The organism is Xylanimonas oleitrophica, assembly GCF_003244315.1.
In the GTDB taxonomy this organism is placed as follows: Bacteria; Actinomycetota; Actinomycetes; order Actinomycetales; family Cellulomonadaceae; genus Xylanimonas_A; species Xylanimonas_A oleitrophica.
This window is the reverse complement of record NZ_QKWH01000014.1, coordinates 56962-102006: the sequence shown is the minus strand read 5'-3', so window position 1 is coordinate 102006 and position 45045 is coordinate 56962. Positions and strand designations below refer to the sequence as shown.

General features: G+C 74.4%; 44 protein-coding genes (1 of these 44 only partly in view). 23 read left to right on the top strand and 21 right to left on the bottom strand.

Features of this window, described 5'->3' with window-relative positions:
* The first annotated feature begins 133 nt into the window (after positions 1 to 133).
* From DNL40_RS14335 to DNL40_RS14305, 7 genes are all read left to right on the top strand, one after another.
* A complete protein-coding gene (locus DNL40_RS14335; protein ID WP_111251944.1) occupies positions 134 to 832 on the top strand; it encodes a DUF4129 domain-containing protein in 699 nt (232 codons plus the stop codon).
* Complete coding sequence (locus DNL40_RS14330) at positions 826 to 1404, top strand: hypothetical protein (RefSeq protein ID WP_111251943.1); 579 nt, start codon at positions 826 to 828, stop codon at positions 1402 to 1404. The genes DNL40_RS14335 and DNL40_RS14330 overlap by 7 nt, the downstream gene beginning before the upstream one ends.
* On the top strand, positions 1401 to 2399 hold the full coding sequence (locus tag DNL40_RS14325; protein WP_111251942.1) for an AAA family ATPase: 999 nt from the start codon (positions 1401 to 1403) through the stop codon (positions 2397 to 2399). Before DNL40_RS14330 ends, DNL40_RS14325 begins: the two co-directional genes overlap by 4 nt.
* A 95-nt stretch (positions 2400 to 2494) precedes the next feature.
* On the top strand, positions 2495 to 3745 hold the full coding sequence (locus DNL40_RS14320) for a DUF58 domain-containing protein (protein WP_281268470.1): 1251 nt from the start codon (positions 2495 to 2497) through the stop codon (positions 3743 to 3745).
* On the top strand, positions 3742 to 4359 hold the full coding sequence (locus DNL40_RS14315; protein ID WP_111251940.1) for a hypothetical protein: 618 nt from the start codon (positions 3742 to 3744) through the stop codon (positions 4357 to 4359). Before DNL40_RS14320 ends, DNL40_RS14315 begins: the two co-directional genes overlap by 4 nt.
* 23 nt (positions 4360 to 4382) lie before the next feature.
* Entirely contained in the window at positions 4383 to 4937 is a 555-nt protein-coding gene (locus DNL40_RS14310) for a Dps family protein (RefSeq protein ID WP_111251939.1), read from the top strand.
* A gap of 47 nt (positions 4938 to 4984) precedes the next feature.
* Positions 4985 to 5665, top strand: a complete 681-nt coding sequence (locus tag DNL40_RS14305) for a GNAT family N-acetyltransferase (protein WP_111251938.1) — start codon at positions 4985 to 4987, stop codon at positions 5663 to 5665.
* A 110-nt stretch (positions 5666 to 5775) separates the two neighbouring features.
* Here DNL40_RS14305 and DNL40_RS14300 read toward each other — a convergent pair whose 3' ends face one another.
* Positions 5776 to 6426, bottom strand: a complete 651-nt coding sequence (locus tag DNL40_RS14300; protein WP_111251937.1) for a site-specific integrase — start codon at positions 6424 to 6426, stop codon at positions 5776 to 5778.
* A gap of 71 nt (positions 6427 to 6497) precedes the next feature.
* On the opposite strand from DNL40_RS14300, the gene DNL40_RS14295 reads away from it, so the two are divergent.
* Positions 6498 to 7145, top strand: coding sequence for a YigZ family protein (locus DNL40_RS14295; protein ID WP_111251936.1), 648 nt, complete (start codon positions 6498 to 6500; stop codon positions 7143 to 7145).
* A 19-nt stretch (positions 7146 to 7164) separates the two neighbouring features.
* Here the strand turns inward: DNL40_RS14295 and DNL40_RS14290 are convergent, their stop codons facing one another.
* The 4 genes from DNL40_RS14290 to DNL40_RS14275 all read right to left on the bottom strand — a co-directional run bounded on the left by DNL40_RS14290 (position 7165) and on the right by DNL40_RS14275 (position 11629).
* Positions 7165 to 8331: a TIGR03364 family FAD-dependent oxidoreductase gene (locus DNL40_RS14290; RefSeq protein ID WP_179951090.1), complete on the bottom strand. Its 1167-nt coding sequence runs from the start codon at positions 8329 to 8331 to the stop codon at positions 7165 to 7167.
* 214 nt (positions 8332 to 8545) lie between these two features.
* Entirely contained in the window at positions 8546 to 9970 is a 1425-nt protein-coding gene (locus DNL40_RS14285) for a UTP--glucose-1-phosphate uridylyltransferase (protein ID WP_111251934.1), read from the bottom strand.
* 40 nt (positions 9971 to 10010) lie between these two features.
* Entirely contained in the window at positions 10011 to 10631 is a 621-nt protein-coding gene (locus tag DNL40_RS14280; protein WP_111251933.1) for an L-threonylcarbamoyladenylate synthase, read from the bottom strand.
* A 29-nt stretch (positions 10632 to 10660) separates the two neighbouring features.
* Positions 10661 to 11629, bottom strand: a complete 969-nt coding sequence (locus tag DNL40_RS14275; RefSeq protein ID WP_111251932.1) for a threonine ammonia-lyase — start codon at positions 11627 to 11629, stop codon at positions 10661 to 10663.
* 95 nt (positions 11630 to 11724) lie between these two features.
* Between DNL40_RS14275 and DNL40_RS14270 the strand changes: the two genes are divergently transcribed.
* On the top strand, positions 11725 to 12633 hold the full coding sequence (locus DNL40_RS14270; protein ID WP_111251931.1) for a LysR family transcriptional regulator: 909 nt from the start codon (positions 11725 to 11727) through the stop codon (positions 12631 to 12633).
* Positions 12634 to 12685: 52 nt separating this feature from the next.
* Here the strand turns inward: DNL40_RS14270 and DNL40_RS14265 are convergent, their stop codons facing one another.
* The 7 genes from DNL40_RS14265 to DNL40_RS14235 all read right to left on the bottom strand — a co-directional run bounded on the left by DNL40_RS14265 (position 12686) and on the right by DNL40_RS14235 (position 21272).
* Positions 12686 to 13753 (bottom strand): LacI family DNA-binding transcriptional regulator, encoded by a 1068-nt coding sequence (locus tag DNL40_RS14265; RefSeq protein ID WP_111251930.1) that lies wholly within the window; start codon positions 13751 to 13753, stop codon positions 12686 to 12688.
* A gap of 215 nt (positions 13754 to 13968) precedes the next feature.
* On the bottom strand, positions 13969 to 16428 hold the full coding sequence (locus DNL40_RS14260) for a GNAT family N-acetyltransferase (RefSeq protein WP_111251929.1): 2460 nt from the start codon (positions 16426 to 16428) through the stop codon (positions 13969 to 13971).
* On the bottom strand, positions 16425 to 17855 hold the full coding sequence (locus tag DNL40_RS14255; protein ID WP_111251928.1) for a lysine N(6)-hydroxylase/L-ornithine N(5)-oxygenase family protein: 1431 nt from the start codon (positions 17853 to 17855) through the stop codon (positions 16425 to 16427). The genes DNL40_RS14260 and DNL40_RS14255 overlap by 4 nt, the downstream gene beginning before the upstream one ends.
* A complete protein-coding gene (locus tag DNL40_RS14250) occupies positions 17852 to 19471 on the bottom strand; it encodes a pyridoxal phosphate-dependent decarboxylase family protein (protein ID WP_111251927.1) in 1620 nt (539 codons plus the stop codon). Before DNL40_RS14250 ends, DNL40_RS14255 begins: the two co-directional genes overlap by 4 nt.
* 134 nt (positions 19472 to 19605) lie before the next feature.
* The gene (locus tag DNL40_RS14245) at positions 19606 to 20052 is read right to left on the bottom strand and encodes an HNH endonuclease (RefSeq protein WP_111251953.1); all 447 of its coding nucleotides are present in this window, start codon (positions 20050 to 20052) and stop codon (positions 19606 to 19608) included.
* A 117-nt stretch (positions 20053 to 20169) separates the two neighbouring features.
* Positions 20170 to 20307 (bottom strand): hypothetical protein, encoded by a 138-nt coding sequence (locus DNL40_RS16505; protein ID WP_179951088.1) that lies wholly within the window; start codon positions 20305 to 20307, stop codon positions 20170 to 20172.
* A 125-nt stretch (positions 20308 to 20432) separates the two neighbouring features.
* Positions 20433 to 21272 carry an SDR family NAD(P)-dependent oxidoreductase gene (locus DNL40_RS14235; RefSeq protein WP_111251925.1) on the bottom strand — a complete coding sequence of 280 codons (840 nt, stop codon included), beginning with the start codon at positions 21270 to 21272 and terminating at the stop codon, positions 20433 to 20435.
* 62 nt (positions 21273 to 21334) lie between these two features.
* On the opposite strand from DNL40_RS14235, the gene DNL40_RS14230 reads away from it, so the two are divergent.
* Positions 21335 to 22753 (top strand): hypothetical protein, encoded by a 1419-nt coding sequence (locus DNL40_RS14230; RefSeq protein WP_111251924.1) that lies wholly within the window; start codon positions 21335 to 21337, stop codon positions 22751 to 22753.
* A gap of 8 nt (positions 22754 to 22761) precedes the next feature.
* Here the strand turns inward: DNL40_RS14230 and DNL40_RS14225 are convergent, their stop codons facing one another.
* The 3 genes from DNL40_RS14225 to DNL40_RS14215 form a co-directional block, all read right to left on the bottom strand.
* Entirely contained in the window at positions 22762 to 23424 is a 663-nt protein-coding gene (locus DNL40_RS14225) for a DUF305 domain-containing protein (protein ID WP_111251923.1), read from the bottom strand.
* A complete protein-coding gene (locus DNL40_RS14220; protein ID WP_111251922.1) occupies positions 23421 to 24059 on the bottom strand; it encodes a thioredoxin-like domain-containing protein in 639 nt (212 codons plus the stop codon). Before DNL40_RS14220 ends, DNL40_RS14225 begins: the two co-directional genes overlap by 4 nt.
* A gap of 205 nt (positions 24060 to 24264) precedes the next feature.
* Positions 24265 to 24810 (bottom strand): MarR family winged helix-turn-helix transcriptional regulator, encoded by a 546-nt coding sequence (locus DNL40_RS14215; RefSeq protein WP_245885952.1) that lies wholly within the window; start codon positions 24808 to 24810, stop codon positions 24265 to 24267.
* Positions 24811 to 24916: 106 nt separating this feature from the next.
* On the opposite strand from DNL40_RS14215, the gene DNL40_RS14210 reads away from it, so the two are divergent.
* Positions 24917 to 27076 (top strand): MMPL family transporter, encoded by a 2160-nt coding sequence (locus DNL40_RS14210; protein ID WP_111251920.1) that lies wholly within the window; start codon positions 24917 to 24919, stop codon positions 27074 to 27076.
* 13 nt (positions 27077 to 27089) lie between these two features.
* On the opposite strand, the gene DNL40_RS14205 is transcribed toward DNL40_RS14210, so the two are convergent.
* The gene (locus tag DNL40_RS14205) at positions 27090 to 28286 is read right to left on the bottom strand and encodes an ROK family transcriptional regulator (protein WP_111251919.1); all 1197 of its coding nucleotides are present in this window, start codon (positions 28284 to 28286) and stop codon (positions 27090 to 27092) included.
* 182 nt (positions 28287 to 28468) lie between these two features.
* Here DNL40_RS14205 and DNL40_RS14200 point away from each other — a divergent pair, with 182 nt between their 5' ends.
* From DNL40_RS14200 to DNL40_RS14145, 12 genes are all read left to right on the top strand, one after another.
* Positions 28469 to 29209, top strand: coding sequence for a sugar phosphate isomerase/epimerase family protein (locus DNL40_RS14200; RefSeq protein WP_111251918.1), 741 nt, complete (start codon positions 28469 to 28471; stop codon positions 29207 to 29209).
* Positions 29206 to 30312, top strand: coding sequence for a Gfo/Idh/MocA family protein (locus tag DNL40_RS14195; protein WP_111251917.1), 1107 nt, complete (start codon positions 29206 to 29208; stop codon positions 30310 to 30312). The genes DNL40_RS14200 and DNL40_RS14195 overlap by 4 nt, the downstream gene beginning before the upstream one ends.
* Positions 30313 to 30413: 101 nt before the next feature.
* Complete coding sequence (locus DNL40_RS14190) at positions 30414 to 31745, top strand: ABC transporter substrate-binding protein (protein WP_111251916.1); 1332 nt, start codon at positions 30414 to 30416, stop codon at positions 31743 to 31745.
* A 63-nt stretch (positions 31746 to 31808) separates the two neighbouring features.
* The gene (locus DNL40_RS14185; protein ID WP_111251915.1) at positions 31809 to 32798 is read left to right on the top strand and encodes a carbohydrate ABC transporter permease; all 990 of its coding nucleotides are present in this window, start codon (positions 31809 to 31811) and stop codon (positions 32796 to 32798) included.
* Positions 32791 to 33630: a carbohydrate ABC transporter permease gene (locus DNL40_RS14180; protein ID WP_111251914.1), complete on the top strand. Its 840-nt coding sequence runs from the start codon at positions 32791 to 32793 to the stop codon at positions 33628 to 33630. The genes DNL40_RS14185 and DNL40_RS14180 overlap by 8 nt, the downstream gene beginning before the upstream one ends.
* Positions 33627 to 34718, top strand: a complete 1092-nt coding sequence (locus DNL40_RS14175) for a Gfo/Idh/MocA family protein (RefSeq protein WP_281268469.1) — start codon at positions 33627 to 33629, stop codon at positions 34716 to 34718. The genes DNL40_RS14180 and DNL40_RS14175 overlap by 4 nt, the downstream gene beginning before the upstream one ends.
* On the top strand, positions 34715 to 35728 hold the full coding sequence (locus DNL40_RS14170) for a sugar phosphate isomerase/epimerase family protein (protein WP_111251913.1): 1014 nt from the start codon (positions 34715 to 34717) through the stop codon (positions 35726 to 35728). Before DNL40_RS14175 ends, DNL40_RS14170 begins: the two co-directional genes overlap by 4 nt.
* A 55-nt stretch (positions 35729 to 35783) precedes the next feature.
* Positions 35784 to 36737, top strand: a complete 954-nt coding sequence (locus DNL40_RS14165) for an NAD(P)/FAD-dependent oxidoreductase (RefSeq protein WP_111251912.1) — start codon at positions 35784 to 35786, stop codon at positions 36735 to 36737.
* Positions 36738 to 36834: 97 nt separating this feature from the next.
* Positions 36835 to 38499 (top strand): catalase, encoded by a 1665-nt coding sequence (locus DNL40_RS14160; protein ID WP_111251911.1) that lies wholly within the window; start codon positions 36835 to 36837, stop codon positions 38497 to 38499.
* 196 nt (positions 38500 to 38695) lie between these two features.
* Positions 38696 to 39367 carry a GAF and ANTAR domain-containing protein gene (locus DNL40_RS14155; protein WP_111251910.1) on the top strand — a complete coding sequence of 224 codons (672 nt, stop codon included), beginning with the start codon at positions 38696 to 38698 and terminating at the stop codon, positions 39365 to 39367.
* Between the two features lie 88 nt (positions 39368 to 39455).
* Positions 39456 to 40166 carry a GAF and ANTAR domain-containing protein gene (locus tag DNL40_RS14150; protein ID WP_111251909.1) on the top strand — a complete coding sequence of 237 codons (711 nt, stop codon included), beginning with the start codon at positions 39456 to 39458 and terminating at the stop codon, positions 40164 to 40166.
* A complete protein-coding gene (locus DNL40_RS14145; protein WP_111251908.1) occupies positions 40163 to 40861 on the top strand; it encodes an ANTAR domain-containing protein in 699 nt (232 codons plus the stop codon). The genes DNL40_RS14150 and DNL40_RS14145 overlap by 4 nt, the downstream gene beginning before the upstream one ends.
* A gap of 35 nt (positions 40862 to 40896) precedes the next feature.
* On the opposite strand, the gene DNL40_RS14140 is transcribed toward DNL40_RS14145, so the two are convergent.
* From DNL40_RS14140 to DNL40_RS14120, 5 genes are all read right to left on the bottom strand, one after another.
* Positions 40897 to 41328: a recombinase family protein gene (locus DNL40_RS14140; protein ID WP_146252104.1), complete on the bottom strand. Its 432-nt coding sequence runs from the start codon at positions 41326 to 41328 to the stop codon at positions 40897 to 40899.
* A 159-nt stretch (positions 41329 to 41487) separates the two neighbouring features.
* Positions 41488 to 41970 (bottom strand): GNAT family N-acetyltransferase, encoded by a 483-nt coding sequence (locus tag DNL40_RS16645; protein WP_218926074.1) that lies wholly within the window; start codon positions 41968 to 41970, stop codon positions 41488 to 41490.
* Between the two features lie 190 nt (positions 41971 to 42160).
* Positions 42161 to 42739 carry a shikimate kinase gene (locus DNL40_RS14130; RefSeq protein WP_179951087.1) on the bottom strand — a complete coding sequence of 193 codons (579 nt, stop codon included), beginning with the start codon at positions 42737 to 42739 and terminating at the stop codon, positions 42161 to 42163.
* Between the two features lie 113 nt (positions 42740 to 42852).
* Entirely contained in the window at positions 42853 to 43944 is a 1092-nt protein-coding gene (locus DNL40_RS14125) for an epoxide hydrolase family protein (protein WP_111251904.1), read from the bottom strand.
* Positions 43945 to 44160: 216 nt separating this feature from the next.
* On the bottom strand, positions 44161 to 45045 hold the 3' portion of the coding sequence (locus tag DNL40_RS14120; protein WP_245885951.1) for an NAD(P)-dependent alcohol dehydrogenase. The gene runs 105 nt beyond the window's last position; only the last 885 of its 990 coding nucleotides appear in the window; its start codon lies off the right edge, out of view; it ends in the stop codon at positions 44161 to 44163.

Sequence of the window (45045 nt, the reverse complement as noted above, 5' to 3'; positions counted from 1 at the left end):
CTCCACGCCCTCACCCACACCCCCACCCCCCTGTCCACCATGGGCCGCGACCTGCACGCCGACCCCGCCGCCTTCATCACCGCAGCCGCCGCCGGCACCCACGCCACGGCGCTCGCGGCCGGCTGAGGCCGGCGTGCGGGGGCGGACGGGCGGTGCGGCGGTGGTGGTCGTGCTGCTCGCCGCCGTGGTGCTGGCGGCCGCGACCGGTACGCCGTGGCGCTGGTCGTTGCCGGTGCCGGACCTGGTCCCGGGTGCGCCGGTGTCGATGCCGCCCGCCCCGACGCCGGCCCAGGAGCTCGGCCCGCGCGAGGAGGTGGCCCCGACCGACGTCTCGCCGGTGACGTGGCTCCTCACGCTGGTCGGCGTCGTCGTGGCCCTGCTGCTGGTGGTCGTGGCGCGGCGGGTGATCGCAGCCCTGCGTGCCGCCGGGCGTGACGTCGTCCCGGAGGCCGACACGCTCGCACCGGGGAGCGGGACGCTCGGCGGCGGGAGCACCGAGGTCGACCTGTCGGCCCTCGACGACGCGGTGGCCGCAGCGCTGGCGCGTCTCGACGACGTCCGGGAGCCGCACGACGCGGTGGTCGCCGCGTGGGTGGAGCTGGAGCACGCCGCCGAGCGGCACGGCTGGGAGCGGGTCGCCGCCGAGACCGCGACCGAGTTCACGGGCCGTCTCCTGGCGGTCTCGCCGGCGCCGCCGGCCGACGTCGCGACCTTGCGGCGCCTGTACCAGCAGGCGCGCTTCACGTCCCGGCCCGTGACCGCACAGCAGGTCGCCGCAGCGCGCACCGCGCTGGAGCGCATCGCCCGCGCGGTCGAGAGGCCGGCGTGGTGAACCGCGTGGTGGACCGCGTGGTGGGTCGGGTCCGAGCCGGTGGTCGGGCGGTGGCCGTCGTCGGCGTGACGACGGCCACCGCCGTGGCACTGTGCGCGGCAGGGTGGCTCGACGCCCCGCACGCCGCGCTGCTGGCCGCCGCCGTGCTGGCGACCGCGCTCGTGGCGCGGGTCTCGGCCCCGCCGGAGCCGGAGTGGGACGACCCGCCCCGGCACGAGCGGCCAGGAGGCCGGCGCGACGTCAGCGAGCTCGGCTGGGCGGCCTTCACCCGAGACGGGCACGTGACCGAACGGGTGCTGCGCCGGGTCCGCGGGATCGCCACGGCGCGCCTGGCGACCCACCAGGTCCGCTGGGACGGCCTCGTGCGCGAGCCGTCGCAGGTCCTCGCAGGCTGGGGGCACGGCCCCACCGACGCCACCACCCACCGCGACCGCGCCCTGCACCTCCTCGACCCCGAGGTGGTGCAGAGCCTGGAGACCGCCCGGCAGGTCGATCCCCGCACCCTGCAGACCTGGATCACCGCGCTCGACCGGCTGGTCGCCGCCCCCGACGCCCGAAGGGACCCCCGATGAGCACCACCCCCACCACCCCGGACACCCCTGCGCCGCTGCCCGTCCCCCAGGTCGCCGACCTCGCCGGCCGCGTCCTCGACGAGGTGGGCACCGCCGTCGTCGGCATGCGCGACTCCCTCGAGATCGCGCTCGCCACCGTGCTGGCCGGCGGGCACGTCCTGTTCGAGGACGTCCCCGGCCTCGGCAAGACCCTCGCCGCCCGATCCCTCGCCTCCGCGCTCGGCCTCGACTTCGCACGCCTCCAGTGCACGCCGGACCTCCTGCCGAGCGACATCACCGGGTCGTCGGTGTTCGACCCGGCCACCCGCACCTTCGAGTTCCGCCCCGGTCCCGTCTTCACCGGCCTCTTCCTCGCCGACGAGATCAACCGCACCGCACCCAAGACGCAGTCGGCGCTCCTGGAGGCCATGGCGGAGCGACAGGTCTCGGTCGACGGCACCACGCGGCCACTGCCCCGACCGTTCCACGTCGTCGCCACCTCGAACCCCGTCGAGTACGAGGGCACCTACCCGCTGCCCGAGGCGCAGCTCGACCGGTTCATGGTGCGCCTGGCCGTCGGCTACCCCGACGCGGAGCAGGAGCGGCAGGTGCTGGCACGCCGCGTGGCCCGGCGCGAGGAGACCGCACCCGTCGCCGCCGTCGTGGACCCCACCACCGTCCTGGCGATGCAGGCGGGCGTCGAGGCCGTCGAGGTCGACACCGACGTCGTCGGTTACTGCGTCGACCTCGCCGCCGCCACCCGCTCCCACCCGGCGCTCGAGGTCGGGGCCTCACCCCGCGGTTCCCAGAACCTCCTGCTCCTGGCCCGCGCCGTCGCCGTGCTCGACGGGCGGGCGTACACGCTCCCGGAAGACGTCAAGCGGGTCGCCGTCCCCGTCCTGGCCCACCGCGTGACCCTCACACCCACGGCGTGGGCGTCCGCCGTACGCGCGCAGGACGTGGTGCAGGAGCTGCTCGCCTCCGTGCCCGGCCCCGCCACCGTCGCGCACCGATGAACCAGGCGGAGCCGGCCACCTCCCCCGCCGCCCCTTCCTCCACCGCCCCCGGGTGGCGCAGCGCACCCTCAGCGGCGGCAGCAGCCTCAGCCGGCGTGATCCTCCTGACCGTCGGCCTCCTCCTCTCGCGCCCCGACGTCGCCCTGCTCGGCGTCCCCCTGGTGCTCGCCCCCACCCTCGGCCGCACAGCACGCCCCACCGAACCGACCACCGCCGACCTCGAGGCACCAGCCACCACCACCGCCCCCGGAGAGGCCGCCGCCTCCCTCCTGCTGAGACCAGCCCCCGGCACCGACGTCGTGCGCGCACGGGTCACCGCCCCGGGCCACCGACCCGCCGACCTCCTGATCACCGGCCGAGCCGAGACCCAGGTGCCCCTGCACCTGTCCTCCGTCCGCACCGGCCCCTGGCCCACCTTCCGCGCCGACCTGATCGCCCACGGCACCCACGGCGCCAGCAGCCAGACCCCCACCACACACCACGCCCCCGACACGCTCGTGCTGCCCCAGGCCGAGCCGCTCGGCCGCGTCCCCCTCTCCCCCCGCCTCCGCGGGCTGACCGGACCACGCACCTCCCGCCGCACCGGCGACGGCAGCGAGCTGCGCGACATCCACCCGATCACCCCCGGCGACCCCGCCCGCAGGATCGACTGGCGAGCCACCGCACGACGCTCCCCCCACCTCGACGAGCTCTACGTCCGGCGCACGCACGCAGGCGCCGAGGCCACCGCAGTGCTCGTCGTCGACTCCCGCGACGACGTCGGACCCGACCTGCACACCTGGCGCGGCACCGAACCGCAGCGCGTCGACGAACCCACCTCCCTCGACCTCGCCCGGCACGCCGCAGCCTCCGTCGCCACCGCGCTCGTGGAGACCGGCACCAGAGTCGGGCTCGAGGACCTCGGCCGCCGCAGCCGCCCCCTCGCCCCAGCCACCGGGCACCGCCACCTGCGCCGCCTCACCCACGCGCTCGCCCTGGCCGCCCCCACCGGCACGCCCGCACGGCGCCTACGGCCGCCCCAGCTCCCGGCCGACGCGATCGTCTACCTCTTCACCACGCTCCTCGACGACGAACCCGTCCGCCTCGCCGACGCCTGGACCGAGCACGGCACACCCGTCGTCGTCATCGACACCCTCCCGCACGTACGCCCCGTCCCCGAGAACCACCTCCGCACCGCCTGGCAGATCACCGCCATGGAACGCACAGACCGCGTGCGCGCCCTCGAAGCACGCGCCGTCCCCGTGCTGCCCTGGGCCGGCCATGACCGGGCAGAAGCCCGCCGACGGCTCGAGGCCCTCGTCCGGCGCTCGCAGCAGCACCGTCCCAGCACCGGGGTGGCTCGATGAGCCCGCTGGTGGGCACGGCCCGCCGCCTCGGTGACACGTGGGGCGAGCGGGCCGTCGTACGGGTCCGGGCGGTGCGCCTGCGCGGCAGGCCGCTGCCGCGCGTGCGTGCGCGGACCGGTCCGTGGGTGCCCGGAGGCCTGCTCCGCGTCCTCTTCGTGGCGTCCGTGGTCCTGATGGTGCTGGCCGCTGGGGCGCGCACCGAGCTGCTCGCGACCGCGACAGGGGTGGCAGCGACAGGGCTGGCCGGCTGGGCGCTGCTGCGACCCGGCCACGGCCCTGCCCTGGGCGCCGTGGTGACGGCGGGCGCCCTGCTGCTGGGCTCCCCTTCGGCCCCGATGGACCCCGCGGTGCTGCTGCTCGCACCGCTGGCTCACGTGGTGGTCCGGCTGGGCTGGTGGGCCGGCCACGTGGCGTGGTCCACGCATGTCACCGTGACCGCGCTGGCCCGGTCCGCCGTACGGGACGTGGGCGTCGTCGGGGTGACGGTCGCGATCGGCGGTGCCGCCCTCCTTGCGGCCGGTCACCCCGTGCACGTCGGGGCGTTCGTGGGGGCGCTCGCCCTGCTCGCGGTCGCGTGGCTCGCGCTCCGGTACCACGATGGACGGGACAGCTGACCGCGAGAGAACCGGAGGTTCCGATGTCGCTCCCCCGTTACACCGTCCCGTCCCTGACTCCCGAGGAGGGGGCCAAGGCCGCGGAGATCCTCCAGGAGCGCCTCAACTCTCTGAACGACCTCCACCTGACGCTCAAGCACATCCACTGGAACGTGGTCGGGCCCAACTTCATCGGAGTGCACGAGATGCTCGACCCGCAGGTCGACGCCGTGCGCGCGATGGTCGACGAGATCGCCGAGCGCATCGCGACGCTCGGCGTCGCCCCGGTGGGGACCCCGGGCGCGCTGGTCGAGGCGCGGACCTGGGAGGACTACTCCCTGGGCCGCGCCACCGCGATCGAGCACCTGGGCGCGCTGGACGAGGTCTACCGGGGCGTGATCGAGGCGCACCGCAAGGCCGCCACGGACACCGAGGAGATCGACGACGTCACCAACGACATGCTCATCGGGCACCTGCGGGACCTGGAGCAGTTCCACTGGTTCGTGCGCGCGCACCTGGAGAACTCCGGCGGCGCGCTCTCGACCGAGGGTGCGGTGACGGAGCTCGACGCCGCGCGCGAGGCCCGCAAGGCCCTGTAGGGCCACGAGTCCCGGCGTCCGGCCGGTCACGGCGGTAGCGTTCCGCCGTGACCGGCCGGATCCGTCTCTACACCCCGGCAGACCGTGACGCCGTCGCCGAGGTGTGCGTCCGTACGGGCGACGCGGGCGAGGACGCCCGCGGCCTGTACCCCGACGACTCTCTCCTGCCCGACGTGTACGCCTTGCCGTACGTGGACCTCGAGCCCGCCACGGCGCTGGTGCTGGTGCTGTCCGACGACGGGACGGGAGCTCATGACGCCGTGCTGCGGGTGCCCGACGGCGTGCTCGTCGGCTATGTGCTGGGTGCCCCGGACACGGAGCAGTTCGTGGAGCGCTGGCACCACGAGTGGACGCCGGGCTTCCTCGAGCGCCACCCGGGGGCCGCCCTGGTGGAGACCGGGCGCAGGGGCGGTGCCGGCTCGGGGCTGCTGCACGACGGCGTGCACCCCGAGCGCATGCTCCCGCCGGTTCCTGCCGTGCTCCGTTCCTACCCAGCGCACCTGCACGTGGACCTGCTGCCCCAGGCTCAGCGACAGGGCTGGGGCCGGCGCCTGGTCGACGCGCTGTGCGACGTCCTCGCCGAGCGTGACGTGCCGGGCGTCCATCTGGGCTACGACCCGCGCAACACCGGGGCTCGTGCGTTCTACGAGCGGCTCGGCTTCCACGAGCTCCCTGGGTCACGCCCGGAAGCGCCCCTGCTCGGGCGTGCTACCGGCCCGACGGGCTGACCCCTCTTGTCCAGGCTCCCGCTTGTGTGCGGGCCGGGACGTGGTTCAGTAGGCGCTTGGCACACTATTTATGAGGAAGGAGAGACAGAGGCGCCCTCTTGGGAGCCCGGTCAACCCGCCTCGGGCGGTGCCGTCAGCTCCCTCCCCGGATCGGGCACGCCGGCCTCGGTCCACGCCCGGCGCACCTGCTCGAACCGGGTGGGCAGCGGTGGGCGCAGCGCCCCGTACCTGGCGTTGGTACGCAGCACGAAGCGCCGCCAGGACAGCACGAGCCCCTGCTTGGTGATGGGCAGGCCGCTCGAGACCGTGGTGCCGTTGTCGTGCGTGTGGTGGACGGTCAGCAGCAGCGCGCGCGGCACCGAACCCTCGAGCTCCGCAGCCAGCTCCTCGCGCACCTCCATCCAGTGCCGCAGCACCACCACGACCTCCGGGGAGAGCCTGTGCAGGCGGGGGGTCCGGTGCTTGCCGTGGCGCACCAGGGCGCTCCCCTCCCCCGCCCGAGGCCCGAGCGGTCCCAGGTCCAGGTCGTCGACACGCACGCGCAGCAGGTCGCCGTACCGGGCGCCCGTCGCGCGCGTCAGGCCCGCGACGACGGCCAGGCGCACCGTCTCCGGCTTGCTGCCGGGCCGCAGGGCCTCGACGCCCAGCTCGCGCCAGACCCACTCCGCCTCGTCGAGGGCGACGACCGGCCGCGGGTAGCGCCCCGGACCGGTGGCGGGTGCGGGGTTTCTCTGCTCGTGGCTCCTTTGCTCGTCCGGCACAGGTCTATGGTGCGGCTTGGCACACTTTTATTCAACCTCCTGGACGATGTGCCGCCAGCTAGGCTCACGACATGCCTGCCGAGCTGCCGTCGACGATCGCCGCCCCGGTCGACCACGAGCTCGTCATCAAGAGGTCACGGTTCCTCGCGCACCTCGCCCCCGTCACCTCCGTGGAGGAGGCCGACGCCGTCGTCGCACGCCTGCGCAAGGAGATGTGGGACGCGCGGCACCACTGCGTCGCCCTCGTCGTCGGGTCGCACGCAGACCAGCAGCGGTCTTCCGACGACGGCGAGCCCTCCGGGACCGCCGGGGTGCCCATGCTGGAGGTGCTGCGTCACCGCGCGGTGACCGACGTGGTCGCGGTGGTCACGCGGTACTTCGGCGGCATCCTCCTCGGTGCCGGCGGTCTCGTGCGCGCCTACTCCTCCGCAGTCTCCGAGGCGCTCGACCTCGCCCGTCCCGTCCACCGGCGCGTCCTCACCGAGGTCACCGTGGACGTCGCGCACGCAGACGCCGGCCGCATCGACAACGTGCTGCGCGACTGGGCGGGCACCCACGGAGCAGTGCTCGGGGAACCGCTGTACACGCAGGTCGCACGTTTCACGCTCCTCGTGCCGCCGGAGCGGGTCGGGCGCCTCACCGACGACCTCGCCGCGGCGTCCGCCGGTGCGCTGACCCCCGTGCCGGGCGCCAGCCGCATCGTCGACGTCCCCGCCTGAGCAGCGCACGCCGCCCGTCTCAGAAGAACCCCTCCACCGTGCGCTGCGCCAGCCCCAGCGCCGTCGTCATCCCGTCACCCCCGCTGGCCACCACGGCCAGCACGCCTCGCTGCGGCCGGGCGACCACGAACGGCTCCGGTGCCGTCGCCTGAACCGCGCTCCACCTCTCCACGACCTGTGGCACCTCCCCCAGGACCAGCGCGGACTCGGTCAGCAGCAGGTCGTCGAGGGCCTCCTGCCGGAACGGGTCCGCCGCCGGAGCCTCCAGCCGCGTCGACCCGACGTCCACGCGGCCTTCCGCGTGCTGCGTCACCACGAGCGCGACGCCAGCACGCACAGTCCGGGGCCGTTCGTCCTCCAGGCGGACCAGGATCCGTCGGTGGTGCGGTGAGCGCGCCACCCACGGCTGGCGCAGCAGCGCGGTGCCCGCGACCACCGGCAGGGCCTCCCCCGTGCTGCGCAGCGTCGCCCGCAGCACCTGCGACGTCACCCTCCGCAGACCGTGCGCCTCCCCCACCTCTGGGAGCAGCCCGTCGACGTCGTGGCCCACAGCCACCACGACACGACGTGCCACGACGTCGCCCCGCGTGGTGCGCACGAGCGTGCGCCCCGAACCCGGCTCCATGCTCACCACCGCCGTCGCGTGCACCACGGACGCCCCGGGCTGCCGTGCCAGCCACGCCGTCAGGGCCGGCACCGCCTCGCGCGGGTCGACCTGCAGGTCCATGGAGAGCACCGCCCCGCCCACCACGCCGTCGGTGGCACGGGGCAGGCGCGCGGCCACGCCCGCCCGGTCGAGCAGCGTGACCGCCCCGTCCCGGGCCGCCGCCAGGTCCTCGAGCACAGCGAGCTCGTCCTCCACCCGCGCCACGGCCAGCGCCCCTGACTCGTGCGCCACGAACCCGGCCTGGCGGCTCAGCGCGAGCCACCGGTCGCGGGAGGCGAGCGCGGGCGCCAGCGTGGGGCCGTCCTGCCCTGTGACAGCCACATGACCCAGCGCACGCACCGAAGCGCCGGTGGCGTGCGCGTGCCGCTCCACCACCACCACGCTCGCTCCCCGCGCCCGGGCCTCGACGGCGTGCGCGAGCCCCACGATCCCGGCTCCCACCACCACGACGTCGACCTGCTGCGGGAGAGCAGCGGGCCGCGCCGGACGCGGCGGGGCGAGGGCAGCACGACGTGGCACGTCGCGAGGGTGCCGCCGCCGACAGCGGCGCTCAAGGCGCCACCGCCGACGGCGGGCGATGTTCACCAGCTGTTCATGGCGGCCCCGGCGCCGTCCCCTGCCGGTTCACCCCACCGCCACCTCGGCACGCCCTTCTAGGGGCCACCGAGGTCGCGGCGTCCCCAGGGGGCGTGCCGCTCAGCAGACCCAGCGGTCAGGCCCGGCGGCCGGGCGGTCAGGACTGGGCGCCGCCCGCGTCGACCACCCCGGCCCCGGTCACGGTCGCGCCGTCGGGTACCGTCCGGGCCGTGCCTGCGTCGGAGAGCACAGCGTCGCCCTCGACGACGACCCCCTGCCCGAACGTCCAGTCGCCGTCGACCGTCAGCGAGGTCGCCCTGCGCAGCGACGGCGCCCCGGAGCGGAAGCGCTCGTCGAACTGCGCGATCGTCTTGTACACGCCCGAGAGCTTGACCAGCGGCGCGGGTACCCGGGCCACCAGGTGGTGGTCGTCGGTGAGCTCGTAGACGTCCGAGCGCAGGACGAGCAGGTCGTTCGTCGTCTTGACCGGCAGGAACCGCTCACGGCCCACCTCGATCGCCTGCGCCCCCTCGAACACGGCCACCGCCGCACCCATCGCCGACTCGATCTGCACGACCTTCGGCGAGGAGCCGTCGGCCGGGTCGACCGTCTTCTCGTTGCGGATCAGGGGCAGCTCCAGCACGCCCCCGGTCCGGTCCAGCTCGGCCGCGAGCGCCTCGAGGTCGAACCAGAGGTTGTTCGTGTGGAAGTAGCGGTGCCGTTCCGGGTCGAGCGAGACCTCGAGGTCGTCCGGGTGGGTCTGGGCGGTCTCGCGCTGGATGATGCGTCCGTCGCTCTTGCGGACCACGAGCTGGCCGCCCTTGACGTCGGCGGGGGTCTTGAGGCACATCTCTGCGGCGTACGGGGCGCCGGAGGCAGCGAACCACGCGGCGATGCGGGCGTCCGGGGCGGCGCCCAGGTTGTCGGAGTTGGAGACGCTCGCGTAGCGGAACCCGGCGTCCAGCAGCGCCCGCACCACGCCGGAGGCGTGCAGCGCCGGGTACAGGTCTCCGTGGCCGGGCGGGCACCACTCGAGGTCGGGGTCCGCGGGCCACTCGGCGGGCTCGAGCGTGTCGGCCAGGAGCTTGGGCTCCCGGTTCTGCAGGAAGTCCAGCGGGAGTCCTTCGACGGCGAGGTCGTCGTAGCGCGACAGGAGCGCGAGGGTGTCCGTCTGGGTGCGGAAGGAGTTCATCAGCACCAGCGGGAGGCGCGCACCGGTCGCGGCGCGGGCGGCGCGGACCTGACCCACGATGACGTCGAGGAACGTCAGGTCGCGCCCCTGGTCGTCCGTGCGGACGGGCAGCAGCGACTTGGCCCGGTCCATGCCCATCGAGGTGCCGAGGCCGCCGTTGAGCTTGATGATCGCGGTCTGGGCGAGCGCGGCGGAGGCTGCGGCGTCGTCCAGGTCGAGGTCGTGCGCCCGCGGCAGCTGGGGCAGGGGCTCGACGTCGGCCTCGCGGACGAGGCCGGTCGCCCCGGACTCCAGGAGGCGGTAGAAGCGGGAGAAGGTGTCGATCGCGGCCGGAGCCACCCCCGCGGTCGTCATCTTGTCGCGTGCCAGCTCGAGTCCACGGTCGCTCATGACGCCGACCCTACTGGGTAGGGGCGCACGGCGACGGGCGTCACGCGAACCGGGCCGGGTCGCCCGCTCCTTCGCGCACCACCTGCGGGTAGCCCTCGGACCAGTCCACCACCGTGGTGGGCTGGGCGAGCACCTCACCGCCGTCCACCACGGCGTCGAGCACGTGGTCGAGCTCCTCCTTGATCTGCCAGCCGTCGGCCAGGGGCTCCTCGTGACCGGGCAGCAGGAGGGTGGAGGACAGGAGCGGCTCTCCGAGCTCCCGGAGGATGGCCTGGGCGACGCGGTCGTCCGGGATGCGCACGCCCACGGTCTTCTTCTTCGGGTGAGCGAGGCGACGCGGCACCTCCTGCGTGGCGGGCAGGATGAAGGTGTAGGGCCCCGGGGTGGCGGCCTTGATGGCGCGGAAGGCACTGTTGTCGAGCCGCACGAGCTGGCCGAGCTGGGCGAAGTCCGCGCAGACGAGCGTGAAGTGGTGCTTGTCGTCCAGGCGCCGCACCGCACGGATCCGGTCCGTGCCCTCGTGGTAGTCCGTGCGGCACCCGAGCGCGTAGCTCGAGTCGGTGGGGTAGGCGATCAGCGCACCCTCGCGGAGCATCGCGGTGATCTGTGCCACCGCCCGTGGCTGCGGGTCGACAGGGTGGACGTCGAAGTAGCGGGCCATGCCCGCAGGCTAGGGCGTACGGGTCCCGCTCACGCGTCCAGGGCGCGCCGCAGCTCTTCCTCCCCGGCGTTGCCGCCCGAGCAGACCACGCCGACGCTCCGGCCGGCGAACCGCTCCGGGGCGGCCAGGACGGCGGCGAGCGCGGCGGCGCCGGCGCCCTCGGCTACGGTGCGCGCGCCTGTGAGGTAGAGACGCTGGGCGGCGGAGATCTGGTCGTCGGTGACCAGGAGGAAGTCGTCCAGGCGCCCGCGCATCAGCTCCTGGGTCAGGGCGAAGCCGCGCCCCACGGCCAGCCCCTCGGCCCGTGTGCGGTTGGGGCGCTCGACGAGCGCGCCGGTACGCCAGGAGTCGTGCGCCGCCGGTGATGCGGCGGACTGCACCGCCACGACCTGGACGTGGGGCGCGAGGGAAGCCGTGACGAGGCAGGCCGCGGCGGCGCCGGACCCTCCTCCGACGGGTACCACGAGCACGTCCAGGTCAGGGGCCTGCTGCAGCAGCTCGAGCGTGGCGGTGGCCACCCCCGCGACCAGGAGCGGCTCGTCCGCGGCGCCGACCAGGCGTGCGCCGCGCTGGGCGGCGAGCTCCTGGGCGTGCGCGCGGGCGTCGTCGAAGGTGGCGCCGTGCAGCAGCACCTCGGCACCGAGCCCGCGCACGGCGCGCTCCTTGAGGGGGTTGGGGCGTTCCGGCATGACGATGGTGCAGGGCGTGCCGGCGCGCGCCGCCGCGTACGCCAGCGCCTGGGCGTGGTTGCCGGTCGAGTACGCGACGACGCCCTGGCGTCGTGGGGCGTCGTCCGCGGCCAGGAGGTTGAGCGCTCCTCGTACCTTGAAGGCCCCGGTGTGCTGGAGGTTCTCGTGCTTGACGACGACCGCGGCCCCGGTGGCGTCGTCGAGCTCACGATGGCTCAGGGCCGGGGTGCGCACCACCTGGCCTGCCAGACGGTGCTGGGCGGCCAGGACGTCGCGGAGGGTCGGGGCTGCGGGCGAGGCGGCGGTCATGGGTCCACGGTGCCGCCGGTCCGACTCATAGGTCCAATACGAGTTCTCCCCCACACCCATCGATCAGGATGATGGATGGGCGCTAGGGTGAGCAGATGGCCGCCGACCTGGACCTCACACGCCTGCGCGTGCTCGCCGCCGTCGCCCGCACCGGCTCGGTCACCGCCGCCGCCCGGGAGCTGCACTACGCCCAGCCGTCGGTGAGCCACCACCTGGCCCGCCTCGAGCAAGAGGCCGGCATCCCCCTCCTGCAGCGCGTGGGCCGGGGTGTACGCCTCACCGAGGCGGGCCGCCTGCTCGCCGCCCGCGCGGAGGAGATCCTCGGCCGGGTCGAGGGCGCCCGCCGCGAGCTCGACGCGCTCGCCGGGCTGCGGGCGGGGCGGGCGCGGCTGGCCGCGTTCCCCTCCGCGCTGGCGACCGTCGTGCCCGAGGCCATCGCGGCCCTCGTCCGCGACCATCCGGGCCTCGGCGTCGGGCTCGTCGAGGCCGAGCCGCCCGAGGCCGTCGCCGCGCTCGCCGCCGGCGACGTGGACGTCGCCCTCGTCTTCGAGCACACCGACGCCGGGCGCCCCGGCGACCACCCTGACGGCATGTCGGACCTCGGCAGGTTCGAGGTGACGCCGGTGCTCGACGAGCCCCTGCACCTGGTCCGGGGCGCGGGCGCCACCGGGCCGGCAGACCTGGCGCGCCTGTCCCAGGAGGAGTGGATCGCCGGGTGCGAGCGTTGCCGGGCGGACCTCGTGTCGCGGTGCGCCGCCGCCGGGTTCACCCCCCGCATCGCGTTCGAGACCGACGACTACGTGGCGGTGCAGGCCCTCGTCGCCGCCGGGGCGGGAGTCAGCGTGCTGCCCGCCCTCGCCGTCCGCGCGCACCAGCACCCGGGGATCGTCACCGCACCGCTCCCCGGGGCGGCCCGTCGCGTCCTGGCCCTGACCGTGGGATCGCCCACTCCCCCGGCGCGAGAGCTCGTCGCGCGCCTCGTCTCTGCCGGGGCCACCGGCTGACGAGCCCGACGCCCGGCCTCGGGCGGCCGGCGGGGCGACGCGCGGCGTGCAGTCAGGTGGTGGCCCGCACGACCAGCGCCACGCCGTCGGTCTCGTCGACGGCGTCGCCCACGAAGACGTGCCCGCCCTCGTCCGGCTCCTGCACGTCGTCCTGGCCGGCGCCCGGAGCCTTGGTGAGCGCCAGGGCGTCGAGCACGATGCGGGCGAGGCGCTCGGCGTAGGGGCGCATGTCGACGGCGACGGTCGTCAGCCCAGGCACCGAGCAGCGCGCGGCGGGCAGGTCACCCACGCCGATGACGGCCACGTCGTCCGGGACCCGCAGGCCGCGGGTCGAGGCGCCGGCGACGACGGCCATCGCATGGTGGTCGTCGTAGGCGCACACTGCCGTGACGCCCGCCTCGCCCCACTCCCGCAGCGCCTCGGCAGCGTCCTCCGGATCGGCGCCCGTCATCACGACGTGCGGCGGCTCGGCGCCCGCGGCGGCGCACGCCTCCCGGACGGCCGCGAGCCGGACGTCCGCGAAGGCGGCCAGGCGCGGGTCCCTGGGGTACCCGTAGCCGATCCGCCGGTGCCCCTGCGCGGTCAGGTGGGTAGCCTGGGTGACCCCGATCGTGCAGTCGGGCAGCACCACGCGCGGCAGGTCGTGGTCGACGTCCCCGCAGACGACCTCGGCCACCGGGACCCCCAGCGGCTCCAGGTCCGCGATCTCTCCGGGTGTCAGCTGCGTCAGCCCGACGACGGCGGCGGGCGCGACAGCGCGCCAGACGCGGCCGAGGCGGACGTCGTCCGCGGGGACGGGGTGCGCCACCAGGGTCAGGCCGCGCTCGGCGAACGCAGCGGACATCGTCTGCAGGAACCCGCCCACGGTGTACCCGTCCGGGAGCTCGGGCAGCAGGCACAGCACCACCTCGGAACGCCCGGAACGCAGCGCCCGGGCAGCCGCGGACGGGGTGTATCCCAGCTCGCGTGCGGCCTCGAGCACCCGTTCGCGCGTCGCCTGCGAGATCCGCTGGCCCGGTGTCTCGTTGAGCACGTAGCTGACGGTGGAGCGTGACACCCCGGCCCTGCGTGCGACATCGGCGCTGGTCAGCCTCGAACCTGGCACCGTTCCCCCTGTCATCGTGAACCCCTGCCCCCTCGTGCCACGAGCGCACGACGGCGGCGACCATCACCACGGTTGGGCGACAGCCGGGCAAATATAGACACAGGGTGAAGAGCGCGGAGGTCACCGTGGCGCGCGGCGATCGCCCGCGCCACGGCAGCGCAGCCACGGCAAGGCGCGGCACGCTGCTGCGGGACCCGGCCCCCGCACCTCGCTGACGGGTGCGGGACACCTCACACGGCGCGGTCCGCCCCCGTGCGCGCCGCGCGCGCGACCGGGTTCGCCATCTGACCCGCGTACAGCAGCGACGACGACTGGTCCGTCAGGTCCACCATCTGCAGCGTGTTGCGCAGCTGCAGGCGGTTGAGGCACGAGTGGGCGAAGCGCTCGGCACGCAGGTCGACATCACCCGCCAGGCCACGAGCGAGGTCCGGGTGGTCCGCCTCGTACGCGTCGAGGCACTCGGCCACCAGGGACCAGAACCGGGCGGCCGGCAGCACGCCGTCGGCCTCCAGGATCGCGGACAGGTGGCGCAGCACGCCGTCGAACACGTCGGTGAAGACCGCGAGCGCCTTCTCGTCGCCGGGAGTGACGCCGCGGACACGCTCGAGGGCGGCGGGGAGCGGGCGGGGGCCGAGCACGGCGACCTCCTCCCCCACGTCCTTCATGAATGCGCGGACGACGACGTGGTCGCGCAGCACCAGGACGAGGTTCTCGCCGTGGGGCATGAAGGCGAGGTCGTGACCGAGCAGGCAGTGCACGAGGGGGCGCAGGTAGGCGTGCAGGTAGGCACGCAGCCAGTCGGCGGGGTCGAGGCCGCTGGCGCGCACGAGGGCGGTGGCGTGGGCGTCGCCGTGGTGGTCGCGGTGCAGGAGGGCGGCCATGGTGGCGAGCCGCTCGCCGGAGGTGACGCGGGGCACCGGGTTCTCGCGCCACAGCGCCGCGAGCATCTTGCGGTGGGCGTTCGGCTCCGGGGTGCGGTGGTAGACGTCCCCCGTGTACCCGAGCGCGGCCTGCTCGCGCAGCACGGTGAAGCCGGCGGCGGCGAGGGTGGGGTCGGCGGCGACGAGGTCGGCCACCCAGTCGTTGATGGCCGGGGTGTCGCGCATGTACCTGGGTGACAGCCCGCGCAGGAACCCCATGTTCTGGATGGCGAGGGCGACCTTGACGTAGGGGGCGCCCGGCCGGGTGAGGTTGAAGAACGTGCGGATGGACTGCTGGGGCTGGTGCTCGTCGCCGCCGGGGCCGAGCGGCACGAGGTCGGCGCGCGCGACGTCGGCGGCGAACGTGACGGGCAGCCGGTGCTCGGCCTGCCAGGGGTGCAGGGGCAGGTAGTGGTACTCGTCGGGGTCGAGGCCGCGGTCGGCGAGGCGCTGCGCGAACGCGGCGTGCTCGTCGGGGCTCAGCGCCTGGGCGAGGTGGGTGCGCTCGTCGAGGCCTGCGCCGAGGGCCAGGTGGGTGTGCTCGCGGCGTGCGGCGACCCACACGAGGCGCACCCGTCTGCCGTTCTCGGGTGCGTAGGCCTGGTAGTCGGGCAGGGAGAAGCCGATGCGGCCGTTGTTGGCGAGGAAGCCGGGGTGGCCCTCGGTCATGGCTGCCTCGGTCTGCTGGTAGGTGGCCGTGAGCAGGTCGGCGGCGGTGGGGCCGCCACGCTCCAGCGCCCGCTGTCGTTTGGCGGTCGCGGCGGCGAGCGTCGAGGACAGCTCCTCGAGGTAGACGGCGAGGAGGTCGTCGGGCACCTGGAGGGTCTGCTGCAGCTCCAGCACGAGCTCCAGCACGTCGAGGTCGGCGGGTGCGCCGTCGATCTCCCGGGTGAGCGTGGCCTCGTCGAGGAGCCAGTGGTCGAGCGGCAGCACCCGCGCCGCGAACGTGTACCGGGCGCGTCCGCCCGGGGTCTCCAGGGCCCACCAGCCCTCACGCCCGGCTGCGCGGGGCACCAGCAGCCGCTCGTGCGCCAGCTCGGCGATCGCCTTGGCGACCAGGTGGCGGTGGGCGTGGGCGGCCGGCTCCGGCCGCAGGTGGGCGTACGGGTCGTGGACGCCCGCGTACCCAGCCCCGAGCGGGCTCGTGGCGTGGTCGGCGCGGGTGCACACGCTCAGCGCCGCACGCTTGCGCCTGCCGTCGCTCACCAGGTCCACCTCGCGCAGCACGCGGAAGCCCGCCGCGGCGTTCTTGGCCAGGACGGCGGTGTTGCGCACGTCCGGCTCCACGACCACGCGCGCGGCGCCCAGGCCAGGGCCCGCGCCGGTGGCCGGCTGCAGGCAGAAGCGCACGACCGCGGCCATGACCGCCGAGGTGAATCCCGGCACCGGCTCACCCGTGGGCGGGGCGACGAGCAGGTGCATGCCGACATCGCCCGGCTCGACGTCGAGCACGTCGGCCAGCGCGCGGGCCGGGTCGTACGTCTCGACGTAGAAGGCGGGCGCGCCGTCGGCCCGTCCGAGCCAGCCGTCCTGGTGGGGGTCGGAGACGACGGTCTCGAGGTAGGTGCGGACCTGCTGCGGCGTGCGGTCGGTCATGTCCCAGAAGCGTGAGCGCGGGTGTGCCAGCCAGGAGTGCAGCGCGGCTGAGTCCCGTCCGGGGTCCACGGGCTCGATCGTGAGCGGCGGCACGCCGGCGCGTGCCGTGCCGTGCGGGGCCCCGGCGGAGCCGGACGTGACGGCAGCGGACGTGACGGGCGCGGTGGTGGTCATCGGGTCGCCTCCGGGGCGGTCTCGTCGGTCCTCGCGTACCCGTTCCCACCGGCCACGCCCCCGGCGCCTGGCGCGGGCCCCGGGCCGGCGTCGTCGGGCAGGCCGAACGTCTGGAACGCCGTACGGTGCTCGACCGGGTACGGCTCGCGCCCGGTGACGTCGGCGAGCACCACCGAGGCGCGCCACGCGCCGAAGCCCAGGTCGGGGGCGGTGACCCCGTGGGTGTGCTCCTCGACGCCCATCACGTGCAGGCGTCCGGCGTCGTCGAGGCGGTAGTCGCGGGTGGGGTCGAGCCTGCCGAGCTCGTCCAGGCGCACCAGGTGCCGCACGGGATCGAGCAGGCCGGGTACCGCGGAGGCGTACCCGGTCGCCGCCACCACGGCCCGGGTGCGGTGCTCGTGGGTGCGGCCGAGCTGGGCGTGCCGCAGGGTCAGCACGTGCTCGCCGGTGGTCTCGTCGTGCCGGGCCGCGACCACCTCCGTGTCGGTCAGCAGGGTCGTGGGCACGTGACGGCCGAGGGCGCTCTTGCGGTAGAGCGTGTCGTAGATGTCGTCCACCAGGCGGGAGCTGATGCCCTTCGACAGCCCCCGCTGCTCGCGGGCCAGGAGCTGGCGCAGCTCGAGCGGCAGCGACCGGTGGTGGTCGGTGTACTCGGGCGAGGTCATCTCGAGGGTCAGCTTGGTGTACTCCATCGGGAAGAACCGCGGCGACCGCGTGACCCAGTCGAGGCGGGGCCCGCCCTCGTGGACCTGCTCCAGCAGGTCGCGGTACACCTCCGCCGCCGACTGCCCCGACCCGACCACCGTGACGGCTCCGCTCGCCGCGAGCGCCTCGCGGTGCGGCAGGTAGTCGGCGCTGTGCACCACGGGTCCTGCCTCGGGGCGGTGCGCGACGTCGGCGGCCAGCGCGCGCAGCGGCTGGGGCAGGACGGGACGGGTGCCCAGGGCCAGCACGACATGACGTGCCCGATACGTCTCCTGGACCGCCGCGGTGCCGTCCGGGCCGAGCACGTCGGCGCGCACGACGAAGGTGTCGGCGGGCTCGTCGTGCTCGACGGCGACCACCCGCCGGTTCCAGCGCAGGGTGGGCAGCTGGGCGGCCACCCACCGGCAGTACGCGTCGTACTCGGCGCGCAGCGGGTAGAACGACTCGCGGACGTAGAAGGGGTACAGGCGTCCGGTGGCCTTGAGGAACGCGAGGAACGAGTAGGGCGAGGTGGGGTCTGCCATCGTGACCAGGTCGGCCAGGAACGGCACCTGGATGGTGGAGCCCTCGATCATCATGCCGGGGTGCCAGCGGAACTCCGGGGCCTGGTCGAGGAAGAGGGCGTCGACGTCCGCCAGCGGCTGTGCGAGCGCGGCCAGGCCGAGCCCGAAGGGCCCGAGGCCGACGCCGACGACGTCGTGGGTCTTGTGCTCCGTGCTCATCGCGTCTCCCCCTCCGTCCGCGGCAGGTGGGGGTGCACGTCACGGCACGGTGGCTGCTCGCCGGTGGTGAGGCGTTCACCGGCGAGCAGGCCGCGGGCGGCCGAGCGGACGAGGTCGAGCACGGCGGCCACGTCGGCGTCGGTGGCGTCCGGGTTGAGCAGGGTGAGCTTGAGGCAGGGCGTGCCGTCCACGACGGTGCGGGCGACCATCGCCCGGCCGGACTCGAGCAGCACGCGGCGCACGTGGGGCACCAGGCGGTCGGCGGTGTGCGGGTCGAGGCCGTCCGGCTCGTAGCGGAACAGGACGGTGCTCAGGTCGGTGACCCCGAGCGGGCGCAGCTCCGGGTCGGTCTCGAGGCTCGCCCGCACGCGCGCGGCCAGGTCGCAGACGGCGTCGACCATCCGCCCCACCTTGTCCGGCCCGAGGGCCCGCAGGGTCACCCAGAGCTTGAGGGCGTCGAACCGGCGGGTGGTCTGCAGGGACCGGTCCACCTGGTTGGGCTCGGGGTCCTCCGTGGCGGCCTCGGCGGCCGGGTTGAGGTAGTCGGCGTGCCACGCAGCCGCCCGCAGGTCGCCCGGCTCACGCACCAGGAGGGCGCTGGAGGAGACCGGCTGGAAGAACGTCTTGTGGAAGTCGACCGTGACCGACCGGGCCCGCTCGACGCCCGCGAGCAGGTGGCGCCGCGTCGGGGACACCAGCAGCCCGCCACCGTACGCGGCGTCCACGTGCAGCCAGGTCCCGGTCGCCTCGCACAGGTCGGCGGCCGCGTCGACGGGGTCCACGACCCCGCGGTCGGTGGTGCCGGCCGTGACCGTCACGGCCATCACCACGTCCCCCGCCCGCGCGACGTCGACCAGGGCCGTGGCCAGCGCGTCGGGGTCCATGCGGCCGTCATGGTCGGTGCCCACCGTGACCACGGCGGCGTCGCCCAGGCCCAGCAGCATCGCCGAGCGCGCCACCGAGAAGTGGCTGGCGGCGGTCGTGAGGACCCGCAACCGGCCCAGCGCGGCCGTCCGGGACCCGCCCAGGCCGCGCAGGGCGTGCTCGCGGGCCAGGTACAGGGCCTGCAGGTTGGACTGGGTGCCCCCGGAGGTGAAGACGCCGTCCCCGTCCGGGAACCCGATGCGCGCGCACGTCCACGCCACGAGGCGGCGTTCCATGAGGGTGGCCACCGTGGACTGGTCGTAGGTGTCGACCGACGTGTTGACGACCGCGAGCATCGCCTCCGCCGCGACGGCCGGCACGGCGACCGGGCAGTTGAGGTGAGCCGCGTACCCCGGGTGGTGGAACCAGACGGCGTGCTGCGCGTACAGGTCGCCCGCCTCGCGCAGCGCGGCGCCCTCGCCGACCGCGGTGTCCAGGTCGACGCCGTCGACGAGCTCCTGCAGCCGCGAGCGGGCCGTCCCGGAGTGCGGCGCGTCGACCGACCGCAGCCGGGTCGCGAGGTCGTCCACGACCTCGTGGAGCAGGGTGGCGTAGCGGTCCGCCGAGCGTCCGTGGAGCAGCGCGTCGGAGTCGTGGCCCGCAGCCGCGGCAGGGGCGGCGCCGGGGAGGGCGCCGAGGACCGCGCCGGCGGGGAGGGTGCGGGCGTCGGTCTGGGGCAGGGCAGCAGCCATGCGAGATCCTCCGGGCAGCATCAGGGAGCCGGCGGCGGGCCACCGGGGCGTACCAGGAGGTAAGCCGGACCTAACTTAGGTGGACCTCATCACCCGGAGTCAAGGACTGACGGAAAGCCGCCCCCACGTCGCGATCACGCCGCAGGTCTCCACCCGTCGTCGGGCACGTGCGGCACCAGCAGCAGGGTCATCCCCGCCTCCTCGGGCGTGCGGTCGGCCTTGCGCGCGTTGCAGGCCGAGCACGCCGCGACCAGGTTGAGCCACGACGAGGCCCCGCCCCGCGAGCGTGGCAGCACGTGGTCCACCGTGTCCGGCGGTCCCCCGCAGTACGCGCACCGGCCGTCCCGGGCCCGCACGCCAGCCTTGGTGCACGCCGGGGCGTGACCGCGCCGGTACCGCCACCGCATGGTCACGTACCGCACCAGGCGCAGCACGCGCGGCAACGGGTAGGGGCCGAACGTGCGGCCCACCACCGACTCCTCCACGACAGCCACCTCACGCACCAGCATGTGGATCGCGTGCCGCACCGACACACGGTGCAGCGGCTCGTAGCCCGCGTTGAGCACCAGGACGTCGGTCATGGTGGCGCCGTCTCCCGTCTGCGTCACGCCCCGTGGCGGGGCTCCCGGCCCGGGACGACGAGAGCCGCCCAGGGATGTCCCTGCGACGGCTCGGGGGCTGGTCGGGCGCACGCCCGGTCAGACGAGGTGGACGCCGCAGGAATGGTCGATGTGGTCGGTGCGGTGCAGGTCGAACCGGCGCTGTGCGCTCACGTCCGGGCGTGCGGGCGCCACGACGAGAGGCCCTGAGGCCCGCCGCGTCGTCGTGCTCGCCATCGTCCCGTCCTCCGTCGTCAGGTGCGCCCGCAGGAGCCCGCGCACCGGTCCCGCACCGCGTCGCCGCGGTGCCCTGTCCCGTTGCAGAATGTACGCGCGCGAGGCGCGCGGCACCAGGGTTTTCGTCAGTCCACCACGGCCGAGAGCAGCTCCTCGCTGCGCTCCCACACCGTGCGCGCCAGCGCCTCGTCCCCCAGAGCAGCCGGCCGGCGACGCGCCGGACGCCCATTCTCGTAGTACGCCGCCGGCTCCCAGTCGGTGCCGGCCTCTCCCGCCGCGAGGGCGGCCAGGTGCTCTCCCCCGCGCTCCGGGGAGGCGAGCACCCCTCTCAGCGGAGACCGGTAGAACCGGCCGACCAGGCCGTCGCCTGCGGAGCCGAGGCTGGACGCCGCCACGCCGGGGTGGAACGCCACGGTCGACAGACCCTGCGCGCCGTACCGGCGCTGGAGCTCCGACATGACGAGGAGCGACGCGAGCTTCGCGCTCCCGTACGCCTGCAGGGGCCGGTAGCGGCCGCTGGCCTGCGGGTCGGCGAACCGTTCGACGTCGACGCGCCCCCACAGCCGCGCCGCCTTCGAGGACGTCCACACCACCGACCCGCGTGCCGCCACGAGCCTGCCCAGCAGCAGCCGGGTCAGGAGGTACGGGGCCAGGTGGTTCACCTGGAACGAGCGCTCGAACCCGTCCGCCGTGACCGCAGGCTCCTCGAAGAGCCCGCCGGCGTTGTTGGCGAGCACGTCGATCCGCGGCAGCACCGCCGACAGGTCCGCCGCCAGGCGCCGCACGTCCTCCAGCCGCGAGAAGTCGGCCACGAAGTGCCTGGCGCCGAGCTCGGCCGCGACCCGGGCGGTCTTCTCCGGGTTGCGGCCCACCACGACGACGCGGTGCCCGTCGGCGTGCAGGCGTCGTGCCGCCGCCGCACCGATCCCGTCGCTGGCCCCCGTGATCACGATCGTCCTGGTCATGCCCGCATCCTGCCGCATGTGCGGGCGCCGCCGCGCAGGCCCGGACCCCTACGATGCGTGACATGAACGTCATCGCCGCCACCCTGGCCGCCGCCCTGGCCGTTCAGACGTCCCCGGCGATCTTCGGCGGCCGCGCCCGCGCGCGCCGCCGTGAGCAGGAGCAGGAGCACCTCGCACGGCTCGAGCAGGAGGCCGGCTCGGCGCTCGTGCGCACCGACGAGCGCGTCCGGCTCGCCGCGGACGAGCTCGGCTTCGCGCTCGCCCAGCTCGGTGAGCGCGAGACCCAGGACCTCGCCGCCGCCGTCGACCACGCCCGCGACCGGCTGCGCGAGGCGTTCCACCTGCACCAGCTCCTGCACGACCACGTGCCCGACACGGACGCCCAGCGGCTCGAGTGGTTCTCCCGGATCGTGGAGCTGTGCCGCGCCGCTGACACCGCCGTCGGCGAGCAGGCCGCCGCCCTGGCCGCGCGGCGAGCGGCCGCCGGGCGCACCCCGACCGCCGTCGCCGAGGTCCGCGCCGACGTCGAGCGGCTCCAGGGGCAGATCCCCGCGGCCGAGCGAACCCTCGCGGACCTCGTGCAGCGCTATACCGACGCCGCGCTGCAGCCCGTCTCCGCCAACCCGGAGCAGGCACGGCGGCTGCTGGAGTTCGCAGCGCGCAGCGCGGGCGTCGCCACCAGGAAGCTGGAGGAAGCGCGTCCGCGCGACGCCGAGGCGGCCGCTGCGGCCGCCGCCGAGACGGTCCGCCGGGCCGAGGGCCTCCTGGAGGCCGTCGAGAGGTTCGAGATGGAGGCCCTCGCGGCCGAGGCGACGCTCGGTGCCATGATCGCCGAGTCCCGGGAGGAGCTCGCGACGGCTCGCGCCCTGCCCGCGGCCGCCCGCGCCGGCGCCGTCGACGACGCGGTCGCCGCGCTGGAGCAGGCCCTCGCCGCACTGCCCGCCCCGGGCGAGCGGACCGACCCGATCGGGTCCCTGACCCGCGTCCGGGAGGCGAACACCGCGCTCGACGACGCCATGGCCGCCCGGCTGGAGGCGCAGCAGAGGGCCCAGGCGGTACGTGCGCACCTCGCCACCGCGCTCGAGGACGCCGAGCGGCAGCTCCAGACCGCCCGGCGTGCGATCGACGACTACCGGGTCCCAGTGGGACCGCAGGCGCGCACCCGCCTGGCCGAGGCCGAGCGCGAGCTGGCTCACGCCCGGGCCGAGCGCGACGACGAGCGCGCGCTCGGCCACGCACGGCGCGCGGCCACCCTGGCCGCGGAGGCGTCCACGCTCGCGCACCGCGACATCGCCTCGCAGCAGCACGGGCACGGTCATCCGGGGTACGGCCAGGGCCAGCCCGGCTACGGTGGCGGCTGGCAGGGCGCCCCTCGCGGGCGCGCGCGGTCCGGAGGCGACCTGCTCGGAGGGATCCTCGGCGGCATGGTGCTCGGCGGGATCCTCGACGAGCTCGGAGACCTCGGCGACTTCCTCGACTGACCGGGGGCTCAGCCGGCCGGGTCCACCGGGCCCCCGCGCGCCTCGAGCATGGACCGCAGCATCGCCGTCTCCTGCTCCTGGGTCACCACGATGCCGTTCGCGAGCGCGGTCACCTGCTCCACGCGAGCCCGTTCCGCGGCGTCCCGGGCCATCTCCACCCCGCCCTCGTGGTGGGCGATCATCAGCTCCAGGAAGATCCGGTCGGCCACGTCGCCGTCGGCGTCGGCGAGCCGTGCCATGTCCTCCCGCGACACCCATCCCGGCATCGCGGCGAACCCGGCGTCGGCATCCTCCCCGTGCCCGTGCCCACCCTCGGACATCCAGGCCATCGGCGGCGCCACACCCGCGGCCGGCAGGCCCCACGTGCGCAGCCAGGAAGCCATCTGCCCGATCTGGTTCTGCTGCGTCAGGAGCATATCGAGCGCCACGGTGCGCACCTCCTCGTCAGTGCTGCGGTCGCGCACCAGCACCGCCAGCTCCACGGCCTGGGCGTGGTGGGCTTGCATGTCACGGGAGAACCCCGCCTCCACCGAGCCCTCCTCGGCCACCTGCGGCGTGCGGATGCTCGTACCCGCGACCAGGCCGCCCAGCGCACCGAGCGCCAGGGCGGCCACGGCCACCAGCACGACCACGAGGGCCGGGTACCGGCGAGCCGTCACGGCTTCGCTCATGCGGGGGTGCCGACCCCGTTGGAGCACGGAGCGCCCACCTCGGGCAGCTCAGGGTTGAGCAGGTACTTGCGCACGAAGACCGGCAGACGCTCGTCGTCGGCCGAGTCGAGCTCGAGCTGGTAGCCCCACGAGCTGGCGACGACCGGCGAGGAGATGCCCGGGTAGGGGCTCACGAGCACGTACTGCTGCCCCTGAGCGAGCCGCCTCAGCGTGGCCACCTGGTCCTCGGGGAGCGACGGGTCGTAGGTGATCCAGACGGCACCGTGCTCCAGGGAGTGCACCGCGTTCTCGTTCGGCACGGGCTCGGTGTACACGCCGCAGTTGAGCCAGGCCGGGTTGTGGTCCCCTCCGACCGGGGGCGTCTGCTCGTAGGCGACGGCGGTGTCGGTGTGCCCGGCCGTGAGCCCCTCGAACTGCTCCACACCGTCGATGTCCGCCGCGGCCTGGGCGTCGAGCCGGGCGTTCTCCCGGGAGGCGTCGTAGATGACGAACGCGCTGACCCCGACGAGCGCCGCGACGACACCACCGGCCACCGAGGCGATCAGGGCGGTGCGGCGACGCTCGCTGCGACGCTGCTGGTCGCGCAGGGCGGCGATCTTGGCCTGGCGCTCGGCGGTGCTGGAACGCTTCGACATGACAGTCCTCTCGGGCCGCGCGGGCTGGGCACGGCCGGGGTCGGGCCGGTGGGTCCGGGGAGGCGGCCGCCGTGGCGCGGCCGCGGACGCCCCACAATCTACCGGGAGCGGAGCCACCCCGGGGCGACGGTTGCCCGGGCGCCCCGTCACCCGGAGAGCAGGCGCCCACGGCGGCCGGTGCGTGCCGCGACCCCTACCGCGGCTCTCACCCCGTGGTCGCGCGGGCCAGGTCCTCCAGGAACCGGGCGACCACCTCACGGTCGCGAGGCGTGAGCCGGGCGGCCACCTCGAAGCGCCGGGCGTGACCGCGCCCCACCGTCTCGCGGGCGGCACGGGCGGCCTCCTCGGTGACCTCGACGCCGACGCTGCGCCGGTCGGTGGGGTGCGGGACGCGCCGCACGTGACCGGCGGCCACCAACCGGTCGACGAGCTTGGTCGTCGACGCCGTGGAGATCCGGAGGTGGTCGGCGAGCGCGCCGGGCGTGACGACCCGGCCCGCGTGCCGGGCGGCCACGGCGAAGCGCAGGGCCCGCATGTCGGTCTCCCCGAGGTTCATGGACCGCCGGGCCGCCTCGCTGGCCTGCTGCTCGGCGGCGCGCCAGGCGCTCAGCGCGACCATCACGCGCACGACCTGGTCGAGGTCGGCGTCGTCCAGGCCGTCGCGCGGGACGAGCACCCCGTCGGGGTCGATGACGCGCGGGTCGAGCATCGCGTCCTGGTCCAGCGCACCTCGCGCCCCTCCGGCCACCACGGTGAGACAGTACCGCGCGCCCGGTCAGCGAGCCATGCTTGAATCTAGACCGGCTAGCCAGTTCGTCCGGTGGCTGCCCCCGGACACCACGACGGCAAGGACTCCCATGGACACCCCTCCCCGCCCCGCCGGGCACCGGGCATCCCGCCCGGCGCCGAACCCGCCGCGCTGGCTGCTCGTCCTGGTCCCCGCCGTGCTCGTCGCCGTCTGGCTCGCCCTCGGCGCCGTCGGCGGCCCCTACTTCGGCCGGGTCGGCGAGGTCTCCACCGACGACCGCGCCTCCTACCTGCCGTCCACGGCCGAGGCCACCCAGGTCGAGGGACGCCTGCCGGCCTTCACCGGGGACGCCGTGCCCGCCGTCGTCGTCGTCACCGGCCCGGGCGAGCTCACACCCGCCGACCTGACGGCGATCGGCCAGCGCCTGGAGACGGCCGCCGCCGCGGTGGGCGCCGAAGGCCAGGCCTCTCCCCCGATCCCCTCCGACGACGGGCTCGCGGTCCAGGCCTTCGTGCCGCTGCCCGCGAGCGCCGACCTCGCCGAGGCCACGACCACCCTGCGCGAGGCCCTGCGCCATGACCTGCCCCCGGGCACGGAGGTGCTGGTCACGGGCCCGGCGGGCTTCGCCGCCGACCTGACGGAGGCGTTCACCGGGATCGACGGGCTGCTGCTGGCTGCCGCGCTGGCAGCCGTGCTGGTGATCCTGGTGCTCGTCTACCGCTCCCCTCTGCTGCCGCTGGCGGTGCTGGCCACGAGCGTCCTGGCGCTGTGCGGCGCCCTGCTGACGGTCTGGTGGCTCGCGAGGGCGGGTGTGCTGCTGCTGAGCGGCCAGACCCAGGGGATCCTGTTCATCCTCGTCATCGGCGCGGCCACGGACTACGCCCTGCTCTACGTGGCGCGGTACCGGGACGAGCTGAGGCGTACACCGGACCGCTGGGAGGCCACCCGCCGGGCCTGGCGTGGTGCTGTCGAGCCGGTCCTCGCCTCCGGGGGCACCGTGATCGCGGGGCTGCTGTGCCTCCTGCTGAGCGACCTGCGCTCCAACAGCTCGCTCGGGCCGGTGGCGGCCACCGGCATCGTCTTCGCGATGCTCGCCGCCCTGACGCTGCTGCCCGCCGTGCTGCTCCTGCTGGGCCGCGCCGCGTTCTGGCCCCGCCGGCCCACCGTCGACCCGCAGGCGCCCGAGCCGGGCGCGGACGGCGGTCCGGGCCTGTGGGCGCGCGTCGCCCGGCTCGTCGCACGCCGGCCACGGGCAGTGTGGGTCACCACCGCGGCCGTGCTCGCGGTGGGGTGCGCGGGCCTGACGCAGCTCGATGCGTCCGGCGTGCCGCAGTCGCAGCTCGTGCTGGGCGGCTCCGAGGCCCGCGCGGGCCAGGAGGTGCTCGCCGAGCACTTCCCGGCGGGAGCGGGCAGCCCGGCCATGGTGCTGGTGCCGCAGGAGGACCTGGGGGCGGCGGGAGACGTCGTCGCCGGGCAGGACGGCGTGGCGCAGGTGAGCGTCGTCGCCGAGGGGGCTGGCCCGGCCGTGCCGCTGGAGCGCGCGCTGGCCGGGGCTCCGGCGCCGCTCGTGGTGGACGGCACGGTGCTGCTCCAGGCCACCCTGACCGACCCGGCGGACAGCATGGCGGCCGAGCAGACCGTCCGGGACCTGCGCACGGCGCTGGCCGGCCCTGTCCCGGAGGCGCTCGTGGGCGGGAGCACGGCCACCGACCTCGACACGAACGCCGCGTCCGTGCGCGACCGCACCCTGATCATCCCGCTCGTGCTGACGGTGATCCTGGTGATCCTCGTGCTGCTCCTGCGGGCGGTGCTCGCGCCCGTGCTGCTCGTGGCCACGACCGTGCTGTCCTTCGGGACGGCGATGGGGGTCGCCGCGCTCGTCTTCGGCCCGGTGCTGGACCTGCCCGGCGCGGACCCGGCGGTGCCGCTCTACGGGTTCGTGTTCCTCGTGGCCCTGGGCATCGACTACAACATTTTCCTCATGTCCCGGGTGCGCGAGGAGACCTTGGAGCACGGCACCCGGGAGGGGGTGCTGCGCGGCCTGCGGCTGACGGGCGGGATCATCACGTCCGCCGGGCTGGTGCTCGCGGCGACCTTCACGGCGCTGGCGGTGATCCCGGTGCTGTTCCTCGTGCAGATCGCGTTCATCGTCGCCTTCGGCGTCCTGCTGGACACGTTCGTGGTGCGGTCGCTCCTGGTGCCGGCGCTGGTCCATGACCTGGGGCGGGTGGTCTGGTGGCCGTCCCGGCTCGCGCGGTCGGCACCGTGAGCGCCGGCACGGCTCAGCCGGGCGTCCTCGCCCCGGCGGCCAGGGCCTCGACCCCGGCGGGCGAGAGCACGTGCTGGATCGCGAGCATGCCGGCGCCGAGCAGGGCGGCACGGTCGGTCGCCCGCGAGGTCACGATCTGCAGGTGCTGCGTCGCCAGCGGGACGGCGCGCTGGTAGACCACCTCACGGACGCCGGCGAGCAGGTGCTCGCCGGCGGCGGCCATGCGGCCCCCGATCGCGATGACCGACGGGTTGAGGAAGCTGATGCTCGCGGCGAGCACCTCACCCAGGTCGCGTCCGGCCTGGCGCACCGCTTGGACGGCGGCGAGGTCGCCCGCGTCGACCAGCGCGACGACGTCGCCCGCGGTGCGCGCGTCGATCCCCTGGCGCCGCAGGGCTGCGGCGACGGCCGGGCCGGAGGCGAGGGCCTCGAGGCAGCCCTCGTTGCCGCACTGGCACAGCACGCCCTCGCCGCGGGTGACGCGCACGTGCCCGATGTCGCCCGCGATGCCCTGCGCGCCCCGCTGCAGCAGGCCGCCGGAGATGATGCCGGCGCCGACGCCCGTGGCGACCTTGACGAAGAGGAAGTGCTCGACGGGCTCCTCCAGGGTGCTGTGCTCGCCCAGCGCCATGATGTTGACGTCGTTGTCCACGAGCACGGGCGCGGCGAGGTGCTCGCGGAACCAGCCCGGGACGTCGAACCCGTCCCAGCCCGGCATGATCGGCGGCCTCGACGGACGGCCCGTCTCGAAGTGGACCGGCCCGGGCAGGCCGACGCCCACGGCCAGGACGTGCCGCGGGCTGCGGCCCGCGTCCTCGAGGAGAGCCGTCGCGACGTCGAGCACGCGACCCAGCACGTGCTGCGGCCCGGTGGCGACGTCGACGGCCTCGCCGCGGGTGCGCAGCACCCGGCCGAGGAGGTCGGTGAGCGCGAGCCGCACGTGGCTGGCACCCACGTCGACGGCCAGCACGAGACGGGCCTCGGGCAGCAGGGCCACGCGTCGCGGCGGCCGCCCTCCGGTGGAGACGCCGTCCGCGACGGCGCCGACGAGGCCGACGTCTGCGAGCGCGTCGATCCGCGCCCCGATCGTGGAGCGAGCCAGGCCGGTCAGCTGTGCGAGCTCGGCGCGGGTGCGTGGCCGCCCGTCCCGCAGCAGCTGGAAGATCTCGCCCGCTCCTGTCCCGCCCGCACCCGCCACCAGCGCCGTCATGGCATCGATTCAACCAGGGCCGGAAGTTTGGCGCCGAGCCAGCATCTTTTGCTTGCCTATCGACGAAAGTCCCCCTAGCGTGGAGGTCGCCGCCCGGTGCCTCAAGGACGAGGCAGCCGCACGACGCAGCACAACACCTGCACCACGCAGCACTGCCGCAGCCCGCTCGACGAGGAGTAGCCGTGAGCACGTCCCCGCTGTCCGTCCAGCTCTACACCGTCCGTGACCACGTCGCGGCCGACCTTCCGGGCACGCTCGCCCGGCTCGCCGAGATCGGCTTCCGCCAGGTCGAGCCGTACGCGTTCGTCCAGCGCGCCGACGAGTACGCCGAGCACCTGCCCGCCCACGGCCTCACGGCGCCCAGCGCGCACGTCCGCCTCGTGGGCCAGGACCTCGGCCCCGTCTTCCGGGCGGCCCGCCGCCTCGGGGTCGGCACCGTCATCGACCCGCACGTCCCCCGCGAGCGCTGGACCACCCGCGCCGACGTCGAGGCCGTCGCGGCGGACCTCGCGCACGTCGCCGAGCAGGCCGCCGACCACGGGCTGCTCGTCGGCTACCACAACCACGCGTTCGAGCTCGAGAACCGGGTCGACGGGGTCAGCGCCCTCGAGGTCCTGGCCGGCGCCCTCCCCGACGAGGTCGTGCTCGAGGTCGACACCTACTGGGCCGAGGTGGGAGGCGAGCCCGCCCCCGACCTGCTGCACCGGCTGGGAGAACGGGTCCAGCTCCTCCACGTCAAGGACGGGCCCCGCAGCACGGTCGACACCGAGCAGGTCGCCGTCGGGGCCGGGAGCCTGCCCGTGCCCGAGATCCTTGCCGCGGCGCCCCAGGCACTGCCGGTGGTCGAGCTCGACGACTTCGCCGGCGACGTCTGGGAGGCGGTCCGCGACAGCTTCGCCTACCTCGCCGGGGCACGGGCATGAGCGCCGGCACCGGCCCCGTCGGTGTCGGGGTCGTCGGGGCGGGCACCATCAGCGACCAGTACCTCGGCAACCTCACGGCGTTCCCCGACCTGCGCGTCCTGTGCGTCGCCGACCTGGACACGGCGCGTGCCGCCACGCAGGCGGCACGGTGGGGCGTCCCGGCCTCCGGCACCCTGGACGATCTGCTCGCGCTCGACGAGGTGGAGATCGTCGTCAACCTCACCGTGCCCGCGGCCCACGCCGAGGTGACCCTGCGGGCCGTGGAGGCGGGCAAGCACGTCTGGGGCGAGAAGCCGTACGCGCTCGACGTCGACAGCGCCCGCACGGTGGCCAAGGCCGCCGAGCAGGCAGGGGTGCGTGTGGCGGTCGCCCCCGACACGTTCCTCGGTGCCGGGCTCCAGACGGCGCTGCGGGAGATCCGCGGCGGCGCCATCGGCACCCCGCTCACCGCTCTCACGCTCTTCCAGGTGCCCGGCCCGGAGTCGTGGCATCCCTCCCCCGAGTTCCTGTTCGCCCGGGGTGGCGGCCCGCTGTTCGACGTCGGCCCGTACTACCTGACGGCGCTCGTGCAGGTCTTCGGCCCGGTGCGCCGCGTCGCGGCCACGGCGTCCCGGGCCCGCGCCACCCGGGTGATCGGCAGCGGGCCCCGGGCAGGCACCGAGTTCCCCGTCGAGGTCCCCACGCACGTCGGTGCCCTGCTGGAGTTCGACGGCGGGGCAAGCGCCCAGAGCGTCTTCAGCTTCGACTCGGCGCTGCGCCGGGCGGGGTTCGTCGAGGTGGCCGGCACCACCGGCACCGCCGTGCTCCCCGACCCGAACACCTTCGACGGCGACACCCACCTGTGGACCGGCGAGGCCGAGCCCGTCGTCGTCCCTGCCACCGGGTCCCGCTTCACCCGGGGCACCGGAGTGCTCGACCTGGCCCGCGCCCTGCGCGCCGGCACGACCGAGCGTGCCGCCGGCGAGCTCGGCCTCCACGTCCTGGACGTCATGACGGCCGTCGCGCAGGCCGCCGAGACCGGCCGCGGCGTCGACGTCACGAGCGGCTTCACCCCGGCGGAGCTGCTCGACCCGGGCTGGGACCCCTCGGCCCGCACCCTCTGAGCGTCCCTCCCTTCTCCCGGGTCGCCACGGCCCGGGCCGCGGTTCCTCCACCCACGCCCTCGCCGAGGGCGGCTCGACGACGAGACACGAGGAGTTCGGCCATGAAGACCACGACGAGGTGGGCGGCCGCGCTGGCCGCCACGACCCTGACCGCAGCCGGCGCCGCCGGCTGCTCCGGCGGTGCCGCCGGCGACTCCGCCGGGGGCAGGACCATCACCTACTGGGCCAGCAACCAAGGCACGTCGATCAGCCAGGACGAGGAGGTCCTGGGCGAGTCCATCCAGCGGTTCACCGAGGAGACCGGGATCGAGGTCGAGCTGGAGGTGATCCCCTGGACCGACCTCTACAACCGCATCCTGACCGCCATCTCCAGCGGCGAGGGGCCGGACGTGCTCAACATCGGCAACACCTGGGCCGTCACCCTCCAGTCTAGCGGGGCGTTCCTGCCCTGGGAGGGCGAGGCGCTCGAGGCGATCGGCGGCGAGGACCGGTTCGTCGCCTCGAGCTGGGCCACCGGCGGCGCGGCCGGGCAGGCACCGACGTCGGTGCCGCTGTACGGCCTCGCCTACTCGATGTACTACAACACGGCGATGTTCGAGGCGGCCGGCATCACCGAGCCGCCGGCCACCTGGGACGAGTTCCTCGAGGCCGCCGAGACGCTGACCCAGGACACCGACGGTGACGGCCAGATCGACCAGTGGGGCGTGGGCCTCGCCGGGTCCAGCTACACCAACAACGTCCACCAGGCTTTCATCCGCGGGCTCCAGAACGGCGGCTCCCTGTACGACGAGGACGGCGAGCCCACGTTCACCGACCCCGGCGTGGTGGCCGGCGTGAACCAGTGGGTCCAGCTCATGGGGTCCGAGGGCGTGGTCAGCCCGTCCAACGCCGAGCTGACCAGCGGCACGGAGATGGTCGAGGACTTCGCGCAGGGGAACACCGCCATGTTCTTCGACCAGGCGCCGTCCAAGACGCTCGCGGCACGCGGCATGGAGGACTACGCGGCCGCCCCCGTGCCGATGATGACGGCCGACGCCACCGGGCTGGAGGGCACCCAGAGCCACGTGGCCGGCATCAACGTCTCGGTGCTCGAGAGCTCCGACGACCAGGAGGCGGCGATCGACTTCGTCGCCCACCTCACCAGCGACGAGGAGCAGCGGTTCCTCAACGCCCGCTTCACCGCGCTGCCCGTGGTGACCGCCGCCTACGACGACCCGGCGTTCGAGGGCGAGGAGACGCGGCTCAAGCAGGACATCCTCGCCAACCACGCCCAGCCGATGCCGCTGTTCCCCACCGAGGGGCAGATGGAGACCCTCGTGGGCACGGCCATCAAGGACCTGTTCGGGCGCATCGCGCAGGGGCAGACGGTCACGGAGGACGACGTGCGCGCCGCGCTCGAGGCGGCGCAGTCCCAGATGGGCGCCATCTCCTGAGGCGCACGGGCGCCGCGGCCGCGGGCCGCGGCGCCCGCTCCCCGGTCCACCGAAGGGACGACCATGACAGCGCACACCGCACCACCGCGGGCACCGGGCACCGGCCCCGCCGCCGGGCGCCCCGCCCCGGCACGGCCGGCACGGCGCCGGCGCCGTTCTCTCCTCCCCTACGCCCTCGTCGCCCCCGCGGGCGTCATGGAGGTGCTGGTCCACATCGTCCCGATGCTGCTGGGCGTCTGGATCGCGTTCCTGGGGCTGACCCAGCTCAACATCGCCCGGTGGGTGCAGGCGCCGTTCGTGGGCCTGCGCAACTTCGCCACCGGGCTCGACCCGTCCGGGCCGATCGGCTCCCAGCTCTACGCCGCCCTCGGGCGCACCGCGCTGTTCACCGTCATCGTGGTGGCTCTCTCCTGGAGCCTGGGCATGCTCGGCGCGGTGCTCCTGACCTCGAGGTTCAAGGGGCGGGGCGTGCTGCGCACCCTGTTCCTGGTGCCGTACGCGCTGCCCAGCTACGTCGGCACCATCGCCTGGGCGTTCATGTTCAACCAGCGCGACGGCGTGATCAACCGGATCCTGGTGGACGACCTGGGCGTGCTCGACCACCGCCCCTTCTGGCTGCTGGGCGGCAACGCGTTCTGGGTCACCGTGGTGGTCACCGCGTGGCAGTTCTGGCCGTTCGCGTTCCTGATGCTGCTGGCCGCGCTGCAGAACATCCCCGACAGCGTCTACGAGGCCGCCGCCATCGACGGCGCCAGCCTGTGGCGGCAGTTCACCCGGATCACCCTGCCGATGGTGCGCCCGGCCAACGCCGTGCTGCTCCTCATCCTCTCGCTGTGGATCTTCAACCAGTTCAACGTGCCGTACGTGCTGTTCGGGCCGGCGTCCCCGCCGGAGGCCACGCTCGTCTCCCCGCTGATCTACCAGCAGTCCTTCAACAACTGGAACTTCGGCGTCGGCGGGGCGATGAGCGTGCTGCTCCTGTGCGTGCTGCTGCTCGCCTCGGTGCTGTACGTGCGCCTGGTGCTGCCCCAGGGGAGGTCCGTCGATGATTGAGACGCCCGGCTTCAAGGTGCTGCGGGCCGTGGGCCTGACGGTGCTGAGCCTGATCGTGCTCCTGCCGCTGTACGTCATCCTCGTGACCTCGGTGAAGCCGCTCGCGGACGTGCGAGGCCTGTTCACGTGGTTCCCCTCCACGGTGACCCTCGAGCCGTACGTCCAGATCTGGTCGACGGTGCCGCTCGCCCGCTACTTCGTGAACAGCCTCGTCGTGACCACGTGCGCCACGGTGCTCTCGGTGCTGCTGGCCGTCATGGCCGGGTACGCCCTGGCCCGGCTCTCCTTCCGGGGAGCACGGCCCTTCAGCCTCGTGGTGCTGTCCACGCAGATGTTCCCCGGCATCCTGTTCCTGCTGCCCCTGTTCCTCATCTACACGCAGATCCAGCGCACGGTCGGCCTCCAGCTCAACGGCACCTACCTGGGGCTGATCATCACCTACCTGACGTTCTCGCTGCCGTTCTCGATCTGGATGCTCTCCGGCTTCTTCGCCTCGATTCCGCGGGAGCTGGAGGAGGCCGCGATGATCGACGGCACCAGCCGGCTCGGCGCGCTCGTGCGCGTGGTGATCCCGGTGGCGCGCCCGGGCATCGTGGCCGTGGCGGTCTACTGCTTCATCACGGCGTGGGGCGAGGTGCTGTTCGCCAGCGTGCTGACCAACCGGGACACCCGGACCCTGTCGATCGGCCTCCGCTCCTACGCCTCCCAGCAGGACGTGTACTGGAACCAGCTCATGGCGGCCTCCGTGGTGGTGTCCCTCCCGGTGCTGCTGGGCTTCATGCTGGTCCAGCGCCACCTCATCACCGGCCTCGCCTCTGGGGCGGTCAAGTGAGCTGGCCGCTGCGCGTCGGCATCGTCGGGGGCGGGTTCATGGCCCGCACCCACGCCCACGCCGCACGGGCCGCGGGCGCCCACGTCGTCGCACTGACGTCGTCCAGCCGCGAGAGCGCCGAGCGTGCCGCGCGGGCGCTCGGCGTGCCCGAGACGGCACCCGACGTCGTCGCCCTGGCCCGGCAGGTCGACGTCGTCCACGTCTGCTCCCCCAACGCGGTCCACGCCGCCCACGCCCTGGCGGCGATCGAGGCCGGCGCGCACGTGGTCTGCGAGAAGCCGCTCGCCACGTCGGCCGGGGAGGCGGCCGTGCTGGTGCGCGCCGCGGACGAGGCCGGGGTGACGGCCACGGTGCCGTTCGTCTACCGGTTCCACCCGATGGTCCGCGAGGCGCGCGCACGGGTGGCCGCCGGAGCCGTGGGCAGGCTCCTGACCGTGCGGGGCACCTACCTGCAGGACTGGATGCTCGACGCCGGTGCGGACGACTGGCGCGTCGACCCCGAGGCCGGTGGCCCCTCGCGGGCGTTCGCCGACATCGGCTCGCACCTGGTCGACCTGCTCGAGTTCGTCGCGGGCGACCAGGTGGTACGCCTGGCCGCCACCATCGCCCGCGCGCACCCGGTGCGGGCCGGGCGTCCGGTGCTGACGGAGGACGCGGCGGCCGTCGTCGTCGAGACCCGCGGCGGCGCCGTCGGCACCCTGCTGGTCTCGCAGGTCAGTGCCGGGCGCAAGAACGCCCTCACCGTCGAGCTCGCGGGCACCGCCGGCGCGGTGCAGGTCGAGCAGGAGCGCCCCGACGAGCTGTGGCTCGGCCGCCCCGAGGGCGCGACGGTGCTGGCCCGCGACCCGGCACGCCTGTCGCCGGACGCCGCCCGTCTGTCCACCGTGCCCGCCGGGCACCCCATGGGCTACCTCGACGCGTTCGAGGCGTTCGCCCGCGACACCTACGCCCGGGTGCGGGGCGAGGAGCCCGACGGCCTCCCGAGGTTCGCCGACGGGCTGCGCGCCGCCCGACTGACCGACGCCGTGCTGCGCGCGGCCGCCTCGGGCACCTGGGTGCCCGTCGACCACTCCGAAGGAGCGCCATGACCGACCGCAACCACCCCGTCACCCTCTTCACCGGGCAGTGGGCCGACCTGCCGTTCGAGGAGGTGGCCCGGCTCGCCGCGTCCTGGGGGTACGACGGGCTCGAGATCGCCGCCAGCGGCGACCACCTCGATCTGGAGCGCGCGGACGTCGACGACGCGTACGTGCGCTCGCGCCTGGAGGTCCTGGACCGGCACGGGCTCGGCGTGTGGGCGATCTCGAACCACCTCACCGGGCAGGCCGTGTGCGACGACCCGATCGACTTCCGCCACCAGGCGATCGTGCGCCCCGCCACGTGGGGCGACGGCGACCCGGAGGGCGTGCGCCGGCGGGCGGCCGAGGACATGAAGCGGGCGGCGCGGGTGGCCCGCAGGCTCGACGTCGACGTCGTCGTCGGCTTCACGGGCTCGAAGATCTGGCCGTACGTGGCCCAGTTCCCGCCCGTGCCGGCGTCGGTCATCGACGCCGGGTACGAGGACTTCGCCGCCCGGTGGAACCCCATCCTGGACGTGTTCGACGGCGAGGGCGTGCGGTTCGCGCACGAGGTGCACCCGAGCGAGATCGCCTACGACTACTGGACGAGCGTGCGCACCCTCGATGCGATCGAGCACCGCGAGGCCTTCGGGTTCAACTGGGACCCGTCGCACATGATGTGGCAGGACGTGGACCCGGTGGGGTTCGTCTGGGACTTCCAGGACCGGATCTACCACGTGGACTGCAAGGACACCCGGCTGCGAGCGCCGAACGGCCGGGCCGGGCGGCTCGGCTCGCACCTGCCGTGGGGCGACCCGCGCCGGGGGTGGGACTTCGTCTCGACCGGCCGCGGGGACGTGCCGTGGGCGGACGCGTTCCGTGCGCTGGCGGCGATCGGGTACCGGGGGCCGATCTCGGTGGAGTGGGAGGACGCCGGGATGGACCGGTTGCACGGGGCCGCCGAGGCGGTGGTGCGCGTGCGCGAGCTGCTGTGGCCGCTGCCCGACCAGGCGTTCGACACGGCGTTCTCGAACCAGTGAGCGCTGGGCACGCGGCCGCGTGGCGTACGGCCCCGGCTGCCGCGAGCCTGGGCGCATGGAGAACAGCGGGTGGGACGTCGTCGTCGTCGGGGGCGGGGTGGCCGGCCTCAGTGCCGCCCTGATGCTGGGACGGGCGCGGCGGCGCACGCTCGTGGTGGACGAGGGCCGTCCGCGCAACAGGTTCGCCGCCCACATGCACGGGGTGCTGGGGCACGACGGGATCTCCCCGGCCGAGCTGGTGCGGCGCGGCCGGCAGGAGGTGGCGGCGTACGGGGTCGAGGTGCGCGAGGGGCGCGTGGACCGGCTGGAGCGGACAGGGCGCGGCGTGCGCGCGCTGCTCGCGGACGGCGGGCGCGTCGCGGCGCGGGCCGCCGTCGTCGCCACGGGGATCACCGACGACCTGCCCGACGTCCCGGGTTTGGCCGAGCGCTGGGGCGACACCGTCCTGCACTGCCCGTACTGCCACGGCTGGGAGGTGCGCGGGCAGCGCCTCGGCGTCCTGACGACCTCCCCGCAGGGCCTGCACCAGGTCGAGCTCGTACGGCAGTGGAGCGAGGATGTCGTCGTCCTCAGCGCGGGGCTGGGGGACCTCGACGGGCCGACCGAGCGCAGGCTGCGGGCCCGCGGCATCAGGATCGAGCCGGCGCCGGTCACCGAGGTCACCGAGGCCGCTGAGCCCACCGCCGGCGGGGGCGGGCTCGTCATGCGCACGGCCGGCGGTGGCCGCGTCGAGGTCGACGCCCTCTTCACCGCCGGTGCGCCACGCACCCACGACGACCTGCTCGCGGGCCTCGACCTCGACCGGACCTCGACGCCCGACGGCTCGTTCCTGAGCGTGGACCCGGCCGGGCGCACCAGCGACGACCGTGTCTGGGTGGCGGGCAACCTGGTGGACCCCGCCGCGAACGTGGCCACGGCCCTGTCGGCCGGCGCCCTGGCCGGCGGGGCCGTGAACGCGGCGCTCGTCGAGGACGAGTTCGCCGACGCCGTCGCAGGGGCCGAAGGATAACCAGGCCGCCGCCCGCACGGGTCCCACCGCGCCTGTCCCGCCCGCCGCTCGTAGGCTCGAAGGACCGCAGCAGCCACGTCACGAGAGGGGCCGTTCGATGACCGACGTCGCATCCCAGGGACCTGCTCCGAGCGAGGAGGACCGTCCGATCCTGACGAATCGGCAGGGGCATCCGGTCTACGACAACCAGAACCAGCGGACGGTGGGCGCCCGCGGCCCGGCGACGCTCGAGAACTACCAGTTCCTGGAGAAGATCAGCCACTTCGACCGCGAGCGCATCCCGGAGCGCGTCGTGCACGCGCGCGGCTTCGTCGCCTACGGGCACTTCGAGGCCACCGGGAAGTGGGGCGACGAGCCGATCTCCCGCTACACGCGGGCCAAGCTGTTCGCCGAGCCCGGCAAGAAGACGGACCTGGCGATCCGGTTCTCGACCGTCATCGGCGGCCGGGACTCCTCGGAGGCGGCGCGCGACCCGCGCGGGTTCGCCGTGAAGTTCTACACCGAGGACGGCAACTGGGACCTGGTGGGCAACAACCTCGCGGTGTTCTTCATCCGCGACGCCATCAAGTTCCCGGACGTGATCCACGCGCTCAAGCCGGACCCCGTCACGTTCCGCCAGGAGCCGGCCCGCATCTTCGACTTCATGTCGCAGACGCCCGAGTCGATGCACATGCTGGTCAACCTGTTCAGCCCGCGCGGCATCCCCGCCAGCTATCGCACCATGCAGGGGTTCGGCGTCAACACCTACAAGTGGGTCAACGCCGAGGGCGAGACGGTGCTGGTCAAGTACCACTGGCTGCCCCGCCAGGGCGTGGCCAGCCTGACCGAGAAGGACGCCGCCAACATCCAGGCGACCGACCTCGGCCACGCCTCCAAGGACCTGTACGAGGCCATCGAGCGCGGCGAGTACCCCCAGTGGGACCTGTACGTGCAGATGATGAGCGACGAGGAGCACCCCGAGCTCGACTTCGACCCGCTGGACGACACCAAGGTGTGGCCGGAGAACGAGTTCGAGCCGAAGCTCGTGGGCACCATGACGCTCGACCGGAACGTGAGCGACCACCACAACGAGAACGAGCAGATCTCGTTCGGCACCGGCGTGCTGGTCGACGGCCTCGACTTCTCCGACGACAAGATGCTCGTGGGCCGCACGTTCTCCTACTCCGACACCCAGCGCTACCGGGTGGGCCCCAACTACCTCCAGCTCCCGGTGAACAGCGCCAAGAACGCGCGGGTGGCGACCAACCAGCGCGGCGGGCAGATGTCCTACGGCGTGGACCTGGGCGAGGGCCAGAACCCGCACGTCAACTACGAGCCGTCGATCACGGGCGGTCTGCGTGAGGCCGAGTACCCGACCCACGACGAGCAGGGGCCGGTCATCAGCGGCCGCCTGACCCGCCAGCGCATCCCCCGCACCAACGACTACGAGCAGGCCGGGCAGCGCTACCAGCTCATGGAGCAGTGGGAGAAGGACGACCTGGTCCACAACTTCGTCACGCTCATCAGCGAGGCGGCCCGACCCGTGCAGGAGCGCATGGTGTGGCACTTCCTGATGGTGGACGACGAGCTGGGCCTGCGGGTCGGCGAGGGCCTCGGCATCTCCGTCGACGACGTGCGCCACCTGGAGCCGCTGCAGAGCCAGACGCTGAACGAGGAGGAGCTGGACCGCCTGGCCAACCTCGGCAAGAACGGCCCGCGCGATGTCACGGGCCTGAAGATGACGCACGTCGTGCCGAACGAGCACGTCGTCGTGGAACGCTGACCCTGCGCGTGCCGCGGGGTCCGCACCCGCGGCACGCGCCGCAGCACGATGACGGCCTCCCTCCCACCCGGGACGGAGGCCGTCGCGTAACGTGATGCCCCGGGCCGGCGAGCGTCGGCCCTGGTCCGCGAGCCGCGCCGGGACCTCCGGCGCGGTGGATGGCAAAGGCGGCGGACCGCCGGACGGGACTCGACCTGTGGCGCTCTCCCGCTACCTCCACGACTACGCGGCGCGCGCCGCCCGCGCGCTGGGCCCCGACGTCGAGGCCTCCCTCACCGTCCGGGAGCACGGTCTCTCCCTGCGCGCCGGTAGCAGCACCCCCGCGTCCGCGCGGTGCGACCAGGCCGAGGTCAGGGCAGGCGCCGGCCCCTGCATCGACGCGATGAGCCACCGCTCGGTGCTCGTGGTGCCGTCGGTGCCCGGCGAGCGCCGCTGGGACGCCTGGCGCGAGCAGGCTCTGAACGAGGGCTTCGCCAAGGGGCTGGCAGTGCCGGCCGAGATCGCTCCCGGGTTCCAGCTGGGGCTGAACCTGTACTCGCGCAGCACCGACCCGTGGTCCGAGGGCCTGGTCGAGACGGCGCACGCGTACGCGGGCCTCATCGCCACGGGCATCGGTCTGCAGCTGCAGTTCGCCGACGTCGAGGACGCCGCGGCGGGGCTCTACCGCCGGTTGTCGGACTCGGCGGTGGTCGAGCAGGCCCTCGGGGCTGTCATGGAGGCGAACGCCTGCACGCTCGACGAGGCCCGGCAGGTGATCCGCGCGGCCGCGCGGCGCGAGGGCGTGGGCGAGCGGGTCGTCGCCGAGACCATCGTGCGCGCGCTGGTGACCGGCGGCCACGGCGACATCGTGGACGGCCTCGGTCCCTGACACGCCCTCCGCCGCGGGACCCGGGCACGGGCACGGCGGACCTGGTGAGAGAATCCTCCGGGGAACGACAGGACAGGACGGAGCACGAGTGGAAGCGTCGGAGCTGCTGGGGCTGCTCGCACGCACCCTGGCCGGCATCGACGCCGACCTGGCCATGCCCTCGCGGCTGTGCCGCGCCTGCGTGGAGATCCTGGGGGCGCAGAGCGGGGCGGTGACGCTCTCCGCCTCGCCCGAGGAACGCCTCACCGTGAGCACGTCCGACGGCGTCTCCGCCCACATCGGCGACCTCGAGGACATGCTCGGCGAGGGGCCTGGGCACCTGGCGCTGGTCGAGGACCGCATCGTCGTGACGCCCATCGACGGCGCGCACCCGGTCGACGACGCGTTCCCGCTCTTCTCCCAGCTCGTGGCGTCGATCCGTGGGCCGGCCACCGCGTACGCGGTGCCCATGCGGGTCTCCGGGCGCGTCGTCGGCGTGCTGAGCCTCTACGTCGAGGCGGGCCGGCTCGCGCGCGACCCCGAGGACGCCCAGTTCCTGGCCGACGCGGTAGGCATGGCGCTCCTGGGCCAGGTCGACTCGTTCGACTGGTCCACGCGGTCCCGCATCCACCAGGCGACCGGCATGGTCATCGCCCAGCTCGGTATCGGTCCCAGCGACGCGCTGGCCGTGCTGCGGGCGCACGCCTTCGCCCACTCCACGACGCTCGAGACGATCGCGCGCGAGGTCCTCGCTCGCCGGCTCGCCTTCACCTACGACGACACGAACGCCGTGCAGATCGAGAGAACCGAAGAGCCATGACGCCGCGGACCCCGCTGGACTCACTCGCCGCCGCGACGAAGGCCCTCCTGCACGAGCACGACATCACCGACGTCGTCGAGCGGCTCACCGCCGACGCCATGCGCTTCGCCGCGTGCGACGCGGCCGTCCTGCTGGCGCGCGCCGGCGGCAGGCTCGAGCTCGTGGGCGCGACCTCCCACGCCGCCCCGGACCTCGACCTCTACCAGGCCCTGACCGTCGAGGGGCCCTGCCGGGACGCCGTCGCCACCGGCGGTGCCGTCGAGGCGAGCGGTGCCGGCCTGATCGTCGAGCGCTGGCCCGTGGTGGGACCGTTGCTCGTCGACGCCGGGTTCCGCACGGTGCACGCGCACCCGCTGGCCTGGCACGGCGGCGTGATCGGTGCCCTGACGATGTTCCGCCAGGGCACCGAGCCGCTGGACGAGACGCAGGCGCGCACGTCCCGCGCGTTCGCCGACATGCTCGCGCTCACCGTCGCCCAGCCGGACCGTCTGCTCGTGCAGGACGTCGACCGGCGGGTGGCCCGCGCCCGCAGCGGCCGCGCCGTCATCGAGCAGGCGCAGGGCGTGCTCGCCCACCAGCTCGGCATCGGCGTCGACGCCGCATACGACGAGCTCGCCGCCCGCTCCGTGCGCACGGGCGCGCCGCTGACCGTCACGGCGCGTGACGTGGTGCGCGAGGCACGACGCCCCCGGTAGGTGCCACCGGGGCGCCGGCGGGCGGTGCGGCCGCCCTAGGCGGCCGGGCGCCGCAGACGGCGCCGGAGGCCGTCCCGGCGCCGGGGCTCCCTCAGCGGGCCCGGCTCGGCGGGCCCGTCTCCGAGCTGCGGCTCCGGAGCGAGGACCACCACACCGTGGTGGTCCAGGAGCGGGCCGACCACCCCTCGGCACCGCTCGCCCGACACCGCGTCCGGCGCCTGGCCGACCACGATGCCGTCGAAGCGGCGCCCCGCACGGTCTGCCAGCTCGAGGAACATCGCAGCAGCGCGGGGCCGGCGTGCGAGCGGCGCTCCGCGCGCCACCCCGACGTCGAAGAACTCGACGACGATCTCGTGGCCCCCGCCCCGGGCGATCGCACCCGCCACCTCGACCTGCTCGGCGAGTGCACGGGCCACCCCCTCAGGAGACGGGTGCGGCCCGGTCCGGCCGTAGAACGCGAGCCTCATGGTCCGCCCCTTCTGCCGCTCCCGCGGCGCGTCGGGTCGTGCGCGGACGTGCCCCTCCCGGCAGCCCGACGACGACTGGGCCAGTGCAGCACCGGAGCCCGAGGCGGGAGCGGTCGCCTGGCGCGCCGAGGACGGACGTTTGGCGCCGGCTGCTCCTCGTCACACCGCCGGGTCGCTCCCGCAGGCGTACACGAGCTGGTCGGGCGCCTGCGGGGACGCACCCACGAGACGGAACCCGTTCTTCTCCAGCACACGGCGGCTGGCCTCGTTGCCGGGCACCACGTAGGCGCGCAGCTCTCGCTCGCGAGCGGGGTCGAGATGCTCGAAGTGCCAGCGCACCAGCGCCGCCACCAGCTCGCTGGCGTAGCCGGCGCCCCAGCGGGCCGGCGCCAGGAGGTACCCCAGCTCACGGTGCCCTGTCCCGTGGGCCTCCCCGAAGCCCGCCCTGCCCATGAACGTCCCGGAGTCGTCCTCCACCCGCCACCTGGACCACCCCCGGACCCTGTGCTCGGCGATCCATGTGGTGATCCGTGCCCGGGTCTGCTCCCGGTCCTGCACGCCCTTGGTCATGTGGCTCATCACCACGGGGTCCGAGTGCAGACGGTGCAGCTCGTCGACGTCCTCCGGGATCCAGGTGGTCACGCGAGACCGCGGGGTCCGCAGGACCACGGTGCGTGCGCCGACCCGTCCGCCAGCCGGGGTGTAGCGAGCCTCTCTCACAGCGGTCTCCTGTCGTCCACGGGTCAGCGCCCACCGTAGCCGTCCTGCGCACACCGCCGGGCGGGCGTCCGGCGGCAGCAGCCTGCACGGCCTTCCAGCGCTCGCCGTGCGTTCACGGTCCCTGGCGCAGCGCCCGCCGCAGGCGCTCGGCCGTGACGGCCGGGGCCTCGCGGCCCGTCCCCACGACAACGGTGGCGGCCTCCCGCACCACGGGCTCATCGAGCCACCGGGCGAGCAGGTCGTTGCCGTCGTAGACACGGTCGGTGCCCGCCGTCACGACGCTCCGTGCGCGCAGGACCCGCAGCGACTCGTCGCGGTCGTCGGGCCACGGCAGCGGGAGCACCACGTGCGGCGGACGACGCAGCGCGCTCCGCACCCGGCCCACGTGCGCAGGCGCCTCGTACGAGGTGTGCCCCGCGCCGAGCGCGACCACGGCGCCCCCGTGCTCCTCGAAGGCGCGCTCGACGGCATGGATGCGGGCCGGCTCCCACTCGATCTCCGCCACCGTGCGCCCCACCTCGACGGCCCTCTGCCGGAGCCGGTCGAGCGACCAGCCCACCTCCGCGTAGTACCGCCCGCCGACCTCGTCCAGGTCCACGAACGGCGCCCCGAGGGAGGACGCGAGGAGCGCTCCCAGGGTGGACTTCCCGCAGCCCGCGGGACCCACGAGCGCGGCCAGAGGATGCTGCACTCTGCAGATGCTACGAGCCAGGCCGCACGGCGTCGGCCTCACGGCCTCGTGCCACCGTCAGCAGGGCGAGCGCAGCACGTCGACACCCGCCCCCAGGAGCGTCCCCGCCGGTCTCAGGTCGCCTGGGCGACGGCACGCCTGAGCCCGTCGACGTAGCGCTCTGGCTCCTCCCAGGCGGCAAAGTGTCCGCCACGGGGCGGTTCGACCCAGTCGCTCACCGTGAAGAACCGCTCGACGAACCGACGCGGCGCGTTGACGAGGTCGCGCGGGAAGACCGTCATCACGGTCGGCACCTCGATGCGCGGCCAGTCCTTCGCGGCGGCCGTGGCGTACGGCGCGAACGACGTGCCGACCGCACCCGTGAACCAGTAGGACGAGATCCACGTCAGCGCCTCGTCGAACGTGAACGTCCGCAGCAGATCGCCGTCCGAGTCCGTCCAGTCGACCAGCTTCTCCAGGATCCATGCTGCGAGGCCCGCCGGTGAGTCGCCCAGGGAGGCTGCGAGTGTGTGCGGCCTGGTGGCCTGCTCGTGCATGTAGGCGCCCTCGCTGTGCTGCCACGCGTGCCCGCGTCGCACGTACTCACGTTCCTCGTCGTCGAGATCCTCGGGCAGTCCCGCGAGGAAGTGGTACTGCGAGAGGTCCGTGAGATGCTGCGCCCGGACGGCGCCGGCGTGCCGTCCTGCGATCGCCTCGGCGACGTCGCACCCCACGTCGCCGGCTGAGACCACGTACCGCTCGTACCCGAGCTCGGCCATCGCTGCCGCGATCGCGTCGGCCATCACGACGGACGACGCCCCGCCCCCTGGCACCGGGGCGGCGAACGGGAATCCGGGCAGCGCCGGCGCGACCACCGTGACGTCCGTGAGCAGTGGGAAGACCCTCTCGAACCGGAGCACCGAGTCCGGCCAGCCGTGCAGGGGCAGCACGACGGGCGCCCCCGCGTGCGCCGCGGGCGAGACCACCGCCCGGACCGGCACCTCGGTGCGCTCCGTCTCCATCCAGGCCCACGACGCGATCCGGCTCTCGTGCCGCCGCCAGTCGTACTCCTCACGCCAGTGGCGGACCACCTTGCCCAGCAGACGGGCGTCCACGCCGCCGGACCTCCCGAGCTCCGGCAGATCGACCTGCCGGAACCACTCGAGGCGCCGGTGCAGGTCGGTGATCGCGTCGTCGGGCACGGGGACCAGAGCGTGCTGCTTCATGCAACCTCCTCGGGACGACCACCCGAGTCACCGTACGAGGCAGGCTCCACCGCCGCTATCCCGGCCGCAATGCCTCGGGGCTGCCTCTCGGGTCGACATCGCCTCCCGTCCGGCGCGCGGAGCGAGGCAGACGTCGACGAGGGCGACAAGACGCGCGTCCCCGACACATCCGGAGGGTCACGAGGCGGGACCAGACGCACCGGGGTCAGATGACTCTCACGCCGCGGAGCTCGATCGGATGCTCACCACGACCTTGCCGTGCACTCCACCCGACTCGAGGGCGCCGTGCGCCTCGGCGATCTGCTCCAAGGGGTAGACGCTGTCGACGACCGGGCGCAGGTGTCGCGCCTCCGCGATCTTCCTCAGATCCTCGAACAGCGCGCCGGTGGGGTGCCCGAGGAAGAAGCGGATGCGCCGAGGTCCGAGGAGCCCCGACACGGCGATCGCGCCGAGACTGCGCCACGGGCGGTCGAGGTCGAAGGCGATGGTGACCATCCGGCCTCCCGGCGCGAGGCGCGTGCGCAGCCGCCAGAGACTCGTGCCGCGGGTGTCGAATATCACGTCGTACCTGCCGAGGTCCTCGATCGGCTCTCGGTAGTCGATGACCTCGTCGGCGCCCAGCGCGCGGACGAAGTCGGCACTGGCCGGGTGCGCCAGGGCCGTCACGCGCGCACCGAGCATCACCCCGACCTGAACGGCGATGCTGCCGACACCGCCGGCAGCACCGCGGACCAGCAGACGTTCCCCGGCTCGCAGCCGCACCTTGTCCCGGAGGCCGACGAGAGCGGTGGCGCCGCCGGCCAGCAGGGTGACGGCCTCGATCGACGTCAGGTGCTGTGGCGTGCCGGCGACGCGCCAGCTCTCCACCACCAGGTACTCCGCCGCTGAGCCGACCGGCCCACGCTCGTCGACCGTGCCCCAGACCCGGTCCCCGAGGGTCACGTCGGTGATCCCGGCCCCGAGAGCGACGATCTCACCAGCGAAGTCGATGCCCGGGAACGACGGGAACCTCGTGCGAGCGATCCGCCGGAGCCTGCCCTGACGTTGCGCGAGCTCACCGCCGTTGACGGACGTCGCCTCGACACGGACGAGCACCTCTCC

What these genes read in the sequence shown, in the direction of transcription:
- DNL40_RS14255 (WP_111251928.1), bottom strand. Translation starts at nt 17,855, where the DNA reads ATGAGCACGGAGCACAAGACCCACGACGTCGTCGGCGTCGGCCTCGGG.
- DNL40_RS16505 (WP_179951088.1), bottom strand. Translation starts at nt 20,307, where the DNA reads ATGGCGAGCACGACGACGCGGCGGGCCTCAGGGCCTCTCGTCGTGGCG.
- DNL40_RS14170 (WP_111251913.1), top strand. Translation starts at nt 34,715, where the DNA reads ATGACCGACCGCAACCACCCCGTCACCCTCTTCACCGGGCAGTGGGCC.
- DNL40_RS14265 (WP_111251930.1), bottom strand. Translation starts at nt 13,753, where the DNA reads ATGACAGGGGGAACGGTGCCAGGTTCGAGGCTGACCAGCGCCGATGTC.
- DNL40_RS14140 (WP_146252104.1), bottom strand. Translation starts at nt 41,328, where the DNA reads ATGAGGCTCGCGTTCTACGGCCGGACCGGGCCGCACCCGTCTCCTGAG.
- DNL40_RS14205 (WP_111251919.1), bottom strand. Translation starts at nt 28,286, where the DNA reads ATGACGGCGCTGGTGGCGGGTGCGGGCGGGACAGGAGCGGGCGAGATC.
- DNL40_RS14275 (WP_111251932.1), bottom strand. Translation starts at nt 11,629, where the DNA reads ATGACCGCCGCCTCGCCCGCAGCCCCGACCCTCCGCGACGTCCTGGCC.
- DNL40_RS14315 (WP_111251940.1), top strand. Translation starts at nt 3,742, where the DNA reads ATGAGCCCGCTGGTGGGCACGGCCCGCCGCCTCGGTGACACGTGGGGC.
- DNL40_RS14295 (WP_111251936.1), top strand. Translation starts at nt 6,498, where the DNA reads ATGCCTGCCGAGCTGCCGTCGACGATCGCCGCCCCGGTCGACCACGAG.
- DNL40_RS14145 (WP_111251908.1), top strand. Translation starts at nt 40,163, where the DNA reads ATGACGCCGCGGACCCCGCTGGACTCACTCGCCGCCGCGACGAAGGCC.
- DNL40_RS14220 (WP_111251922.1), bottom strand. Translation starts at nt 24,059, where the DNA reads ATGTCGAAGCGTTCCAGCACCGCCGAGCGCCAGGCCAAGATCGCCGCC.
- DNL40_RS14270 (WP_111251931.1), top strand. Translation starts at nt 11,725, where the DNA reads ATGGCCGCCGACCTGGACCTCACACGCCTGCGCGTGCTCGCCGCCGTC.
- DNL40_RS14260 (WP_111251929.1), bottom strand. Translation starts at nt 16,428, where the DNA reads ATGACCACCACCGCGCCCGTCACGTCCGCTGCCGTCACGTCCGGCTCC.
- DNL40_RS14190 (WP_111251916.1), top strand. Translation starts at nt 30,414, where the DNA reads ATGAAGACCACGACGAGGTGGGCGGCCGCGCTGGCCGCCACGACCCTG.
- DNL40_RS14180 (WP_111251914.1), top strand. Translation starts at nt 32,791, where the DNA reads ATGATTGAGACGCCCGGCTTCAAGGTGCTGCGGGCCGTGGGCCTGACG.
- DNL40_RS14225 (WP_111251923.1), bottom strand. Translation starts at nt 23,424, where the DNA reads ATGAGCGAAGCCGTGACGGCTCGCCGGTACCCGGCCCTCGTGGTCGTG.
- DNL40_RS14165 (WP_111251912.1), top strand. Translation starts at nt 35,784, where the DNA reads ATGGAGAACAGCGGGTGGGACGTCGTCGTCGTCGGGGGCGGGGTGGCC.
- DNL40_RS14280 (WP_111251933.1), bottom strand. Translation starts at nt 10,631, where the DNA reads ATGGCCCGCTACTTCGACGTCCACCCTGTCGACCCGCAGCCACGGGCG.
- DNL40_RS14195 (WP_111251917.1), top strand. Translation starts at nt 29,206, where the DNA reads ATGAGCGCCGGCACCGGCCCCGTCGGTGTCGGGGTCGTCGGGGCGGGC.
- DNL40_RS14250 (WP_111251927.1), bottom strand. Translation starts at nt 19,471, where the DNA reads ATGGCTGCTGCCCTGCCCCAGACCGACGCCCGCACCCTCCCCGCCGGC.
- DNL40_RS14235 (WP_111251925.1), bottom strand. Translation starts at nt 21,272, where the DNA reads ATGACCAGGACGATCGTGATCACGGGGGCCAGCGACGGGATCGGTGCG.
- DNL40_RS14310 (WP_111251939.1), top strand. Translation starts at nt 4,383, where the DNA reads ATGTCGCTCCCCCGTTACACCGTCCCGTCCCTGACTCCCGAGGAGGGG.
- DNL40_RS14125 (WP_111251904.1), bottom strand. Translation starts at nt 43,944, where the DNA reads ATGAAGCAGCACGCTCTGGTCCCCGTGCCCGACGACGCGATCACCGAC.
- DNL40_RS14245 (WP_111251953.1), bottom strand. Translation starts at nt 20,052, where the DNA reads ATGACCGACGTCCTGGTGCTCAACGCGGGCTACGAGCCGCTGCACCGT.
- DNL40_RS14210 (WP_111251920.1), top strand. Translation starts at nt 24,917, where the DNA reads ATGGACACCCCTCCCCGCCCCGCCGGGCACCGGGCATCCCGCCCGGCG.
- DNL40_RS14230 (WP_111251924.1), top strand. Translation starts at nt 21,335, where the DNA reads ATGAACGTCATCGCCGCCACCCTGGCCGCCGCCCTGGCCGTTCAGACG.
- DNL40_RS14325 (WP_111251942.1), top strand. Translation starts at nt 1,401, where the DNA reads ATGAGCACCACCCCCACCACCCCGGACACCCCTGCGCCGCTGCCCGTC.
- DNL40_RS14285 (WP_111251934.1), bottom strand. Translation starts at nt 9,970, where the DNA reads ATGAGCGACCGTGGACTCGAGCTGGCACGCGACAAGATGACGACCGCG.
- DNL40_RS14185 (WP_111251915.1), top strand. Translation starts at nt 31,809, where the DNA reads ATGACAGCGCACACCGCACCACCGCGGGCACCGGGCACCGGCCCCGCC.
- DNL40_RS14160 (WP_111251911.1), top strand. Translation starts at nt 36,835, where the DNA reads ATGACCGACGTCGCATCCCAGGGACCTGCTCCGAGCGAGGAGGACCGT.